We start from the raw sequence: 55734 nt of genomic DNA on the forward strand, positions 1-55734 counted from the left end.
AGGGGGATGAAGAAAGACCGCACCGTGCTGATCGCCGTCTCGCTGACGGCGGTCTTCTCACTGCTGTTCGGGCTGGCCTGGTTCCTGAACCGCGATGCGCCGGAGGAGGCGCCGAGGGCACTGCCACCCGTCTGGCCGACGGCGCAGGGCGAGGCGCTCCGGCCGGTCCCGATGCCGACCGGCGAGCTGGCCGCGACGCTGCCGTTCAGGAGCTCGGGGCAGGTGCTCTGCAACGCCGTCCCGGAAGAGACCTGGCGCAGGGTGCTGGGCGGCCCGGTCCTGCGCGAGGTGTCGTCCGGGGCCTGCCACGTGGTCACCGCCGACCTGGACGTCAGCGCGAACACCTGGGACCGGGTTCCGGCCCCCGGAGTCGAACCGGCCGAAGTCACGGTCGCCGGGCACCGGGGCACGATGGCCAAGAGCCCCGTCAGCCCCGCCTTCGACGCGATGCTGAACGTCCGGCTCGCCGACATCGACGACGAGTGGGCGGCACCCGAACTCCAGCTCCGGGTCGCGAGCAAGGCGAGCGGCCGCGACGAACGTGATTTCCGGGGGATGGCGGAGGAGCTGGGCACCGCGATGGTCGCGGCGATCACCACTCCGGGCCCGTCACTGCCGAACGAGGCGGAGCGGCTGCACCCACCTGAGATGGCCCCGATCCCCGGCACGGGTATCGCCGATGCCGCCTATCCGGTGATCATGCGGCAGCTCTGCACCCAGCTGGCCCGGGGTCTGGCGGTCCCTCTCGACCAAGTCGAGCCCGCCTGGCCGGGCACGTGCAAGCACAAGAGCAATGGAGTCGAAGCCGAGCTCTCGTACAGCGCGGACAGCACGACGAAGACCTTCGGCGACAGCTTCGCGGGCCGCCCGGCGGACGTGAGCGAGCCGGGCGGCGTCATCGAAGTCCAGCTCGTCGACGGTTCCCAGCAGACCCTCGTGGTAAGGCTGTACGACCTCGACCGGACCACGCCGGGGATCCGGAAGCTCGCGGAGAAGGTGGTGCCACCGCTCCTCGGCCGCTAGACCTTCGCCCGCTTGAGCACCCGGAGCCCGAACCCCCGCTGCACCGGCCAGGAAACCCCACCGCGCCGGATCAGCACGACCGCACAGACCACCGCGGCCAGCGCCGAAACCGCGCCGCCGATGTAGAAGGGAGACCGCCCGCCGAACGCCTGCGCCATCCACCCCACCATCGGGCCGCCGATCGGGTTGCCGCCGATGAGCACCAGCACGTACAGCCCCATCACGCGGCCGCGCATCTCGGGGCTGACCGAGGTCTGCACCAGCGCGTTCGCCGTGTTGAGGAACGTCATCGTGGCGAAGCCGAGCGGGATCAGGCCGAGGCCGAACGTCAGGTAAGTCGGCATGAACGCCGTGATCAGCTCGAACACGCCGAGGAAGAACGCCGACACCAGCATCAGCCGCACCCGCGGCCGGCCCTTCGTCCCGCGGCGGGCCGACATGATCGCGCCGGTGAACGTGCCGACCGCGACCAGTGTCGAGAGCAGCCCGTAGCCGTCGGCCGCGGTGTGGAAGACGTTCGCCGCGACGATCGGGAGCGAGCTGAAGTAGGTGATGCCGAACGTGCTGACGAACAGCACCAGCACCATCACCGTCATCAGGTCCGAGCGCCGCCGGACGTACCGCAGGCCCTCGGCCAGCTGCCCCTTCTCACGCGGCACCGCGGCGACGCGGAACAGCTTGTCCGGGTTCATCAGGATCAGCCCGGCGATCACCGCGACCGTGCTGACCGCGTTCGCGATGAACAACCAGCCGGTCCCGATCCACGTGATCGCGAACCCGGCGATCGCCGGTCCGACGATCCGCGCCATGTTGAAGATCGACGAGTTCAGCGCGACCGCGTTGGCGATCTGGTCCCGGCCGACCATCTCGGCGACGAACGACTGCCGCGTCGGCACTTCGAGCGACGCGGTGATGCCGAGCGTGAAGCACAGGACGTAGACCTGCCACAGCGCCACGAGCCCGGTGATGTCGAGGACGCCGAGCACCACGGCCTGCGAACACGCCGCGGCCTGGATCCAGATCAGCAGCCGCCGCTTGTCGACGCGGTCGGCGAGGACGCCGGCCCACAGCGAGAGGAACAGCGTCGGCGCGAACTGCAGCGCCACCGCGATGCCGAGGGCGATCGGGTTGTTGCCGCTGAGGGTGAACACCAGCCAGTCCTGGGCGATGCGCTGCATCCAGGTGCCGATGTTCGAGATGACCTGGCCGGTGAAGAACAGCCGGTAGTTGCGGATCCGCAGCGACGCGAACATGCTGCCGCGCTTCGAAGGGGATGGTGGCGAGGCGGACGGCGGTGGTGCCGTGTCCCGGGTAGCAGTGGTCTCGATGGAACGTGTGATTTCGCTACCCGTGGCCGTCACCGTGGTTAGTTCCCCGCCATCCTGTCTATGATTTCGGCGGCTTTCGAGAGCACTTCGCGCTCTTCGTCGCCGAGTTCCGCCAGCTGCCTGTCCAGCCACGCCTCCCGCACGGAGATGGCCCGCTGCACGTAGGCCAGTCCGCTCGCGGACAGCTCGACGATGGCCTGCCGGCCATCGGTCGGGTGCGGGCGCCGCTCGACGAACTTCATCTCCTCGAGCGCGGCGATCACCCTCGTCATCGAGGGCGGCTGGACGCCTTCCTTCGCGGCGAGCTGACCCGGGGTCAGCGCACCGCACTTGTGCAGGGTGGACAGCGCGGCGACCTGAGTCAGCGTGAGGTCGTCCCCGACGCGCTGTGCCCGCAGCCGGCGGTTGAGCCGGACCACCGCGAGACGCAGACGGCTCGCCAAGGAGCGTTCGTGCGTGTCGCCGGACATATAGTTAGCATACCTTACGAAACTTCGCCCGCACGGGTGATCTCCACCGCAACCCCCGCGACCCCCAGGCGTCCTCTCCTCGGAGACTGGGGGTTCGATGAACAAGAAGCTGGTGGGCTCGGCCGTGGTCGGCGCGGCCGCCGTGGCGATCGTGGCGGCGCAGTTCTGGGGCGGCGAAGACGCTCCGGCGGCCGCCCCACCGCCGCCCGCGCCGACGACGACGACAACGCCGTACATCACCCAGCAGTCGATGGAGGCCTACAACTTCCCCGACGTCGCCGGCGGACGCGGCTGGTCGATCCAGATCCCGGTCCCCTCGGGCTGGACCGTCACCCACGAGAACGACCGCGCGAGCTACCGCAGCGGCCACCTCCTGCTGGAGACCGACAAGGTGCCGATCACGCAGGAGGACGCGCTGAGCGGACTCCAGGCCCTGGCCGCGAAGGCGCACCGAGACGGCTCGGTCGTCACGCCCGTGGCGGCCGGCGACTTCGGGAACGGGGACGCGGCGAAATGGGACTACACCTACCTCCGTGACGGCAGCTATCCGGAACGGGTCACCGTCATCGGCCTCGGCGCGGGCGACAGCCTCGTCACCATCCGCTACGAGGCGCCACCCGAGGAGTTCGACAGCAACCGCGGCGTGCTGGACGCCGCGATGCACGTCAGTGCCCCGGGCTGATCAGCTGAACGCCGCCTGGAGCGGCCCGACCGCGAAGTACGCGACGAACGCCACCGCGATCACCCACATCAGCGGGTGCACCTGGCGCGCCTTGCCGGTCGCCGCGCGGATCACGACGTAGCTGACGAAGCCGGCGCCGATGCCGTTGGCGATCGAGTACGTGAACGGCATGACGACGATCGTCAGGAACGCGGGCAGCGCGATCGAGTAGTCGGTGAAGTCGATGTCGCGGACCTGCGCCATCAGCATCGCGCCGACGACGACCAGCGCCGGCGCGGCCGCCTCGACCGGCACGACCTGGTAGAGCGGCGTCAGGAACATCGCGGCGATGAAAAGCACGCCGGTGACGATGTTCGCCAGGCCCGTCCGCGCGCCCTCGGCGATGCCGGCCGCCGATTCGACGAACACCGTGTTCGAGCTGGCCGAACCGAAGCCGCCGGCCGCGCCCGCGAGACCCTCGACGAACAGCGCCTTGCCGACGTTGGGCAGCTGCCCGTCCTTCGGCAGCAGGTCGGCCTCCTTCGCGAGGCCGGTCATGGTGCCCATCGCGTCGAAGAAGTCGGCCAGGACCAGCGTGAACACCAGCAGGCAGACGGTGATGATCGGCAGCCGCGTCCAGGCGCCGAACGAGACGTCACCGACCAGCGAGAGGTTCGGCAGGCCGACGACCTGGTCCGGCAGCGCCGGGTAGCCGAGGTTCCAGCCCTTCGGGTTCGTGCCCTGCGACGGCCCGGCCTTGACGATCGCCTCGACGACGATGGCCAGCACGGTCGAGGACAGCACGCCGATGAGGATCGCGCCCTTGACCTTGCGCACGACCAGGACGCCGGTGATCAGCAGGCCGACGACGAACACCGCGGTCGGCCAGGAGGCGATCGAGCCGTTGATGCCCAGGCCGACCGGGACGGTGGTGTGGGCGTCGTCCGGCAGCCGGCGCACGAACCCCGCGTCGACCAGGCCGATCAGGCAGATGAACACGCCGATGCCGACGGCGATCGCGGACTTCAGCGACGCCGGCACCGCCCGGAACACCGCGGTGCGGAACCCGGTGAGCACGAGCGCGACGATGATGACGCCCTCGATGACGACCAGGCCCATCGCTTCGGGCCAGGTCATCTGCGGGGCGATGGTGACCGCGACCAGGCTGTTGATGCCCAGGCCGGTGGCGATGGCGAACGGGTAGTTCGCGACCAGCCCCATCAGGATGGTCATCACGCCGGCGACGAGCGCCGTCACGGCGGCGACCTGCGAAACGGGCAGGATGCCGCCGAGGAGGTCCTTGTGCGCGCCCGCGTCACCGGCCGAGAAACTGCCGATGATCAGCGGGTTCAGCACCACGATGTAGGCCATCGTGACGAAGGTGACCAGTCCGCCGCGCAGCTCGCGCGGGACGGTCGACCCCCGTTCGGTGATCTTGAAGAACCGGTCCAGTGTGGACGTCCCGGTGCGGGTCGTCTCCTGCTCCGCCATTGGCCTGCCCATTCTGTCGCTGCTGCGGAGTAGCCTTCACCACGTGAGTGAACCGATCAATCCACCGGAGGTTACGGGCTCGTTGCGGCACACGCCGGAGCTGCCCAAGAAGCTGACCGACCTGACGCCGGTGGTGATCGTAGGCACTTCGATCTGGGCTGTCGCGCTGGTGGTGCTCTTCTTCACGACTTCGGGGCTGTGGGTGGAGACAGCGCTCTCCGGGTTCGTGCTCGGGTTCATCGGCCTGGCGATCATCGGCTGGCAGCGCGCCGCCGCCCGCCGGGGTTCGAAGTCGGCGCAGCGGCTCTGAGACTGTCCGCTCTGTCCGCGCTTACGCTGTTCGCGCTTACGCCAGCAGCGTCCGCGGTGACGGGTCGTCGAGCAGTGCGGTGATGAGGTGCCGGTCGGGCCAGCGCTCGGCCGCCCAGGCGAACGCGCGGGCCAGGCCCTCGGACGTGTCGGGCGCGTGCAGCCGGCCGTCGGACCACCACTGGACGTCGTGGACACCACCCTGGATCGACACGGTCAGCGGGTCGTGCACCAGGACGCCGCCCGCGGGCAGCCGGATGCCGAGCTGGTCGGCGACGAGCTTCAGCGCGGGCAGCTCGGCCCAGGACGCGTACTCGCCTTCGCTGGTCACCGCGGCTTCTTCGGTACTGGCCAGCGGAAGGTCGAGCAGGTCCGCGAGGCGTTCCGGCTCCTCGGGCGCGACGACGTACTGGTCGGGTTCCAGCGCCCCGGCGACCCAAGGCACGTCGAGAACCAGCGCACCGTCCACAACGGACCCATCGGCGGCCCGGACCGCTTCCGGCGGCCGGGGCCCGAACCCGGACTCGACGACGGCGTCGTAAGCGCGCGTGGCCAGTCCGGCCGAGATCGTCCGATCCGGATCGGCGAGCCGCTTCAGGACGTCCTCGGCTTCGTCCACACTGGACAGCATCAGGTCGGTCCGCACCCCGGCGGTCTTGAGCAGATCCTCACTCAGGCCAAGCTCGGGAACCTCGTCGTAAAGCCCGGCGAGGTCGGCGCCGGGCAGGCGCCACTCGCTCGGGGCGAGCCCGCCGAGCACGGCGTACTGCGCGATCCACCAGGCCGCGTGCCCGTTCGGCACACGCAGGGCGTGCAACGTTTCCGGACGCGCGGCGAGCAGCTTGAGCGCGGCGGGCCAGGCGTCATCGCCGACGAGATCGAGGTCCCGAATGGCGACGAGCGTCGACGGCGGCGCGGGGAGCGAGTCCCACCAGGCTTCCTCGTCCGGCAGGTCGTGGTCGGGTTCGTGCGGCTCGTCGTCGGTGACCAGCGCGAACGAGTCGAGGACACCGGCGGCCTTGAGCGTGTCATCAGGCCAGTCTTCGGCGAAGTCCTCGTCGAGGACGTCGAGCGCACCGTCCTCGTCGAAGACTTCTTCATCGAAGACGTCCAGCAGCGGCGACGCCGGAAGCACGAGTTCGTCGGCCCGCCGCCAGGTGTCGGTGGCGGGCAGGGCGAGGGCCCCGACCCACCGCGGGGCGTCGTCCCCGCAGTCGGCGACCAGCCGGAGGACGGCGCCCGCGAGCGTCGTACCGTCCAATCCGGACTTGACGTCTTCGACGCTGCGTTCGACGGCATCTCGCAGCTGGTCGGCGTTGAGCAGCTCACGAGCGTCGGCTTGCTTGGCACCCAAGCGTTCCAGCAACGGGTGCGACGCGGCGGGGTGCACCAGCCGCAGCCCCGGAATGTCCACATCGGACAGAAGTTCGAGCAGTTCGGCCGAACCCTCGACGAGCAGGCAACCCCGCGCACCGGGCAGCGTCCGGCCGTCGGAAAGGGGAACCGGCAGCCCGTCCAGCCGTTCACTCGCGAGAGCGTGCGACTCGACAGCCCGGCCGAGCGCCGCGTAGACGTCGTGCCACCAGCTCGGCTCCCTGGCGACGCCGGTCAGCGTCTCGAGAACTTCTTCGATGCTGATGACTTGCACGGCAACGGCTTTCAGCACACTGGCCGGCGCGGCGCCTTTGAGCAGTCCGGGAACGACGTCAGCGATCAGCTCGGGCAAACCGGGGACATCGACGTCGAGCACCTTGGCCTGCCGCCCGGCGACTTCACCACCGTCCTGAGTGGACAGCCAAGGCTCGGCACTGAGACTGGCGATCACTTCGTCGCGCAGCTTCGCATCCACAGTGGACTTGGGAAACCCCGGCACAGGAACGAGAGCGAACCGCTGTTCCGCCGGCAGCAACCTGACCAGCTGGACATACTCTGCGGCGGCATTCTCGAGGGCTTTGTTCAGCTCAGCCCCCGGCAAAGCCCGGCGGCGCGAAGGCTCGACAGGCAAGGAGGCGAGCAGCCTGGCGGGCAGCGAGAGCCCGTCGTCAGTCGGGGTGGGCGCGTGCAGAACATCTTCGTCCAGCGGCTTCGGGACACCCTCGGAGTCGACCGGCACCGCCCAGACGACGTCACCACGCTGAGTCAGCCACCGGGTTTCCTTTTGCGGGCCCCGGATATCGACGAAGTCGCCGTCGGAAGTTCGCGTCCAAACGCGACCGTCCACATCGGCCTCGGCCAGCCACGGCAGAGCGAGAAGCAGGTCCCCGATGTCTTCGCCAAGCTGATCGAGAAGAGCCCGTCCATCGACGTCATCCCGGAGCGGCAACCGGACTTCGGTGTCGAAGCCATCCGGCGGGCTGGTTTCGACCGGCCAAGGCAGCCGCAGGACGGGAACGTCACCGTCGATGTTGGCGGCAGCACGGGTTTCCTGGGCGGAGAAGGCGACGCCACCGGTCGTGGAGACGACGCTGGGGGCGTCGGAAACGGTGCGAACGGCGGCGAACCCGACACCGAAGCGCCCGACAGTGTCCCCGGTTTTGCCGGACGCCCGCAGCGAGGCAAGGGAAGCAACGCCACGAGCGTCAAGCGGAGCGCCGGTGTTGGCGAACCTGAGTTCCCGGTCCACAAGGGACACCCGAACCCGCCCAGGCCGCCCGACGGCCATGGCGGCATCGGCGGCATTCTGGGCAAGCTCGACGAAGAGCCGATCCCGGTAGGCCCCAACGCGCAGGTCCTGCTCGACGTTGGTGTCCTCGAGCAGCCGAGTGGGCGAGTCCTGCCAGGCACGCAGGGTGGAGTCCCGAAGCCGCGCGGTGCCGAAGGGATCGGCCCCGTGCGGCTCAGAGGCGCCGCTGCTCACCATCAGCCTGCACATCGTCGACGGGGGCGGTCTCGGTGACCACATTGTCGGTGAGAGCAGCGGCAGGCAACTCATCGACCGGCGCGGTGTCCCGGCTCGCAGAAACCTCGTCCTGAGCGGCCTCCGCCTCGGCGGCCTCAACAACCGCATCGGTGACCTCAGCCTGAGCTGGCTCGGCCTCGACGGGAGCCACCTCGGCAACCAGCGGCTCGGCGGCCGCCTCAGCCGGCCCCTGCTCGGCAACCACACCAGCCGCCTCCGCGGCATCGGCGTGCTCGGTCTCGGGAACCGTCGCGTCGGTCTGCTGGGAGTCCACCGCACCGGCAGCCACATCAGCCGCCCCGGCGGGCTCGGCTTCCGCCACGTCGGGCGCTTCACCTTCGGTCACAACCGGCTCGGCAACCACATCGGCCGCCTCGGGCTGAGTCACCACCGGCTCAGCAGTCACGCCGGCCACCTCGGGCTCGGCGACGACCGGCTCGGCAGGTTGCTCCTGCGCCGAGCCAGGCTCGGTCGCAACCGCTTCGGCAACCACAGCGGCCGCATCGACCTGCGCCGATCCGGCATCGGCCGCACTCTGCTCAGCTGCCTCGGGCTCCGTAGCCACACCGGCAGCCTCAACCTGCGCCGGCTCGACACCAGCCGCAACCGTCTCCGCAACCGCATTCTGCTCAGCCGCTTCGGCCTCAGCGGCGACCGGCTCGGCAACCACGTCGGCCGCCTCAGACCCAGCTGCCGCGGGCTCAACCACCGCCGGCTCGGCAACCACATCGGCCGCCTCAGATCCGGCCGCCTCCGGCTGAACCACCACTGGCTCCGCAACCACACCGGCAGCCTCAACCTGCGCCGGCTCGGCATCGGCTGCAACCGGCTCCGCGACCGCACTCGGCTCAGCCGCCTCGGGCTCAGCCACCGCCGGCTCCGCAACCGCACCGGCAGCCTCAGCCTGCGCCGCATCGGCTGCAACCGGCTCGCCAACCACGTCGGCAGCCTCAACCACCGCCGGCTCCGCGACCACACCGGCAGCCTCAGACCCAGCCACCGCCACCCCGATAACCTCCGGCTCCACCTCCGCCGGCGACACGTCCGCCTCCGCGACCGCCGTCTCCGGCTCCGCCGCTGCAGCCTCCGCCACCTCCGACGGCGTGAAGTCCAACAGCGAGTCGTCGTACACCAGCTCCGCCACCGGGATCGAGGACGTCACCTCGACCTCGACCTCCGAGTGCGCTCCGCACCCGTACTCCACGTCCACCACGTGGCCGTCCGCCGGGGAGATGTCGTTGCTGCACACTCCGAACACTCCGCGCAGCGAGCCCGCCAACGGTACGAAGAACCCGCACGTCCCGCACACGTCCGGCGCGCTGCGCGCCATGTCCGAGCGGGGGCCGAACTCGCCGCCGTGCCAGCGGGCCGCCGCGTCCGTGCGGCCGAAACGGGACAGCACGTGGACCCTTCCCAGGCCCACGTCGCGGGAAACCTCCTCCACCGCCGGGTCGTCCGACTGGAGGTACGCCGGGGCCAGGCGGGGGTCGTTCTCGTCCGTCGGGAAGATGTCGCCGACGCCCAGGTCGCCCGCGCGCACCCGGCGCTCCCACGGCACCCACGCCGGCGCGACCAGCGCCGACGGGCCCGGTACCAACACGACTTCGCTGACCGTCACCGGCTCGTCGTCGCCCGCCAAGGCGACCGTCACGCACCAGCGCCAGCCGCGGTGGCCGGGCACCTGGGCCTCGAACAGGTGACTCGCCGTGACCGCGTCCTCATGGGAAACACCCACATGAGCGCCGATCTGCTCCCCGGGCGTTTCGTCGAGCACTGCCGCGCGCGCGAACTCCACCGCATCGGCGAGCTTGCGCTGCACGGAACCGTCATCGAGGGTCAGCAGCAGCGTCATGTGGCCAATTGTGCCGCACGCATCCTCGGCGCCCGTGCCAGGCTGTTCATGTGCGCACGCCGATCATCACCACGCTGCTGGTGGCCGCCGCGCTGGGCGGCTGCGCCAGTGCCCCCGGCCAGGACACGAGCCCCGAACAGCTGACCGTCGAGGTGGTCTCGACCCTGCCGCACGACCCCGCCGCCTTCACCGAAGGCCTCGAGTTCGCCGGCGACACCCTCTACGAGAGCACCGGCCTCGAAGGGCGGTCGACGCTCACCGCGGGCCCGGCCGGCGGGCCGCCGAAAGTCACAGCCACCCTCCCCGCGCCCCTCTTCGGCGAGGGCGTCACCGTCCTCGGCCCGACGCTCTGGCAGCTCACCTGGCAGGACGGCTTCGCCATCGAACGTGACTCGACGACCCTCGCCGAGCTGCGCCGGGTCAAATACGACGGCGAAGGCTGGGGGCTCTGCCACCAGGCTGACGGCCGGCTGGTCATGAGTAACGGCTCGTCCCGGCTGACCTTCCGCGACCCGAAGACCTTCGCCGTCACCGGCGGTGTCGACGTCGGACGCGATCAGCTCAACGAACTCGAGTGCGTCGGCGGCGACGTCTACGCAAACGTTTGGCACACCGACACCATCCTGCGCGTCGACGCCGCCACCGGACACGTCACCGGGACGATCGACGCAGGTCAGCTGCGCGCGCAGCTGAACATAACCGGCGCGGAAGACGTGCTCAACGGTATCGCCGCCGTGCCCGGGACGGACGAGTTCCTCCTCACCGGCAAGCAGTGGCAGGTCACGTTCCGGGTGAGGTTCGTCCCGAGAAACGCGTAAAGCACGGATGAGCAGGCGGAACCGACCCCCGGTAAGGCAGGATTGAGAACGTGGCACTCTTCGGCTCCCGCTCCGACGGCTCCGGCTCGCAGCCGCGCGGCCGGAAGTCGAAGCGACGCTGGACGCCGGAGCCGGGCGCCGCGCAGGCCAAGCCGTGGCGGGAGGCCGCCGCCCCCACCCGGGCCGAGCACACCCGCGTCGAGCACCGGAGCGCGCCGCCGCCCACCCGCGTCGAACGGCCCGTCCCGCCGCCTCCGCCTCCCCCGCGCGGCGGTTACTACGGCGACCCCGTGCCGAACGCGAACGAAGCCCCGACCGCCGCCGCGCCGATGGGACAGCGGCCACCGCCGCCCCCGCGCGGCGCCCGGCCGTACGACCCGAACCGCACCGAACCGGTGCGCCGCGAGCAGCCCGGCTTCTACCAGGGCGAACGCCGTCCCGGCAGCGGTGAGTACGAGCACTACGACACCGGCGGCTACGCGGGCGAACCGCGGCCGCCCGAGCCGGAGCCCCTGCCCCCGCGGGAGGAACCGCTGACCCCGGGCGGCACGCCGAAGCTGCCGAAGAAGATCACCGTGACGCGGGTCGCGGCGATGCGCAGCCGGCAGCTGACCGGCCAGGCCGTCGGCGCCTTCCAGCGCGCGACGAAGGCCGACGGCGCCGAGAAGTCGGGCCTCACCTCGCTGACCTACGCCGTGATGCTGAACTACGCCAGCGACGCGGCCATGGCGATCGCGCTGGCCAACACCCTGTTCTTCGCCGCCACCAGCGGGGAGAGCAAGGGCAAGGTCGCGCTCTACCTGCTGATCACGATCGCGCCGTTCGCGCTGGTCGCGCCGGTGATCGGCCCCGCGCTCGACAAGGTGCAGCGGGGCCGGCGGCTGGCGATGTGCGCGTCGTCGATCGGCCAGGGACTGATGGCCGTCGTGATGGCGCTGCACTTCGACGACTGGCTGCTCTACCCCGCCGCGCTCGGGATGATGGTGCTCTCGAAGTCGTTCACCGTGCTCAAGGCCGCGGTGACGCCCCGGGTGCTGCCCTCGGAGATCACGCTCTCCAAGACCAACGCCCGGCTGACGACGTTCGGCCTGGTGGCCGCGGGCGCGTTCGGCGCGGTGGCCAGCGGCATCAACGCGATCTCCGGCTCGGCGGGCGCACTGTGGTTCACGGCGTTGATCTGCGTCGCGGCCGCCGTGCAGTCGATGCGGATCCCGGCCTGGGTCGAGGCGACCGAGGGCGAGGTGCCGACGTCGCTCTCGGCGCACCCGACGGAGAAGAAGCGGCGCCAGCCGATGGGCCGCCAGATCGTCGTCGCGCTGTGGGGCAACGGCTCGGTGCGCGTGCTCACCGGTTTCCTCATGATGTTCGCCGCGTTCGCGGTGAAGGCCCAGACCGAAGGCAGCGGGCAGACGCCGTTCATGCAGCTGCTGCTGCTCGGCGTGATCGGCGCCGCGGCGGGGGCCGGCGGGTTCCTCGGCAACGCGCTGGGCTCGCGCCTGCACTTCGGCAACCCCGACCAGGTGATCGTCGGGTGCGTGGCGGGCTGCGTGCTGGCCGCGCTGGTCGCGACGATCCTGCCCGGCCTGGCCACGGCCGCGATCGTCGGCCTGGTCGGCGCGACGGCCAGCGCGCTGGCGAAGATCAGCCTCGACGCCGTCATCCAGACCGACCTGCCCGAGGAGTCGCGCGCGTCGGCGTTCGGCCGCTCGGAAACCGTGCTGCAGCTGGCCTGGTGCATGGGCGGCGCGGTCGGCCTGCTGCTGCCGCCGACGTACTGGATCGGCTTCCTCGTGATCACCGTGCTGCTGGCGGTCGGGACGACCCAGACGTACCTGGTGCGCCGCGGCGGCTCGCTCGTGCCGGGCCTCGGCGGCGACCGGCCGCTGCGCCCCGAGCCGACCGGCAGCTTCCCGGCCCAGGGCCTGCCCAGGGACCGGTCGGCCCGCCGGTAGGCTCTGCGCACATGCGACGTTCCCGGGTGGTGGCCCTGCTTGCGGCCGGTGGGTTCGCGGTGGCCGGGTGCTCGGCGCCCGGCCCGGCCGAGGTCACCTTCTACGCCGACGGCCACACGATCAACACCGCGCCGGTGCTCTCGTGCGACTACTCCCAGCAGCTCGCGCAGCCGTGCAGCGCCAAGGGCGACACGCAGACGCTGAAGGTCCGCCCGGGCAAGCCCGTGCAGATCTCGGTGCCCGGCGAGGTCGCGGACGCGCCGTGGCAGATCGTCTACGAGTACGTCACCCCGCAGGGCGAGTACAAGCAGAGCGACCCGATCCCGTTCACGTCACTGGACCGCTACGCCTACACCGTCACGCCGCCGACGCCCGCCGACCGCATCTCGGCGGTCGACGTGCAGAAGTACACGGCCGTGCTGAACTCGAGCACCGGCGAGTCGGGCCTGCTGCCCAGTGACGTGTGGGGCCTGCGGCTCGAGGCCTAGGGGTCGATGTCCCTGGCCACCGCGCGCATGATCTCGCCGATCTGCTTGGTGTGCTTGCGGTCCGGGTAGCGGTTGCGCCGCAGGTCCGGCTGCACCTTCAGCTCGAGCAGCTTGATCATGTCCTCGATCAGGCCGTGCAGCTCCTCGGCCGGGCGACGGCGCGCCTCGACGACGGACGGCGGCGCGTCGAGCAGCCGGACGGAGAGCGCCTGCGGCCCGCGACGGCCGTCGGCGACGCCGAACTCGAGCCGCTGCCCGGCCTTGAGCCCCTCGACGCCCTGCGGCAGCGCGGCCTTGCGAATGTAGACGTCGGCGCCACCGTCATCCTGCGTGACGAACCCGAAGCCCTTCTCCGCGTCGTACCACTTGACCTTGCCGGTCGGCACTTCCCTCACCAATCCTTCTGCTGTCCCGCTCACGACGAACGCGCCCGGGGGCGTACCCAGGGCGCGCTCCTGAAAGGGTATCTCGCCACATGCCCTGGGGAGAAGTCGATACTCTGCCGTTCGGTACCGATCCGACTTCGGCCACGGCCGATGGCGCTCGCACCAGCGGTTTCTTACCGCTGAGGGGTCGGCCTGCTTCCGGTCGGATCGATACCGGCGGATACGCTCTGCGTCATGAAGACCGCGACGAAGGAGGCAGGCGTGGCCACCCCCGGCAAACCGTTCCTGATGCGCCTCGGCATCGGCTTGTTCGGCATCGGCATGCTGGCCGTGCTCACCGTGTTCATCATGTTCGCCGCCGGTCTGGAGAACCTGCCGATCTGGCTGTCCGTCGGCGCCGGTGTCGTCACCCCGCTGGGCCTGCTGCTCGGTCTGATCGCGCTGGTCTTCGAGGCCAGGGGCAAGAAAAAGAGCTAGGGCACCACGCTCCCCGCGAAGGTCCGCTCGAACCAGTCCGGGAACTCCGTCAGCGAGTCGAACACCACTTCGGCGCCCTCGCTCAGCAGGAGCGTGCGATCGCACGGACCCGTCGTGACGCCGACCGCGATCGCCTTGGCGGCCAGCGCGCCGCGGATGTCGCCGGCGTGATCTCCGACATACACGCGCGCGTCGTGCGCGAGAAGCGCTTCGGCTTTCTGTGTCGACCACAGCTCGCCGACGACCTCGTCGACGTCCAGGCCGAGCGCGTCGACGTGCAGCTGCGCGTTGGGCCCGTACTTGCCGGTGACGACCAGCGTGCGCCCGCCCGCGGCCCGCACCGCGCGCAGCGACTCGACCGCGCCCGGCAGCGCGACCGTGCTCGGCACGACCATGTCCGGGTACAGCGCGCGGAACCGGTCGACGAGGCCGGGGATGCGTTCCTCGGGCGCCTCGAAGCCGCGCAGGATGTCGTCGAGCGGCGGGCCGAGGTTGGCCGCGAACGCGTCACCGTCCAGCGGCAGGCCGGATTCGGCACCGAGCGCGTTCATCGCCGCGGCCATGCCCGGCCGCGCGTCGATCAGTGTCATGTCGAGGTCGAACCCCACCGTGATTCCATCCATGCCCCCACCACCACCCTCAACGGAGGCGCTTCGCGCCGCTGGTTCGATTCACCCGACACGTTAGCCGCCACCACCGACAGATTTACACATCAACCGATCATGTACAGCGTCTTGACAGTCGGGCGATCTGTGTCAAGGTGAGGGTGTGACCAGCTTCACTGACCGGACGAAGGCGTCCCTCCGGGAAGCCCTGCTCGACGCCGCCGCGGACCTCCTGCCCGAGGCCGGCTACGCGGGGCTGCGGATGGCCGACGTGGCGGCCAAAGCCGGGGTGAGCAGGCAGACCGTCTACAACGAGTTCGGCAACAAGGCGGCGCTGACCCAGGCGGTGGCGCTGCGCACCGCGTCGGAGTTCCTCGACGGGATCCGGCAGCGGTTCGAAACGGCGGACGGGCTCCTGGCGGGCATCCACCACGCCGTCGTCTACACGATCGAGCACGCGCGGGAGAACCGCCTGGTCGCGGCGGCGCTCGGCACCGAAGCCGGCGAGGACCTGCTGCCGCTGCTCACGACCAAGGGCGAGCCGATCCTCAGCGCGGCCGCCGAACTGGCCGCCGAGCAGTACCGGGAGTTCGAACCGGGCCTCTCGGCCGAATCCGCGGCGCTGCTCGCGGAGACCGTGGTGCGGCTTTCCCTTTCGCACCTGGTGCTTCCCACGCATTCGGCGACCGAGGCCGCCGACTCCGTCACCGCCGTGCTGGCTCCCACCATCCGCCAATTCGTCCACAATGGAGTGAAACGATGACCGACACCCTCTCCGAGCTGCGGACCGGCTTCTCCTCGCTGCGCAAGGGCGGCCTGAACTGGGACTCGTTCCCGCTGCGCCTGTTCGCCAAGGGCAACAAGAAGTTCTGGAACCCGGCCGACATCGACTTCAGCCGCGAACGCGAAGGCTGGGACAGCCTCAACGACGAGCAGAAACGCAGCACGACGTACCTGGTCGCGCAGTTCATCGCCGGCGAAGAGGCCGTCACCGAGGACATCCAGCCGTTCATGCGCGCGATGTCGGCGACCGGCCGCTTCGGCGACGAGATGTACCTGACGCAGTTCTGCTTCGAGGAAGCCAAGCACACGGAAGTGTTCCGGCGCTGGATGGACGCGGTCGGGCTGACCGAGGACCTCCACCCGTACGTCGCCGAGAACCCCCACTACCGCAAGCTGTTCTACGAAGAACTACCGCAGTCGCTGCGGGCGCTGGAGGACGATCCCAGCCCGCTCAACCAGATCCGCGCGAGCGTGACGTACAACCACGTGATCGAAGGCAGCCTCGCGCTGACGGGCTACTACTCGTGGCAGCTGATCTGCACGCAGAACGACATCCTGCCGGGCATGCAGGAGCTGGTCCGCCGCATCGGCGACGACGAGCGCCGCCACATGGCCTGGGGGACGTTCACGTGCCGTCGCCACGTCGCCGCGGACGACTCGCTGTGGGACGCCGTCCAGCAGCGGATGGGCGAGCTGCTGCCGCACGCGCTCAGCATGATCCAGTGGGTGCAGGACCAGTTCGAGGAAGTCCCCTTCGACAACGACCCGGAGGAGATCATCCAGTACGCGGCGGACCGCGCCCAGCGCCGCCTGGGCGCCATCGAGTCGGCCCGCGGGATGCCGGTGGAGCAGATCGACCTGGACTACTCGCCGGAGCACCTCGAGGACACGTTCGGCGAGGAAGACGCGAAGGCGATCGCCGAGGCGGCGGCGGCCGTTTCCTGACGACCGGCTGGTGGGGGCCGGCTTTCGCGGCCCCCACCCGCCGTCAGGCGTGCTTGGTCGAGGCCGCCTTCTCCAGCCCCAGCAGGGAAATCGACTTCTCGCGCATCTCGACCTTGCGGACCTTGCCGGTCACCGTCATCGGGAACTCCTCGACGACGTGCACGTACCGCGGGACCTTGTAGCGCGCCAGCTTGCCTTCGCAGAACTCGCGCACCTTCTCCGCGGTCAACGGCGTCGCGCCCTCGCGCATCCGGACCCACGCCATCAGCTCTTCGCCGTACTTCTCGTCCGGGACGCCGATGACCTGCGCGTCCAGGATGTCCGGGTGCGTGTAGAGGAACTCCTCGATCTCGCGCGGGTACAGGTTTTCGCCGCCGCGGATGACCATGTCCTTGATGCGGCCGGTGATGTTGACGTACCCGTCGGCGTCCATGACCGCCAGGTCGCCGGTGTGCATCCAGCGGGCCGCGTCGATCGCCTCGGCCGTCTTGTCCGGCTGCTCCCAGTACCCGAGCATCACCGAATACCCGCGCGTGCACAGCTCACCCGGCACGCCGCGTGGCACGGTCAGCCCGGTCTCCGGGTCGACGACCTTGCTCTCCAGGTGCGGCCCGACCCGCCCGACCGTCGAGACGCGGCGCTCGATCGAGTCGTCCGAACGCGTCTGCGTCGACACCGGCGAAGTCTCGGTCATGCCGTAGCAGATCGACACCTCGCTCATGCCCATCCGGTCGATTACCTGCTTCATCACCTCGACCGGGCACGGCGAGCCCGCCATGATCCCGGTCCGCAGCGACGACAGGTCGAAGCTCGCGAAGTCCGGGTGGTTCAGCTCGGCGATGAACATGGTCGGCACGCCGTAGAGCGACGTGCACTGCTCTTCGGCGACCGCCTCCAGCGTGGCGCGAGGGTCGAACGCGGGCGCCGGGATGACCATGCAGGAGCCGTGGCTGGTGCACGCGAGGTTGCCCATCACCATGCCGAAGCAGTGGTAGAAGGGCACCGGGATGCACACCTTGTCCTGCTCGGTGTAGTTGCAGAGCTCGCCGACGAAGTAGCCGTTGTTCAGGATGTTGTGGTGGCTGAGCGTGGCGCCCTTGGGGAAGCCGGTCGTGCCCGAGGTGTACTGGATGTTGATCGGGTCGTCGGCGGAGAGGGCGGCCTGCTTCTCGGCCAAGGCCGCCGGATCGCCCTGCCAGCCGGCGTCCACCAGCGCCTGCCAGCTCTCGCCGCCGAGGATCACGACGTGGTCCAGCGCGGCGCACTTCTCGCGCACCTCCTCGACCATCGCGGGGTAGTCGGAGGTCTTGAACTTGTCGGAGGCGACGAGCAGTTTCACGCCGGCCTGGTTGAGCACGTACTCCAGCTCGTGCGACCGGTAGGCGGGGTTGATGTTGACGAGGATCGCGCCGATCTTCGCCGTCGCGTACTGGAGGAACGTCCATTCCGCCCGGTTCGGCGACCAGATCCCGACCCGGTCGCCCTTCCCGATGCCCTGCGCGACGAGACCCAGCGCCAGCGCGTTCACCTCGGCGGCCAGCTCCCGGTAGGTCCACCGGCGGCCGGCTGTCCGGTCGACCAGGGCATCCCGCTCCCCGAACGCGGCCACCGTCCGATCGAAGTTGTCACCGATGGTGTCCCCGAGCAGCGGAACCTCGGAAATCCCCGAGGCGTAGCTCGGCAGGGCGGGCGCGTCAGGCATGGTGCCTCCTGAAGTCGGCTGTGACTGCCGCCGAGTCTAAGAACCGCGGCACCCGGGAGCCAGTTCGGTGGGAAGATGCCCGGCAGCGACGACTGGGGAGGAACCGATGCGAAGAATCCTGGCTCTGCCCGCGGCGACCCTGCTGCTCACGCTGGCGGTGGCCGCGCCGGCGTCGGCGGCGACGCGGGTGATCGTGCTGCCCGGCGCCGCCTCCGCCGAGGGCATCACCGCCGCCGGTGGCGGCACCTACTACACCGGCGACCTCGTCGCCGGCACCATCTTCCGCGAGGACCTCAAGCGAGGAACGGCCGAGCGCTTCATCGAGGCGCCGCCCGGGGCGACGGCGGCCGGGGTGGACCTGGACCGGCGCCACGACCTGCTGTTCGTCGCCGGCGGGAACGGCGGCAAGGCCTACGTCTACAACGTCCGCACCAAGGCGAAGGTCGCGGACTTCACCTTCGGCGACCCGCAGACGTCGTACGTCAACGACGTGGTGGTGACCCCGTACGGCGCCTGGTTCACCGATTCCTACCACCCGCAGCTGTTCTTCGTGCCGAACCTGGGCGGCCGGCTCGGCACGCCGCGCACCCTGCCGCTGAGCGGACCGGGCGCGGGCGGCTCACCCGGGAACTTCTTCATGAACGACATCATCGCGACGCCGTCCGGCGACACCCTGCTCGTGGCCGCCACGACGCCCGGCAAGGTGTTCAAGATCGACCCGCGCACCGGGGTCAGCACGGAGATCGCGGGGGTCACCGCACCCAGCGTCGTCAGCCTGGTGCTGGAAGGGCACCGGCTCTGGGCGGTGCAGCTCGACGACAAGATCACCCGGTGGCGCCTCGACGGCGACCTGAGCCACGGCACCGCGGCCGGCACGATCACCGACCCGCTGTTCGACCAGCCGGTCTCGGCGATCAAGGTCGGCAACCACCTCGCCGTCGTCAACTCCCACATCTTCAGCGGCTACCCGCCCACCAGCCCCACCTACGAGGTCCTCGTCGTCGGCGCGTGAGTTGGTAGTGTCCGAACGGACTTCGAGGGGGCGACCGATGGCCGGGTTCCGCGACGAGCTGACCCAGTTGCTGCAGGCGCGCTACCCGCTGCTGGTCGTCGAAACGCACGAAGAGCAGCGGGTGCTGCGGGAGATCCGCGCGGTCGCCGAAGACCAGCAACGGCTGCGCACGCCGCGCCGCGTGTACGTCTGGTCGTCCACCACCGGGCTCGCTCCCGCCGGCGGCCCGCCGATCAGCGACACCCGCGCCGCGTCGGCCGCGCTCGAACGCGTCTACGGCTGGGGTGAGCCCGCCGTCTTCGTCTTCGCCGACCTGCACCCGCAGCTCGTCTCCGAGGGCGGGCACCGGCCCGATCCCGAGGTCGTGCGCCGGTTGCGGGAGCTCGCCGCCGCGTTCAAGACCCGGCCCGTGCCGCTCAGCCTGATCCTCGTGTCGCCGTCGCTGCCCGTGCCGCCGGAGCTGGAGCACGACGCCACCGTCGTCGACTTCCCGCTGCCCGACCGGCGCCAGATCGGCGAGCTGCTCGACGGCATGGTCGCCGCGCACCGGCAGAACGTCCGGATCAGCATCGACCGCGACGACCGGGACATGATCGTCGCCGCCGCGCGCGGGCTGACGCTCCCCGAGGCCGAGAACGCGTTCGCCAGGGCGCTCGTCGAAGGCGGCGGCCTCGACCCCAGCGACCTGGAGCTGATCCTCGCCGAGAAGCGCCAGGCCGTCCGCCGGTCCGGGATGCTCGACATCGTCCCGGCGGAGACGAGCTTCGACGCCGTCGGCGGCCTCGACCGGCTCAAGCGGTGGCTCACCAAGCGCACCGGCACCTGGACGCCCGCGGCGTCGGCGTACAACCTCGCCGCGCCGAAGGGCCTGCTGCTCACCGGCGTCCCCGGCTGCGGCAAGAGCCTGTCCGCGGTGTGCGTCGCGAACATGTGGCGGCTGCCGCTGCTGCGGCTGGACCTGGGCCGCGTCTTCGCCGGGCTCGTGGGTTCGAGCGAGAAGAACATCCGCACGGTCATCCGCACCGCGGAGGGCATCGCGCCGTGCGTGCTGTGGGTCGACGAGATCGAGAAGGGCCTCGCGGGCGCGGGCGGCGGTGGCGACGGCGGCACCGCGCGCCGCGTGTTCGGCACGTTCCTGTCGTGGATGCAGGAGAAGACCGCGCCGGTGTTCGTGATGGCCACCGCGAACCAGGTCGGCTCGCTGCCGCCGGAGTTCCTGCGCAAGGGCCGCTTCGACGAGATCTTCTTCGTAGACCTGCCTTCGGGGCCCGAGCGCGTCGCGATCTGGCGGATCCACCTGCGCCGGCGCGTCACCGACGACTTCGTGGCGAGCGAGCTGCGGATGGACGACGCGCTGTTCACCGAGCTCGCCGACGTCAGCGCGGGCTACAGCGGCGCCGAGATCGAGCAGGCCGTGCTGGCCGGCCTGGTCGACGCGTTCGCCGAGAAGCGGCCGCTGCGCCGCGACGACCTCGTGCGCGCGGTGAAGTCCACCGTGCCGCTGTCGGTCACCCAGGCCGACGAGATCCTGGCCATCCGGAACTGGGCCGAGACCCGGGCCGTCGCGGCGACGGACACTTCCGACGACGTCGTCGAGGCTCCCGTCGCACCACCACCGCCGCCGGAGTCCCCGAGGGGAAGGACGATCGACGTATGACGCACCGCGTGACCGTCACCATCGGCAAGGACGGCTCGATCAGCGCCGAGACGCACGGCGTGACCGGGTCCAAATGCCTCGACTACATCCCCATGCTGGAGGACCTGCTCGGCGCGGAGACCGTGACGTCCGAGTTCACGGAGGACTACCGGCGGACCTCGGCTTCCGACGAGAACACCGCGTCGCAGCAGCAGTCGCAATGGAACTCCTGAACCTCCACCGGATCGTCGACGTCACCGCGGCCGAGGGCCCGGGACTGCGGTGCGCGGTGTGGACGCAGGGCTGTTCGGTGCGCTGCCCCGGCTGTTTCAACCCGCAGACGTGGACGACCCGCGGCGGCACTCTCCTGCCGTGGCCGGACCTGGTTTCGCGCGTCCTGGCGATTCCCGGGATCGAGGGCGTCACGCTGCTCGGCGGCGAGCCGTTCGACCAGCCGGAGCCGCTGGGGCTCTTCGCGGCCGCTGTGCGCGCGGAAGGGCTCTCGGTGATGACGTTCACCGGGCACGTTCTCGAGGACCTGCCGCCGTCGAAGCTCCTGGACTCAACGGATCTGCTGGTGGACGGGCCTTTCCTGGCCGACCGGCCGGAGCCGTCACGGCCGTGGGTCGGGTCGGTGAACCAGCGGTTCCACTTCCTCACCGACCGCTACGACGAGTCGATCTTCACCACCCCGAACCGCCTGGAACTGACGATCGCCCCGGACGGCGCGATCGAGCTGAACGGGTTCGCCACCACCGAAGTACTCGAAGCGCTGCTCGAAGGGGATCACCGATGAGCGTCACGCTCAAGCTGCGCAGTGAGGCGCTGGCCCAGCTCAACGCCGCCACGATCGCGGCGCACACGCAGGCCGGCGTGGTCACCGTGCGGACGCGGATGCGCCACCGCGACCTGCTGGCCCGCGCGCTGACCGGGCTGCGGGCGCAGGTCACCGACGACGGCAACTCCGTCGTGGCCGCGTGGGAAGGGCGGCGGATCACGTTCGTCTACGGCCCCGACGGCGTCCAGATGGCGCACGTCGACGGCCCAGGGCTCGCCGAAGCCGAAGCCCAGCGGCTCGTGCTGTCGGTCGACGAGGCGTACGCCGCGCAGGTGCAGCAGGCGGTGCTCGCGCGGCTGAAGCAGCGGGCGGCGTCGAACGGGATGGTCGTCGAGTCCGAGCGCGTCAACGCCGACCAGTCGATCAGCGTCACGCTGGCCGCCACGTCGTGACCGAGGTCAGGGTCGGGCTGATCGAGTTCGGCAAGGCGCTCAACGACTCCGTCACCCTGCCCGGCCTCGGGGAGCTGCCCGGTGGCCAGGTAAGTCTCGGGCGCGCGGTCCGCGGCGCCCGCGCGCGGCTGAAGCGCGCCGACCGGATCCTGGCGGACAACCTGTGTCTCGGGATCATGGTGCGGAAGAAGTTCTTCTCGAGCGACGTCGAGCCGGTGACCGACGCCGGGTTCCTCAAGGACGTGTTCGTCGCGGTGGGACGGCATGACCTCGTGAAGGGCGACGCGCTGGAGCTGTACACCGATGACACCGTCGGGCCCGACTTGAGCCGTCAGGAGGGTCTGGCGCAGGTGGTCGCGCCGGCGTACGACCAGCTGACCGGGTTCCACGTGCAGGTGCTCGTCCGGGAGGGTGTGCTGCGCTTCGGCGCGTTGACGGCTTTGTCGCGCGGCGGCCAGCCGATGCGGGTGCTCGGGTTGTTCGGTCCCGCGGGCTCCGTCGAAGAGCTGCCGGCCGGGCAGCGGGGCACGGTGCTGCTCGGCTTCCAGTGCGACGTGCCGCCGATGGCGGGCGACGCGCTGACGGCGTTCCACGAGCCTTCGCACGACCACTTGGAGCTGCGAGAAGGCGTCGCGGTCGTGCACGGCCTGAACGACCTGGGCAACGGTTCGGTGGTGGCCGCGGTCGAGATCCCGGAGGGGCGGGGCGCGGTGTTCACGGTGGGCACGCGGGCGCGGGTGCTGCGGCCGGTGGGGACGACGTTCAACGAGCAGAGCACGGTCATCGCGTCGGATCTGCGGATCCTTTCGCTGGCCCGGGACGGGGTGGCGGTGCGGACGAACGGCGGGGTGCGGGCGTTCACCGTCGGGCTGGCGTTCCGGGACCTGCGGCAGAACGACGTCATCGAGGCTTACGTGCCGGCCGATGTGGCTCCGCTGGCGCCGCCGCCTGCTGTTGCTGTGTCTGTTCCGTTGGTGGACGTCAACGCAGCTTCCGGGCCGGAGCTGGCGCGGCTGCTCTCGCCGGAGCAGGTGGCCAAGGCGCTCGAGCTGCGTCAGCGGCAGGGCGGGTTCCCGGACGTGGAGGCGTTCGGCGTCGCGATCGGGTTGCAGCCACACGAAATCGTCCGGTTGCGCAAACGGGCGACGGCCGGCCGGGTGGTGTTGCGCGAGACGGGTGTGCGGCAGCTCGACATCTGAGCGCGGGGTGGCCGTTCCGCTACGCTCGGGGACGTGCCGGAGGAATTTTCACTGGGCCTGGCTGAGGTCGACGCGGCGGTCCGGCGTACCGGTCTTCCGGCGAACTGGCACCCCTTCGAGATCCGCAGCCCCGGCCGCACGTTGTCGGAGAACGAGCGCATCGCGGCTCTCTCGTGGGAGTCGATGCGAGCGCGGGGTTTGGCGGGTCCGGACAAACTGGACATCGAGGTCGAGCAGACGCTCCGGGCGTGGACCCAGCCGGACGTGCTGATCATCGTCCGCGCGGTGGAGGAGGGCCGCCAGGTGTTCTACCGCGCGGCCATCGGCCACGGCCTGGGGGTGTTTTCGGAGCTGGTGGGCGAAGAGATCCTGTTCGCGCAGTCCCGCCCGGACCGGCTGGCCGACCTGGTGGTCGGCATGCTCCCGGCGTACCGCCCGGTCCCGCTGGCGGAGCTGAGCTTCATCGAGCCGGGCAACCGCCGCGACGCGGACGCGGCGACGGAGTTCTCATCCTGGCCCCTGCACCGGTACGGGACGTTCGAGCTGTCGGTCCGCAGTTCGTCCTTGCACCCGGTGGGAACGGTGACATTCGTCGACAACGCGGGCGGCCGGTTCCTGATGTTCAGCGAGGCCCTACCCGGCGGCCAAACCCGGGTGACGTTCACCCCATCGGATGGTTCTCACCTGCGAACGTGGCTCCTGGAGCGTGGCCGGAACCACTGACGCGGCCGGTTCGTCACTAGTACAGTGCGGAGGACCACGCAGGGTGGTGCCGGACGACGGGGAGGGCATCATGGGCGGATCACAGTTCGGCGCGCCGGGGTCTTTCACGCCCCCGGCCGGTGAGGGTGATGCGGGGTCGAACTTCCTGTCCGGGCTGCTCGACGGACCTGCCGATTCCGACGCGGCCAAGCAGGTCAGCACGGGTGGCAGTCACCTGAAGGCTCTCGCCGAGGGTGGCCAGTTCGCGGTGAACGAAGAGGGCTTCCAGGCCTATATCAAAGCCTGCGACTTCTTCATCGACGGCTACGACAAGATGCTCCGTGACGTGGAAATCATCGCTGACGCTGCCCGCATGGGAAGCAGCGCTTACGCGCAGGCCGTAGCCCGGTTCAACGCGACGACGATCAACGGCGACCCGCAGGCGTTGATCCCCAATCTCCTGCTCATGAAGCGTGGGGTCGAGGACGCGCGTGAGGCGATGGTGATCGCGCGGAAGAACTACCGTGAGACCGAAAGCGCCCACGCCGTGGCGTTCACCGAGCTGAACAAGAATCTGCAGGGTCAGTGATCTCTCAACGCATCCCGTCCATTCTGGCCGCCGTCGCTTTCACAGCGCTGGCCGTGGCTGCTTGCACCAACCAGGTCGGCGGTCAGGCGAACCCGAGTTCGGCGGTCAGCGCAACGGATACACCCAGCACCGCCCCTTCGTCGGGCGATCCGGACAATCCCTTCGCCTCCCTGAATCCGTGCTCGCTCTTGGACCAAGCGCTTGCGAGTGAGGGATTTCCGGCGGCGATCCCGACGGTCGCCGACGCGAAGGAAAGCTGCGCCGCGAACAAACCGAGGTCCGGCGACGTGAGCCCGATTGACGTGGCGCTTTCGCTCCAACCCGGTCGCGACTACAGGAACAACGTCAGCAACCCGAGCCAGGCAAGCGAGGGGAAAGTCCACGAACGCGCGGCGGTCGAAGTGCGTGAACCTCGCCAATCGCCCGGACAGTGCGGCGTCTGGCTGGAAGTGAAACCGTCGTCCCGTGCCTTCGTTCTGGTGACCTCGGGATCGGACACGGCAAACGCCTGCAAGCTCGTCGAAGGATTCGCGGAGAAGATCGAACCCCTGCTGCCGAAGAACTGATACGGAGTCCAGCCATGAGTCAGCCGCACCGGGCGCAGCATCGCCAGTCCGAGGGTGACTACTACGCGGAAACCGCCCGGAAGACCCAAGGTCACGGCGCCGACGGCCAGCGCGTCACCCAGCAGGCCGCTTCGGACTATTCGGTGGCCCAGGGAAAGCTCTTGCAGGAGGGGCAAACCCTGCGAGGCGGCGCTCCGTCGCCCGACGAGAACTACGCGAACCAGCCGCACGAAGTGCTCTATGACATGGTCCACAAGAACCTGGACCTCGAGGACCTCAACGACCGCAGCCGCGTAGCGAACGTCTACGGCAACTGGCTCGCCGACGCCTCCAACCAGTTCCGCGACGCCGCGACCGCATCAGGCGGCTCTTGGCAGGGCCCGGCAGCAGACCAGGCGAACGGCTTCTTCCAAACCACAGCCGGCCATACCGAACAAACCGGCAACGCGATGCAGCTGGCGTCGAACCACTACTCCCAGCAATCCGCGGCCGCCCATTACGCCAAGACCAACATGCCCGAGCCCACCGGCTTCAACCAGCAAGCCGAGCTCGACAAGGCCAAACAGCAGTACAACAACGGCGACCTAGTCGGCATGAGCGGCACCATGTCCGGCATCCAAGCCAAACAACAACAAGCCGACGCCGCCCACCAGCAAGCCGTCCAGGTGCTTCAAAACCTCGACGGCACCTACCACGAAACCGCCAGCTCCCAGCCAACCTACGCACCGCCTCCGCAGCTTGGCGGGAACGACTCCACCTCCGTCTCCGGCTTCCACGGCACCAGCAGCACTAGCTTCACCGGCACCCCCACCATCGGCGGCGGGACGACCACCGGCCCCGGCGGGACGAGCGGCAGCTTCGTCCCCGGAGGCGGCACCAGCACTACCCCGCCCGGTACGACTCCGCCGCCTAACTTCGTGCAGCCCGGGGTCACCAGTGGCACCGGGAACTTCGGCGGGGGCGGCAACCCCGGCCTCCGCGGCGGTCCCGCTCCGAGCGCCTTCCCCAGGATGACCCCGGACGGCCTCGCCATGCCCGGAACGGCCGGCGGCGGCGGGACCGGCAGCGGCGACATCACCCGTGGCAAGTCCGGCGTCGGACGGGCCGGGAGCGGGTTCGCCGGATCGCGCGTCTCCGGGGGTGGCTACACCGGTGGCCCGAAGGAAACCGCCGGTGAGAATGCCAAGACCGGTGGGAAAGCGCCCGGTGAGCGGCTCGAACGCGGGGCCACCGCCGCTGCGGCCGCGAAGGGCAAAGGTGGAACCTCAGCGGGTGGGGCCGGCGCGGCCGGCAAGAAGAAGGAAGACGACAAAGAGCACAAGAACAAGTACACCGTCGACGAGGATGTCTTCGACCTCAAGCCCGAACGCGGGCCGGACGGGGAAAAGATCGTCAAGCCCACCATCGGGGAGTCGTAAGGGACAACCCCTGAATCTCCCTGATAAAAGATCAACATACCCAGGTCACGGGCTACATTGGGAGCATGCGCTTCTTCGTCGTCGACGCCTTCACCGACCGGGCCTTCGCCGGGAACTCCGCCGGGGTCGTCCTCCTGGACGAACCCGCCGACCCCGCCTGGATGCAAGCCGTCGCCGCTGAGATGAAGCACGCCGAAACGGCCTTCGTCGTCACGACGGAAAAAGGCCCCAAGTCGCTTCGCTGGTTCACCCCCGCGGTCGAGGTCGCCCTGTGCGGGCACGCCACCGTCGCCGTCACGCACGTCCTCGGCGGCGAGCAGACCTACACCACCAAAAGCGGCGAGCTGCGCGCCAAGGCCGACGGCGGCTGGGTCGAGCTGGACTTCCCCTCCGATCCACCGACCCCGACCGACGACGATCTGTCCGGGATCCTCCCGGGGGTCGAGATCGAGTACGTCGGACGCGGCGTCGAGAACCTCTTCGCCGTCCTCAAAGACGCCGAAACGGTCAAAAACCTCGAACCCGACCTCGCGAAGCTCAAGGCGACCTGGACCGGACGCCTGCTGGTCACCGCGCGAGGCGACGACTACGTCAGCCGCTTCTTCGCCCCCGGCGTCGGCATCGACGAAGACCCGGTCACCGGCTCGGCGCACTGCATCCTGTCGCCGTACTGGTCCGAGAAACTCCAGAAAACAGAACTGACCGGACACCAGATCTCCGCACGCGGCGGGATCGTCCGGACCCGTCAGGACGGCGACCGCGTCCACCTCGCCGGCCAGGCTGTCACCATCGTGACTGGGGGGCTGCACGTCTGATGCGCACGCTGCTGAACATCATCTGGCTCGTCCTGTGCGGCTTCTGGATGGCACTGGGCTACCTGCTCGCGGGCGTGATCTGCTGCGTCCTGATCGTCACGATCCCGTTCGGGCTCGCGTCGTTCCGGATCGCGAACTACGCGCTGTGGCCGTTCGGCCGCACGGTGGTGGACCGCCGCGACGCGGGCGCCGCGTCCTTCCTCGGCAACGTCATCTGGTTCCTCTTCGCCGGGCTCTGGCTGGCCATCGGGCACGTGTTCACTGGCATCGCGCTGTGCATCACGATCATCGGCATCCCGCTGGGCGTGGCGAACTTCAAGATGATCCCGGTGTCCCTGATGCCGCTCGGCAAGGAGATCGTCGAGATCGCCTAGGACTCCGGCTCGTACGGCAGCTCGACCACCAGGCACGGCCCGCCGACGAACAAGCCGCCGTCGACGCCCAGCGCCTTCCCGCCCGCGTACAGGAACGGACCCTCGATCTGCGTCGGGTGGATCCCGAGCTGGTCGGCGATGACGCTGTGCCCGTGCACGATCCGGGACCCGCCCAGCGCGTCCATCAGCTTCTGGGCGTTCTCCTCGCCGTCCGGGCCGCGGAACGCGTAACGCGTCGTCATGCGACGCCACACGTCCCACCACGCCTCGATGTCCGAGCCGGTCAGGATCTCGGCCGCCGCCTCGTTGATCTCGGTGACCGTCGACCCCCAGTCGAGGTACTCCAGCGTGTCGGAGTGCAGCAGCAGGTGATCGGCCGCCACCGCCGCCAGCGGGCGGGCCGCCAGCCACTCGATGTGCTCGGGCGTCAGCCGGTCCTGGTCCGACAGGAGGCCGCCGTTGATCTCCCAGCTGCGGGCGAAGCTGCGCGGGCCGAAGTCGGACGGCACCGGCTCGTCGCCGAAGTGGTACATCCCCAGTGCCAGGATCTCGTGGTTGCCCAGCAGCGTCTGCACCTGGCCGCCGGCCCCGGCGGCCTGCTCCTCCAGCCGCATGACCAGGTCGATCGCGCCGACGCCGTCCGGGCCGCGGTCGACGAAGTCACCGAGGAACCACAGCTGGTCTTCTTCCCCCGACCAGTTGTCTTCGTCGTCGACCAGGCCTTCGGCGCGTAGTGCGTCGGCCAGTTCGTCACGGTGGCCGTGCACGTCGCCCACTACGTACGTGGACTTGCTCATCCGGTGACGATAAGCCCTCCGGCCACCCGGCCCACCGTCAGCCTTCGCCGAACGGGTCGCCGGTTCGCCCGATCAGGTCGGCGACGGAGTCGAGCACCAGGGTGGGCCGATACGGATAGCGTTCGGCCGACTCCCGGGTGGATATGCCGGTGAGCACCAGGATGGTCTGCAGCCCGGCCTCGATGCCCGAGTGCACGTCGGTGTCCATCCGGTCGCCGATCATCAGCGTCGACTCCGAGTGCGCGCCCAACCGGCGCAACGCCGAGCGCATCATCAGCGGGTTCGGCTTGCCGACGTAGTACGGCGAGCGCCCGGTGGCCTTCTCGATCAGCGCCGCGACGGACCCCGTGGCGGGCATCGAGCCCTCGACGCTCGGGCCGGTCGCGTCGGGGTTGGTCGCGATGAACTTCGCGCCGCCTTCGATCAGCCGGATCGCGCGGGTGATCGCGCTGAAGCTGTACGTGCGGGTCTCGCCCAGCACGACGTAGTCCGGGTCGCGCTCGGTCAGCACGTAGCCGACCTCGTGCAGCGCCGTCGTGAGGCCCGCTTCGCCGATGACGTACGCCGAGCCGTTCGGCCGCTGCGACGAGAGGAACTTCGCGGTCGCCAGCGCCGACGTCCAGATCGACTCCTCCGGGATGTCGAGCCCGGTGCGCTCGAGCCGGGCCCGCAGGTCGCGCGGGGTGTAGATCGAGTTGTTGGTCAGCACCAGGAAGTCGATGCCGTTCGCCTTCAGCTCGGCGAGGAACTCGTCGGCCCCGGGGACGAGGTGCTCCTCCTTGACCAGGACGCCGTCCATGTCGGAGAGATACGTCCACCGGCGTTCGTTCATGCGCGGAACCTATCACGCGCGCGAGGCACCTGCGGTCCACGACGAAAAAGGCTACAGTGGGAATTGCCGGTATCGCGAGGGGAGTCGCGTGCCCGGCCACCGAGGGGGTTCGGGGGAATTCTTTTCGACGTCACCGGCGTAATCGCCGGGGCGCAATTCGTCCTGCCCCCGGACATGGAGGGGGAAATCGGATGACCGAAATCATCGAGCGGCCGGCCACGGCCGACGCCATCACCGGGCCGAACTGGGGACTCACCAAGTTCCTCGACCCACTGCCGATTCCGCCGGTGCTCCGGCCCCGGAGCCGGGAAACGATCACCGTGCCGATGGTGGTCAAGCACCAGCGGCTGCACTCGCAATTGCCCGAAAGTACGTTGTGGACGTATGCGGGTCATTTCCCGGGTCCGACGATCGAAGTGCGCAGCGGCAAGCAGCTGCGGATTTCGTGGTCGAACGAAATCGACGGCGAGTTCCCGTTGGTCGCCGTTCAGGGCCCGGTGACGGACGCGCCGACCAGCCGCCCGGGCAGCGAGCTGGCCAAGCCCGGCTACTCGGTCGTCGAGGGCGTCGCCGACCTGCCGGCGTGGACCGTCGTGCACCTGCACGGCGCGCGCACCAACGCGGGCAACGACGGCTGGGCGCACAACGCCGGTCTCAAGGGCACGTCGCAGCTGGCCGAGTACCAGAACCGGCAGCAGGCGATGCCGCTCTGGTACCACGACCACGCCATGGCGATCACGCGCTTCAACGTCCACACGGGCCTGGCCGGGATGTACCTGATCCGCGACGACGAGGAGGACGCGCTCGACCTGCCCCACGGCGACCGCGAGCTCCCGCTGATCCTCACCGACCGCAACCTCGACACCGACGCGACCGGCGCGCTCACCGGGCAGCTGCTGTTCAAGTTCCCGTACGTCCCGAACGGCCCGATGATCCCGTTCTCCGGGCCCTTCACACTGGTCAACGGCGTGATCTGGCCGCACCTGGACGTCGACGCGAAGTGGTACCGCTTCCGGCTGCTCAACGCGGCCAACTCGCGGTTCTTCACGCTGAACCTGGTCGACGAGAACAACAACCCGGTCAACGACGCCGTCCGCCTGATCGGCACCGACGGCGGCCTGCTGCCCGCGCCGGCGAAGCTGCCGGCCAACGGCCTGACCGTCGCCCCGGCCGAGCGCTTCGACGTGCTGATCGACTTCAGCCGCTTCAAGGGGCAGAAGCTCAAGCTGCGCAACGCCGACCCGCGGCTGGGCGGCATCGAGCCGGACGTGATGGAGTTCCGCGTCGACGGCCGCGCGAAGCACGACTCCTTCACGCTGCCGGAGAAGGTCTCGACGTCCTACACCCGGCTGGTGCACGGCTCGACGCTGCCGGAGGACCACGACCACGTCTGGATCGCGCTGCTGCTCAACAAGGACGGCCACCCGGAGATGTGGGACCTCGAACAGGTCGAGGCCGACCCTGGCGGCGAGGGGATCATCCAGGTCCAGGACCCGGCCGGCGGGCTGAAGACGTTCCGGATGATCGGGCGCCTCTTCGACGACACCACCGGCATCTTCATCGACCACGACCGGTGGGCGGTGTGGAACATCGTGCACGTCGCGAACGGCGGCCCGGCGCACCCGGTCCACATCCACCTGACGGAGTTCCAGGCGCTGTTCCGGCGGAGCTTCACCACGACGTTCGACCAGGCTTCCGAGCGGACGACCGCGCCGATCAGCGGGTTCACCGACGTCCCGCTGGAGAAGTACGAGGAGGGCTGGAAGGACACGATCATCGTGAACCCGGGCCAGTGGGTAAGCGTCGCCGGGCAGTTCGGCGGCGGCACCGGCGAGTTCATGTACCACTGCCACATCCTCGACCACGAGGACGAAGGCATGATGCGGCCGTTCGTCGTGCACCCGCCGGAGGTGGCGAAGTTCCACGTCCACCCGGGCGGCGGCCACCACCACGACGGCTGACCCCGTCGGCTAGGAGGCCGCGGCCGGGTGCACCGCCACGGTCGCGGCCTTCACCGACAGCGTCACCGCCGAGCCGGGCTCCAGCGCGAGCTCGGCCACGGCGGCCGGCGTCAGGTCGGCGGTCAGGCCGTGCGCCCAGCTGTCGCTCTCGGCGCGGACGCGGATCACCGGGCCGTGCGGTTCCAGGGCCGAGACGACGGCGTCGGCCGTGTTGCGGGGGCTGCCGCGGTGGTCGCCGTCGTGCGGGTAGACCGCGACCGCGTTCGGCGGGAACACCGCCACCGCGGGCTCCCCCGGCACCACGTCGGCCGCCGGGATCCCGCTGACGATCGAGCCGGACGCCGTCCGCAGGCCGTCGGCGACCGCGGTGCCGGCGACGAGGTTGAGCCCGGCGATCCGCGCGGTGAACGCCGTCCGCGGGGCGGAAAGCACTTCACGGGTCGGTCCGCGTTCGACGATCCGGCCGTCGTTCAGCACCGCGACGTGGTCGGCGAGCGCGAGCGCGTCGAGCGGGTCGTGCGTGACGAGCACGGTCGTCGGCCCGGTCTTGAGCACGCGCCGCAGCAGCCCTCGGATCGCCGGGGCGGCGTCGACGTCGAGGGCGGCGAACGGCTCGTCGAGCAGCAGCAGGTCCGGCTCGGCGGCGAGCGCCCTGGCGATCGCGACGCGCTGGGCCTGGCCGCCGGACAGCTGCCCGGGCCGCCGGTCGGCGAGCGCGACGGCGTCCACTTCGGCCAGCCAGTAGAAGGCACGCTCCCGCGCGGCGCGGCGGCCGGCGCCGGTCGACCGCGGCGAGAAAGCGACGTTTTCGGCCGCGGACAGGTGCGGGAAGAGCAGCGCGTCCTGGGACAGCAGGCCGATCCCCCGGCGGTGCGGCGCCACGCCGGCCAGCGCCCGCCCGGAGACGGTGATCTCCGCCGACGTCGGCGTGATCAACCCGGACAAGCAGCCCAGCACGGTCGACTTGCCCGAGCCGTTCGGGCCGAGCAGCGCGAGCACCGTCCCGGTGGGCACGTCGAGGTCGACGTCCAGCGAGAACGAGCCGCGGACGGCCTCGATCCGGGCGGTCAGGCTCACCGCAGGCCGCCTTCCCACGAGCGCGGGCGCGCGACGGCGATGACCAGGACCGCCACGACGATGAGCAGCAGGGAGAGCGCGACGGCGCTGTCGATGTCCACTTCGGCCTGCGTGTAGACCTCGAGCGGCAGCGTGCGCGTGACGTCTTCGAGGCTGCCGGCGAAGGTGATCGTCGCGCCGAACTCGCCGAGCGCGCGGGCGAAGCTCAGGACGACGCCGGAGCCGAGCGCGGGCAGCAGCAGCGGCAGCGTGACGCGCCGGAAGACGGTCCACGGGCGCGCGCCGAGCGTCGCGGCGACCTGCTCGTAGCGGTCACCGGCCCCGCGCAGCGCGCCTTCGAGGCTGACCACGAGGAACGGCATCGCGACGAACGTCTGCGCGATCACCACCGCGGTCGTCGTGAACGGCACCGACTCCCCGGTCAGCGTGGTGATCAGCATGCCGAGGAAGCCCTTGCGGCCGAGCAGGTAAAGGAGGGCGAGGCCGCCGACGACCGGCGGCAGCACCAGCGGCAGCAACACGATCGAGCGCAGCAGCCGGACGCCGCGGAACCGGGCCCGCGCGAGGACGACGGCCAGCGGCACGCCGAGCAGCACACAGGCCAAAGTGGACAAACCGGCCGTGATCAGCGACAGCCGCAGTGCGTGCCACGACGACGGCGACACGATCAGCGACGGCAGCCGCGTCAGGTCCGAGCGCACCAGCAGGCCGACCACCGGCAGCACGACGAGCGCCAGCGCCAGCGTGGCCGGGATCGCGAGCACCCACGGGACGCGCGAACGGCCGGCCGGGACGGATCCCGGCCGGCCGCTCGAGAGACGCTTACTGCGCAGGGCCGAACCCGACCTTGCTCAGCTCGGTCTTGCCCTCGGCGCCGAGGACGAAGTCGTCGAACTCCTTGGCCAGCGCGGACTGCCCGCCCTTGACCACGGCGATCGGGTAGTTGTTGATCGCGCCGCTCGCCTCGGGGAAGTCGACCTTGTCGACCTTGCCCGCGGCCGAGGTGGCGTCGGTCACGTAGACCAGGCCCGCGTCCGCGTCACCGGACTGGACCTTGTTCAGCACCTGCTTGACGTCCTGCTCTTCGCTCTTCGGCTTGAGTGTGACGCCGGTGGCGGTCTCCACCTTCTTGGTCGCCGAGCCGCACGGCACCTGCGGAGCGCAGGTGATCACGGTCAGGCCGGCCTTGTTCAGGTCGGCGAACGTCTTGATCCCCTTGGGGTTGCCCGGGGCGACCGCGATGGCGAGCTTGTTGGTGGCGAAGACCGTCGGCTGGCCGTCGATCACGCCGCCCTGGACCGCTTTGTCCATGTTGGCCTGGTCGGCCGAGGCGAAGACGTCGGCCTTCGCGCCGTTGGTCAGCTGCTGGACCAAACCGGACGAACCCGCGAAGCTGAACTTCACGGTGACGCCGGGGTGCTTGGCTTCGAACTCCTTGCCGAGCGCGGTGAACGACTCGGTGAGGGACGCGGCGGCGAACACGGTGAGCGTGCCGGTCCCGGCGTCGCCGCTGCCCTTCGGCGCGGGAGCGCTGGCCGACGACCCGCCGGACTGCGTGCTGGGCTGGTCCGAGCTGCTGCACGCGCCCGCGAACAGGGCGACGGCCGCGACAGCCAGAGCGAGCTTCTTCATCGACTTCCTTCCGGTGTTTCCACGACAACAGTGGTGGCCTTGACCACCGCGACCGCGAGCACCCCCGGGCGCAGGCCCAGCTCACGGACGGCTTCGGTACTCATCAGGGACACCACCCGGTGCGCCCCGCACTGCAGTTCCACCTGGGCCATCACCTTGTCGGCGATGACCTCGGTGACCAGCCCGACGAACCTGTTGCGGGCGGAGCGGCCGACGGTGGAGGGATCTTCGGGGCCGGAGGCCTGGTCCCGGGCGAACCCCGCCAGCTGGGCGCCGTCGACGACCTTGCGGCCGGCGGCGTCGTCGGTCGCGGTCAGCTGCCCCGCGCGCACCCACCTCCGGACGGTGTCGTCACTGACTCCGAGCAGGCGCGCGGCCTCGGACAACCGAAATTGCGGCATGCCGCAGACATTATCTCCGCAGTTGAGGAAAAGCTACGCGGGGCGTGAATTGTGCAGGATCTCGATGCGCAGCTGTTCGAGGATGACATTCTGATAACGCTCGATGGCTTTTCGCTCGGCCGGGGAGAACTGCGCGAGCGTCTCACGAAGGTTGTCGAAGGCCGACTGGAAGAGCGGCGCGAAGCGCTGCTCGGCGCCGGGCACGACCTCGACGAGGACCTTGCGGCGGTCCTCCGGATCGCGGACCCGGCGGACCAGGCCGACCTTCTCCAGCCGGTCGATGACCCCGGTCACAGCGCCGGTCGACAGGCCCGTCAGCTCGGCGATCCGGCCCGCGGTCAACGGTCCGCCCGATTGGATGACCAGGTCGAACGTCTTGTGGTCGGTCCCGGACAGGCCCATCCGCTCGGCGATCCTGGCGTGCCGGAGGACGGTGAACGTGCTGCCCTGGCGACCCAATTCCGCGAAGCGGAACAGCTCCTCATCGGTGACCGGGTAAGTCTTTTCCGTCACGGGCCCTCGTTAGTTCGGCAACTGAACCACTTACTCTGCAAAGTATCCTACTGGGCACGGTGAGTTCCCCCGTTCCGGAGCTACCCTGTGCGTAATGACAGCAGTGGATCTCGGGTTTCCTCGCGTCCCCGGTACACGAGGCTCATCTCGCGTGCCCCGGCCCGAGAACACCCGACTCATCGACACGTTCGGCCGGGTGGCCACCGATCTGCGGGTTTCCCTGACGGATCGGTGCAATCTCCGGTGCACCTACTGCATGCCCGCGGAGGGCCTCGACTGGATGCCGGGCGACCAAGTCCTGTCCGACGACGAGCTGGTCCGGCTGATGCGGATCGCCGTCGAGCAGCTGGGCGTCACCGACATCCGGCTCACCGGCGGCGAACCGCTGCTGCGGCCGGGCCTCGAGGACATCATCGGGCGGGTCACGGCCCTGTCGCCGCGGCCCCGGCTGTCCATGACCACCAACGGGATCGGCCTCGCCAAGCGCGCGGCCGGCCTCGCGGCGGCGGGGCTGAACCGGATCAACGTCTCGCTCGACACCATCGACCCCGAGACGTTCAAGACGATCACCCGGCGCGACCGGCTCTCGCACGTCGTCGCGGGCCTCGCGGCCGCGCGGGACGCCGGGATGACGCCGGTGAAGGTCAACGCCGTGCTGATCCGCGGGCTCAACGAGACCGAAGCCGTGCCGCTGCTGAAGTTCTGCCTCGCCGAGGGCTACCACCTGCGGTTCATCGAGCAGATGCCGCTGGACGCCCAGCACGGCTGGAACCGCGGCGAGATGATCACCGCCGCCGAGATCCTGGAGAAGCTGGGCGAAGCGTTCGAGCTGACGCCGTTCCCGGTGGCCCGGGGCGGCGCGCCGGCCGAGCGCTGGCTGGTCGACGGCGGACCCGGCGACGTCGGCGTGATCGCGTCGGTGACCCGGCCGTTCTGCGCGGCGTGCGAGCGGACGCGGCTGACCGCGGACGGCGCGGTGCGCTCCTGCCTCTTCAGCAACGACGAGACGGACTTGCGCTCCCTCGCGCGCGCGGGCGCGCGCGATGAAGAGATTGCCGACGCCTGGCGCGCGACGATGTGGGGCAAGCTCGCGGGACACGAGATCAACGACGCCGGGTTCGCGCAGCCGATCCGGCCGATGAGCGCGATCGGCGGCTGAGATGTCGACTCTGACCATCGTGGTGCGGTACTTCGCTTCGGCGCGGGCCGCGGCGGGAGAAGAAGAGGAGAAGGTGCAGCTGACGGCCGGCGCGTCCGTCGGCGACGCCGTGGCCGAGCTGCGCCGCCTCCACCCGGCCGCCCTGCCGCGGGTCCTGGACGCCGCCAGCTACCTGCTCGACGGCTTCGCGGTGCGGGATCTCACCCGCCCCCTGCGGGACGGCGCCGAGCTGGACGTCCTCCCGCCCTTCGCCGGCGGCTGACCCGCCGTGCTCTGAGGGTCGACACGCGTGATCCAGGAGTCGACACGCGTGATTGAAGGGTCGACACGGCGGTAGGTGCCCCGGTTCGCCCGTGTCGACCCCCTGTTCACGCGAGTCGACCTCTCAATCACGCGTGTCGACCCCCCAGACACGCGTGTTGACCTCTCGATCACGTGTGTCGTCCGGCCAGGTACGCGTGTCGTCCTCCTGGGTACGCGTGCCGTCCGGCTGAGTACGTGAGTTCGTCCTCTCTATATGCGGGCTGCCGTTCGAGTACGGCAGCCGACCGCTCGGCGAAGCCGTTCGCGGCCCTCCGGCGTGGCGCGTCGCCGGTTCCGGATGTTCGCGAGAAGCTGATCCCGTCCCGCCGCCACGCGATCCGGTGACGTGTTTCGCCTGGTCCGTCGCGGTGCGTTGCCCCGACTCGGCCCCGGCACCGGCCGGAGTCGCTCCAGGTGCGACTTCAAACCCCACGAAGGGGTGGGACTGCTGTGACTCAAGGGGCACGTGGGGCGTGGTTGTCAAGTCTGGCGCCGTCCGATGCGTCGTCATAAGATGCGCGCTTCAATCCCCAAGACGACGTCGCGAATGGTCCATTCGCTACGCAAAACACGTGATGCAAGCCTCACGATCCGTGTTTTATCTCGACAAGGAAACGGCCAGATAACGGCCAGCTGACCTGCGCAAACACCCACATCGACAGCGGTTGCGTGCTGTTACTGTGACGTAGGTCACGGCCCGAATAATTTCCGATCACGGCTCTCGTTACGTACCGTCGCTAATCGGCTGGCCCCGACCAGTCACGCAACACCGGGAATCCGTAGCGCCTAGCCCTGTCCAACGGATCCCCGGACCCATACCCCGAGCGAAAGCATTTCCGGACAGGGACGAGGGGACGAAGACGACGCGCCGTGCGTCGGACTCGTCTGCCGGTCTGAGACGGCCGGCGCCAGGACCCCGATCCTGACCCTCAGCACAGGCTCGTAGGCGCAGGGAGCGAGAAGCATTCAGATGTCTTACCGAGGCAAGCACCGCAAGATGTCCGCTGCCACCCGCACCGTCGCTCGCGTCGCCATCGCGGGCATTGCGGTCGGCGCGCCCCTCGCTATCGCCGCGACCCCCGCGTCGGCGACCAACTGGGACGCCGTCGCGCAGTGTGAGAGCAGCGGCAACTGGAACACCAACACCGGCAACGGCTACTACGGCGGCCTGCAGTTCTCGCAGAGCACGTGGAAGGCCTACGGCGGCACCGGCAGCGCGGCGAACGCTTCGCGCGAGCAGCAGATCGCCGTCGCCGAGCGCGTCCTGCAGGGCCAGGGCATCGGCGCGTGGCCGGTTTGCGGCAAGAAGGGTGGCGGCTCGACCGCTCCCAAGGCCGCGACCACCCACAAGTCGACCAGCACCACCAAGAAGTCGACCACGCCGAAGAAGAGCACCGCCCCGAAGCAGGCGGCGGCTCCGGCGGCGACCGGTGTGTCCAGCTCGAACCCGGCCGGTGACTACACCGTCGTGGCGGGCGACACCCTGTCGAAGATCGCCAAGCAGTTCAACGTCGATGGCGGCTACAAGAAGCTGCAGGACCTGAACGCGAAGTACATCCCGAACGCGGACATGATCCTCGTCGGGCAGAAGATCGCCACCAAGTGACGATCGCGCAGTGATGCGTAGGTCCGGCCTCGTGCCGTGACACCACGAGCCCTCCACCGCCAATCCCCCGGGCGGTGGAGGGCTTGTGCGTTTCCCACCCTCAGCGCGCGAGCCCGGCGGTTCTGCCGAGCACCGCTGAGCCTGCGGAATGCCTCTCAGAGCGCGCGGATCCTCTCCGCCTCCCTCAGCTGCATTCGCTCGCCCCGGCGCAGCACCTCGACCACGAGCGCCAGCTGCTCCGCCGAGTAGTCCTCCAGAATCTCCCGGCCCGCACGCTCGATCGGCGCGTAGATCTCCTCCAGCAGCGTCGCCGCCTCCGGGGTCAGCTCCACCACCGCCCGGCGGCGATCGTCCGTCGCCGTCCGGCGGGTCAGGTGCCCCGCGTGCGTCAGCCGCTGGATCGCCGTTGTCGTCGCCGCCGGGCTCAGGTCCGCCCGCGTGGCCAGCCCGCCCGCCGTCAGGCTTCCCGCGGCCGCGATCAGGCCGATGATCCGCAGGTCGGTCCGGTTCACGCCGAACGCCGACGCCGCGGCTTCGTCCACCACGTCGTTCGCCGCGCCGGAGGCTGCCGCGGCCTGGGTCGCTTCGGTGACCAGAGATTGCTTCGACACTCGAAAGAGTCTACCGTGACGGCATATATTTCGATAGTCGAAAGGATTGTGCCGTGGTGACCCGCCCAGCCCTGCCTCGCTGGCTCCGCCCCGCCAACCGGTTCGTCCGGCTGCTGACGCGGCTGGGGCTGCGCCTCGGCACCATCCACGTCCTGACCGTCCCCGGTCGCCGCTCGGGCGCGCCGCGGCCCACCCCGGTCTCGCCGCTGACCGTCGACGGCCGGCGCTACGTCGTCGCCGGCGTTCCCCAGGGCGATTGGGCGCGCAACGTCCGCGCGGCCGGCCGGGGCGAGCTCGCCCACGGACGCCGGACCCAGGCCGTGGCACTCGACGAGGTCACCGATCCCGAGGTCAGCGCCGCGGTCATGCGTGCCTTCCCGCGCGAGGTTCCGCACGGGGTGCCGATGTTCGTCCGGCTGGGCCTCGTCGGCAGCGGGAGTGAAGACGAGTTCGCCGCGGCTGCCGAGCGCGTCGCCGTCTTCCGGATCACGGCGAGTTGACCCACTCGTCCGTGCCGTCGGTGAAGTGCTGGTGCTTCCAGACCGGCAGCCGGGCCTTGACCTCGTCCACCAGGTCCGAACACGCCGAGAACGCCTGGCCGCGGTGCTCGGCCGCCACCGCGCACGCCAGCGCCACGTCGCCGATCGTCAGGTGACCGACTCGGTGGCTCACCGCAACCGCCCGGACGCCGGCCCAGCGCGTCGCCAGGTCCGCGACCACCTCCGCGATCACCTCGCTCGCGCTCGGGTGGCCCTCGTACGTCAGGTCCCGGACGCCCTTGCCGCCGTCGTGGTCGCGGACCACCCCGGCGAACGTCACCACCGCGCCCGCCGCGTCGTCCTCGACCAGGCGGGCGTGCTCCTCGACCGACAGCGTCTCCTCGGTCACCAGCGCCCGCGCGACGCGCACCACAGGCTCTTCGGGGGTCCGGGTGGCGGAGCCCCCGGCCCGGAGCGAAGCTCCGGTTGTCACCGAAGGCGCCGTCGCGGCCGGACGCGGGTGGTCGCCGCCGGCCAGCTGGTCGACCGCGTGGTCCAAGATGCCGTCGAGTACGCCCAAACCGTCCCTCACGCCGCCGCTGGAGCCCGGAAGGTTCACCACGAGGGTCCTCCCCGCCACCCCCGCCACACCGCGCGAGAGGACCGCTGTGGGCACCTTGGGCAGCCCGGCCGCGCGGATCGCGTCCGCGACGCCCGGCAGCTCGTGGTCCAGGAGCGCGCGGGTGACGTCCGGGGTGCGGTCCGTCGGCGAGATACCGGTGCCGCCGGTGGTGAGCACCACGGCGACGCCGTCGGCCAGCGCGGCCCGCAGCGCGACGCCCACCGGGTCGCCGTCCTCGACGACGACCGGCGCCGGCACGTCGTACTCGCGCCCGGCCAGCCAGGCGACGATCACCGGGCCCGTCTTGTCCTCGTAGACGCCCTTCGCGGCGCGGTTGGACGCCACGATCACACGTGCGGTGCGCTTCACGGCCGCTCCCAGGTCCCGGTCTTGCCGCCGTCCTTGCGGAGCAGGCGGACGTCGTCCAGCGTCGCCGCCGGGTCGACGGCCTTGATCATGTCGTGCAGGGTAAGCCCGGCCACCGCGACCGCCGTCAGCGCTTCCATCTCGACGCCGGTGACGTCGGTGGTCTTCGCCGTCGCGCGGATGCCGACCTCGGCCTCGCCGAGGGTGAACTCGACCTTGACCCCGGACAGCGCGATCTGGTGGCACAGCGGGATCAGCTCGGGCACCCGCTTGGCGCCCATGATCCCGGCGATGCGGGCGGTGGCGAGCGCGTCGCCCTTGGGCAGACCGTCGGTGGCCAGCAGCCGGAGCACCTCGGCGGTGGTCCGCACGGTGCCGGCCGCGAGCGCGGTGCGCGCGGTGGCGGTCTTGCCGGAGACGTCGACCATCCGGGCGGCGCCGGTTTCGTCGACGTGGCTGAGTTCACTCACACGCCGAGGCTACTTCCGGGAGCGGCGAAGGGTGACGGCGCCACCGGCCCGGCCGGCGTTCATCGGCGGCCCCGATGGCGGCGCGCGAAGAACCCGGGCTCAGAACGCCTGGATTGGCAACACCGCCATCGCCGCCGCCGGTGCCGTCGCCGGCTCGGCCGCGCACGCCAGGTCCCGCTGCGGCCGCACTCCCGTCGCCAGGAACGCCGTCGCCGCGTTGTTCGCGCAGGTGTTGCCGCCGAACAGATACGTTCCGTGGCCGCCCTGGTCGGCCGTCACCAGCCGGACCCGGTCACCGAACGCCTGCCGCAGCCGGAGCGCTCCCGTCAACGGCGTCGCCGGGTCACGCAGGTTCTGCAGCATCAGGATGTCCGACGGGCCGCGGTCGCCGATGCGCACCGGGGGCTCCACCGGCTCCGACGGCCAGAACGCGCACGGCCAGATGTTGGCCGCCGCCGCGCCGAACATCGGGTGGCGGATGCGGTCGGTCGCCACGTTCTTCTGGTACGTCCACACCGATTCCGGCCAGTTCGCGTCGCCGCACACCACGTGCAGCTGGCTCGACAGCAGGTTCTCGACGTCGGGGACCGTGCCGCCCGGCGGCTGCGAAATCGGCGCCCCGGTGTCGAGCGCGTGCCACGCCGACGCCAGGTACGGCAGGGTCGCGTCGTAGTAGAGCATCCCGAACGTGATCTGGCGGAACAGCTTTCCGTCGACGCCTTGGGAGTTCGGCTGGGCGTCCAGCCGCCGCGCGAGGTCGAAGTACTTCGCCTTCACCTCCGACGGCGTCCGGCCGAGGTCGTACTCCGGGTGCGCGACGGCGAAGGCCGCGAAGTCCGGGAAGCGGTCGTCGAAGCCCTGGGCCAGCAAGCGCGACGCCGTGACGTCCAGGCCGCCCGGCGCCAGGTTGCTGTCCAGCACGATCCGATCGCTGCGTTGCGGGAACAGCGTCGTGTACACCGCGCCGAGGTACGTGCCGTAGGAAACGCCGTAGTACGACAGCTTCGGCTCGCCCAGCGCCGCGCGGATCCGGTCCATGTCACGGGCGGTGTTCGCGGTCGTGATGTACGGCAGCATCGACGCCGTCCGCGACGCCCCGCACTGCCGCGCGACGCCCTTCGCGTACTCCGCCTGCGCCGCGACGTCCGCCGGGCCGAGCGCGTACGGCGGGACGTTGCTCCGCAGCTGCGCCGGCGTCAGGTCGCACGTCACCGGCGTGCTGTGGCCGACACCGCGCGGGTCGAACCCGATGACGTCGTAGGTGTCCAGGACGCTCGTCGGCCACCCGAGCTGCGCCAGCGCCGCCGGCAGGTCGAGCCCGGGCCCACCGGGGCCGCCCGGGTTGGTCAGCAGCACGCCGCGGCGCTTGGCCGGGTTCGTGCTCGCCAGGCGCGAGATCGCGACCTGGATCTTCGTCCCGTCCGGCTTCCGGTAGTCCAGCGGGACTTCGAGCGTCGCGCACCGCAACCCCGGCGCCGTGACGTCCGGCGGGCACGCTCCCCAAGCCACCGCGTCCGGCGCCGCCGAGGCCACCCCCGGCGCGACGGTCACCGCGACGGCCGCCAGCATGATCCTGCGCATTCCGAACTCCCCCCACGCGAGCCGAAAACTCAGCGTAGGGGGACTTCGGTGTCCTCGGCTTCCGCCGGACGGACGACTCAGCGCTCGGCGCGCACGGCCTTCCGCACGGCTTCGGCGACCGCCGGTGCCACGGCGCTGTCGAACACGCTCGGCACGATGAACGACGCGTTGAGCTTGCCGTTGTCGACGACGTCGGCGATCGCGTCGGCCGCGGCGAGCAGCATGTTGTCGTCGATGTTGTTCGCGTGCGCGTCGAGCAGGCCGCGGAAGACGCCCGGGAACGCCAGCACGTTGTTGATCTGGTTCGGGAAGTCGCTGCGGCCGGTCGCGACGACGGCGGCGTGCTGCTGCGCTTCCAGCGGGTCGATCTCCGGGTCCGGGTTGGCCAGCGCGAAGACCACGGCGTCGGACTTCATGGTCGCGACCTGCTCGGCGCCGAACAGGTTGGGCGCCGAGACGCCGATGAACACGTCCGCGTCGACCAGCGCCTCGTGCAGGGTGCCGCTGACCTGCTCCTTGTTGGTGTGCGACGCGATCCACGCGAGGTTGTCGTCGAGGTTGCCGCGCGCGGAGTGGACGATGCCGTCGATGTCCGCCGCGACGATGTCGCCCGGGTTCTTGCGCAGCAGCAGCCGGATGATCGCCGAGCCGGCCGCGCCGACGCCGCTGACCACGATCTTGCAGTCCTCGATGTTCTTCTTGACCACGCGCAGGGCGTTGCGTAGCGCGGCGACGACCACGATCGCGGTGCCGTGCTGGTCGTCGTGGAACACCGGGATGTCCAGCTGCTCGCGCAGCCGCTTCTCGATCTCGAAGCAGCGCGGCGCGGCGATGTCCTCGAGGTTGATCCCCGCGTACACCGGGGCCAGCGCCTTCGCGATCAGGATGATCTCTTCGGTGTCCTGGGTGTCCAGGCAGACCGGCCAGGCGTCGACGTCGGCGAACTTCTTGAACAGCGCCGCCTTGCCCTCCATCACCGGCAGCGCGGCGGCCGGGCCGATGTTGCCCAGGCCGAGCACGGCCGAGCCGTCGGTGAGCACGGCGACGGTGTTGCGCTTGATGGTCAGCCGGCGCGCGTCTTCGGGGTTCGCCGCGATCGCCTGGCAGACGCGGGCGACACCGGGCGTGTAGGCGCGGGAGAGGTCGTCACGGTTGCGGAGCGCGACCTTGGGCGTGACCTCGATCTTGCCGCCGAGGTGGATCAGGAACGTCCGGTCCGAGACCTTGCGGACCTTGACGCCGGGCAGCGAGTCGAGCGTCTGGGTGATGTCGTTCGCGTGGTTCTCCGACAGCGCGTTGGCGCTGATGTCGACCACGATGGAGTCGGAGTGGGACTCGACGACGTCGAACGCGGTCAGGACGCCGCCGACGCGCCCGACGGCCGTGGTGAGGTCACCGGCCGCGCTGGACGAAGCCGGGGCCTCGACCCGGACGGTGATCGAATATCCGGGACCGGGAACCGGCATGGCGCTTACCCCCGCATGGGAAAGGTCGGGTGGGACGGGAGAAAACCTACTCCCGTGACCGCCCTCACGAGGCCCCGATACCGGTACTGACCAGTAACAACAGCTCTAGCGGTTGATCTCGGTCTCCGGGTGCACGTAGGGCACCGAGTCGAGGGGGAAGGTGATGTCGCCGAACGGTGACAGCGACCCCTGGCGGTCCGACGACAGCTCGGTCACCGGGTGCTCACCGGCCTCGCCCGGCCAGGTCGGGTCGATGCCCTTGCTCTTCTTCTCGCCCTTGGCCACAACGTCCTCCACAGCCGTGTTCATGCTCTCGGGAGACAGTCTGCCTGAGCCCGGGCGACCTGTCTCAACCGCCCGGTACCCTGGCCTTCTATGCCCGCGACCTCCTTGGCGGACTGGCTGCGCGCGGAGTCGGACGCCGCTCTCGAAGAGCTGCTCCGCACGCGGCGCGACCTGTCCACGCCGCCGCCCTCCGACAGCACGGTGCTGGCCACCCGCGCCGGCACGCCGGGCTCCGTCGCGCGCGCCTGCGAAGACCTCGACACCGTCACCCTGGCCGTGCTCGAAGCGTGCCTGCTGGCCGGCGCGGACCGCGATCCGGTGCCGGTCGCCGAGGTCGAGGGCCTCGTCGGCACCGACATCGCCGTCCCGCTGGCCCGGCTGCGCGCCCGGGTGCTGGCCTGGGGCCCGGACGACGCGCTGCGCGTGCCGCCCGCGGTCCGGGAGGCGCTCGGGCCGTTCCCGGCGGGGCTGGGCGCGTCGTCGCCGTCGCTCGCCGGTGAGGACCTCGCGGCGCGGCTCGCCGAGCTGTCCGACGACGAGCGTGGCGTGCTGAGCGCCCTCGCCGCGGGCCCGCCGATCGGCCGCACCCGCGACGCGGGGCTCGACCTGACGCTCGAGAAGGCCGGGACACCGGTGCAGAAGCTGCTGGCCCGCGGGCTGCTGCTGCGGCGCGACGACCAGACCGTCGAGCTGCCGCGCGAGCTCGGCGTCGCGGTCCGGGGCGGGGTCTTCGCCCCGGGCGCGCTCACCGAGCCCGAGCTGCCGGTGCACCCGCACCGGTCGTCCACTTTGGACGAAGCTGCGGCCGGTGAGGCGATGGAGTTCCTGCGCCACACCGAATCCCTGCTGCGCTCGTGGTCCGCGGCGCCGCCGCCGGTGCTCAAGTCGGGCGGCCTCGGCGTGCGCGAGCTGAAGAAGCTGGCCAAAGACCTCGACATCGACGAGACGCAGGCGATCCTGCTGGCCGAGCTGGCCGTGGGCGCCGGGCTCGTCGCGGACAGCGAGTCGACCGTGCCCGAGTGGGTGCCGACGACCCTGACCGATTCGTGGCTCGCGTCGCCGACCGCGCAGCGCTGGATGACGCTGGCCCAGGCGTGGCTGGAGCTGCCGCGGCTGCCGGGGATGGCCGGCGGGCGTGACGCCAAGGACAAGCCGATCGCGCCGCTTTCGGAGGAGCTGCGCCGCCCGCTGGCGCCGGTCGCGCGGCGGCGGGTGCTGGCCGCGCTGGCCGACCTGCCCCCGGGCGCCGGGGTGAAGAGCGTGGACGAGCTCGTCGCGGTGCTGGCCTGGCGGGCCCCGCGGCGCGGCGGGCGGCTGCGGGACGAGACCGTCCGCTGGACCATGGCCGAGGCGTCCGCGCTGGGGATCGTCGGGCTAGGCGGCCTCACGACGGCGACGCGGGCGCTGCTCGCCGAAGACCGGCCGGGTGCCGTCGAGGCGATCATGGACGCGCTGCCCGCGCCGGTGGACCACGTGCTGCTGCAGGCCGACCTGACGGTCGTCGCGCCGGGCCCCCTGGAACCGGAGCTGGCGGCGGAGATGAACGCCGTGGCGAACGTCGAGTCGGCCGGCCACGCGACGGTCTACCGGATCACCGAGACCTCCGTCCGGCGCGCGCTGGACACCGGCCGGACCGCGGACGAGCTGCACGCGCTGTTCAAGAAGAAGTCCGCGACGCCGGTCCCGCAGTCGCTGAGCTACCTGGTCGACGACGTCGCCCGGCGGCACGGCCGGCTGCGCGGCGGCGTCGCGGCGTCGTTCTTGCGGTGTGACGACGAAGCGTTGCTGGCGGAGGTGCTGGCCCACCCGGTCGCGGCGGAGCACGACCTCCGCCTGATCGCGCCGACGGTCGTGATCAGCCCGGATCCGCTGCACGAGGTCCTCGCCGGCCTGCGCGCGGCCGGGTTCGCGCCGGCGGCGGAAGGCCCGGACGGCCGGGTCGTCGACATCCGGCCGGGCGGACGCCGGCTGCCGGCGAAGGCCAGGGCCGCTCGCCGGAGCCCCGGTGAGCAGGCGGTGCTGACGTCCGACCAGGCGACCCGGATCGTCTCGAACCTGCGGGCGGGCGACGCCGCGTCCGCGCGACGCCGGGGATCCGCGGTGCGGGCGCCGGTCGGCGGCGGCGCGGACACGTCGGCGACGCTGGAGCTGCTGTCGCGGGCGACGCTGGAACGCCGTGAGGTCTGGATCGGGTTCGTCGACTCACGCGGCACCGCCAGCCAGCGGGTCGTGCGGCCCGTGCGCGTCGGCGGCGGGATCCTCGAAGGCGACGACAACCAGCGGTACTCGCTGCACCGGATCACCTCGGCCGCGCTGGTCGAGGAGTAGTCGCGGGATTCGGTGAATCACCGACGGAACGCCTGACCACGTGGTAAGCCTGGTTCTCCGGATCTTCGGGAACCAGGGAGGGACCATGAAGTGGGGAACGCGCGTGACCGCGCTGGCCGCGGCCACGATCGTCGGCGGGGTCGGGTTCGCCGGGGCGGCTGAGGCGATCGGACCGCCCGTCTACACGAAGTACGACGTCAACGGCACCACCCACGTGGCCAAGCCGGACGCCGACGTCACCCTCGGACCGGGGATCGCCGAGCTGTACACGGACATCGGCCCGTACACGTTCTACGGCACGGTCACGCTGCCGCCGGTGACGATCACCCGGGCCGTGCCGGGCGTGGGAACCGTCAGCGGCAAGCTCACCCTGGGCCCCGGCGCCGTCACCGGGCAGGCCTTCGGCGGGTTCACCGCCACCGCGAAGTGGCCGGTGACGGTCTCGGACGTGACCGTCAACGGCTCGCCCCACGACGTCGGCGCGGCCTGCGGGACCGCCGAGCCGGTCACCACCGAACTGACGTCGACCGACTGGCAGCTCGACAAGGGCGGCCACCTGACCTCGACGTACACCATCGGCGACTTCGCGAACTGCGGGTCGGCGACGGCTTTCGTCAACGCGGCCGTGCCCGGCCCCGGCAACACCCTGGCGCTCGATCTCACCTGGCCCCAGGCCTGACGACGCGCGGGGCCGGGGACCACCTCGGCCCCGTCCGCCGGGGACTAGAGCGCCCGCAGGCCGGCCAGGACGCGTTCCATGAACTCGCGGGACGAGCGGTCCCCGAGGATCAGCTCGGTCTGGTGGATCAGCACCAGACCGATGTCGGCCATGTCGCCGACCAGCACCTTCACCACGCCCAGCGGCAGCCGCAGGTGGGCCGCGATCTCGGCCACCGAGCGCGTGTCCAGGCACAGGTCGCAGATCCGGCGGTGCTCGACCGACCGGACGCCGCGGTACCGGCGCCCGTCGTCGGACGTCGAGACCAGTGCCTCGAGCGCCAGGTTGTGGTCGGAGCGCGTGCGACCGCCGGTGCGCGTGTACGGGCGCACCCGGGAACGCACCGGGGCGACCGGCGGCGGGCTCAGGACGCGGGCCGGTTCCTGCCACGGCTCCGGCTGGGGGATCCAGCGGGTTTCCGGGTCCGGCGGGGGCGTCCAGCCGGTCCGCGGGTCGATCGGCGGGGCCCACGAAGGCGGGGGCGCCGCCTGAGGTCTGGACACCGGCGGTCTCGGCGCCGGGTGCCGGGGGGCCGGAGGTGCCGGCGGGCGGGGCGGGGCCTGCTGGCGAGGCGGGGCCGGCGGACGCGCGCCGCGCGGGGGCGTCCACGCCGGTTCGAGCGGCGGGGGCTCCGGCTCGTAGGTCTCCTCGTCCTGCCACTCCGGCTCGGCGGGGTCGTAACCGTCTTCGTAGCCCTCGTCGAAGTCGGCCGACGACGAACCCCACTCGCGGGTGTCCTCGTCGGTGTAGCCCTGCGGATCCGGCTGCGGCCGCGCCGGCTTGCGCTTGGGCATGATCGTCGACAGCGTCGACATGTCGAACTTGCTGGGCGAATCGAAACCCTCGCGCTCGGTGCCGCGGTGCAGTGCGTCCCAGCCGCTGGAGTCCGGATCGTCGAATCCCGAAATCCTCATCTCGCCCTACCCACGCACGCCGCCCTGGAGCTGCGCGCGCAGCTCAGGGGTGATCTGCTGGCCGACCCGCTCGACGAGCAGGGTCATCTCGTACGCGACCGTGCCGATGTCGCACGTCGGCGCGGCCAGCACCGCCAGCGACGAACCGTCCGAAACGGACATCAGGAACAGGTAGCCGCGCTCCATCTCCACCACGGTCTGGTTGACGCCGCCCGCTTCGAAGCAGCGTGCGGCCCCGTGCGTCAGGCTGATCAGCCCGGACGCGACGGCGGACAGCTGTTCGGCGCGCTCCTGGGGCAGCCCTTCGGACGGCGCCAGGAGCAGCCCGTCGGCGGACACCAGAACAGCGTGCGCGGCGCCGGGCACCCGGCGTACGAAGTCCGTGATGATCCAGCCGAATGTGCCCTGCTGGCCGGAAGCCGTCACTACTGCCCCTCCTCGCTCGTGCGGCGCCGCACGCCGCACCCCGGAGTGGCCGGCACGGCCGGTCGGCGACACCACGGTCCAGCGTATTCGCCCCGCCGGTGGTGTCGAGTCGACCACCGGCCGGTCGCCGCGCACCCTACGTGTGCGCGCGACCGCGCTCCGCACCGACCCGGTCCGGACGGTGCGGGCGGAGCTCACTCCGCGGCCCGCGGTGGCGGGGTGTCCGCGCAGGTCAGCCCGGTGGACGGCGGCCCGGGCGGGCGACGTCATCTTCGACGTTACCCAATCGCGGCGACCGTTCCGTCCTCCGGACGGCGGCAAGGCTCCCCGAAGTGGGTGAAGCGCGTGGAGTTCACTCCAACGGCCGCATCCGGTTCGAGGAGCCATACCCTCAGCCCGCGCGCAAAGCCGAATCGTGCGCGATCGCGTGCTGGACGACGGAGATCAGCACCTGCTTGGCGGAGTCGCGCTCACGCGCGTCGCACGCCATGATCGGGACCGACGGCGCGATGGTGAGCGCGTGCCGCACGTCCTCGATCTGGTGGTGCAGAAGCCGGTCGAAGCAGTTGATGGCCACAACGTAGGGCAGCTTCCGGTTCTCGAAGAAGTCGATCGACGGGAACGCGTCGGCGAGCCGCCGCGTGTCCACCAGCACGACCGCCCCGATGGCACCGACCGCGAGGTCGTCCCACATGAACCAGAACCGATGCTGACCAGGGGTGCCGAAGACGTACAGCACCAGGTCCGAGTCCAGCGAGATGCGCCCGAAGTCCATCGCCACGGTGGTGGTGGTCTTGTTGGGCGTCGCCGAGGTGTCGTCGTGTCCGACGCTGGCCTCGGTCATCATGGCCTCGGTGGTCAGCGGGTCGATCTCGGAGATCGCCCCGACCATTGTTGTCTTCCCCGAACCGAACCCGCCGGCGACCACGATCTTGGCCGACGAGGTCGGACCCGTCACCTGCGGCGCGTTCGCGTCGGAGTCAAATTCTCCGAAGCCCACTGAGCACCCTTTCCATGAACTCGATACTCGGGCGGTCGCCCACGGTCGGGCTGCTGGAGTGCACCAGCACCAGCCCGAGGCCCGCCACGTCACCAATCAACACCCGCACCACGCCGAGCGGCAGCCGCAGCAGCGCGGCCACTTCGGCCACCGACCTCGTGTCGAGGCACAGGTCGCAGATCGACCGGTGCTCGGGCACCCGGACCCGGTCGAGCATCCGGCCCTGGTCGCTGGTCGAGATCAGCGCCTCGATCGCCAGGTCGAGCGTCGCCTTCGTGCGGCCCCGGGTCCGGAAGTACGGCCGGACCAGGCCCGACGTCTCCATCTCGGTCGCCGCCGGCTCGTCGACGTACTCCTGGTTGGCCTGCCGCGGCAGCGCCGCCGCGAACTCGCCGGAGTCCAGCCCCTGCGAGTAGTCGCGGTCGCGTCCGTTGCTGTACGCGGCGAAGTCGTGCGCGTCGTACAAAGGCCCGCTCGACCCGCCGAACAGCTCCGCTCCCGGACCGCCCAGCAGCCGGTCGCGGTATTCGCCGCTACCGGGCTGGATCGGCCGGATCGGTTCCTGACCGGCGTTGCTGTCGGTCAGCCAGTTCGGGGGTTCTCGCACGGGGTCGTTGTCGGACGCCTGCACCCGGCGTGACCGCCATTCGCGGTCGACCCGTTCCCGGAACGACTGCCAGTCCTCCCGGCCGTCGTCCGATTGCTCGGACCACCCGCCGGAGAAGTCGTCACCGAGCCGGCCATCGCCCCTCAAGCGCCCGTCATCCACGGCTCTCTCCTCGGTTCCCGGGTCCTCAGCGGCGGACTGCCGAGCCCTGCAGCTGGGCCCGCATCTCCGGAGTCAGCTGCTGACCGACCCGTTCCACCAGCAGGGTCATCTCGTAGACGACCAAGCCGATGTCGCTCTCCGGCGAACCGAGCACCGCCAGGCACGAACCGTCGGAAACCTGCATGAGGAAGAGGAAGCCGTTGGCCATCTCGACCACGGTCTGCGCGACCGTGCCACCTTCGAACACCTTGGCCGCGCCACGCGCGAGGCTCGTGAGCCCCGACGCCACCGCGGCCAGCTGGTCCGCCCGGTCCTTCGGCAAGCCTCGCGAAGCCGCCAGGAGCAGGCCGTCGGCCGACACCACGACCGCGTGGGCCGCGCCGGGCACCCGGTGCACGAAATCCGTGATCAACCAAGCGAAGCTGCCGGCATTGTTCGTCTTGGCATGCGCTTGGCCGTTCGGCTGCGCGGAGCCACCCGGCTGCATTGCACCCGCCCGTGTCACTTTCACTCCTCACTGCTGTCTGTGGTGTTGCCACGCCCCGGAACCCTGCTGCTTTCCAGCTGATCTTCGGCCGGGAGCTCCTTCAAAGCGTGCCGTCCCGAGGTGTAGCCCCGCTGGAAGCTTGCCATCCTGCTCCGCGCCGCGGACGCCGAGCGGGTGATCGCACCCGTTCCGGGCATGCCCGCGGTGTTGTCCGCGAAGTTGTTCTGCGCCGGCGCGTCGGCCGAAGGACTGTTGATCGACCCCGGCACCAGGTAGGCGTTCGGGACGCGTTTGGGCAGCCCGGCCGTGGTGATCTCCTCGTTCTTGGCCTCGAGCAGCGACTGCGCCTTGCTCCAGCCGTCGTCGGAGGCACTGTGCCAGCCGTCGTCGGGCGGGAGGAGCGGGTGCCGGGTCGCCGCGGTCGGCAGCAGCTCGTCCACCTGTTCCGGGTGCCGGGCTTCCGCCGGTTCGCGCTCGTGACGCCGGGTGACCGGTTCGGCGATGACCGTCCGCTCCGCGACCGGTTCGGCGGTGCCGGTGAGCGGCGGCAGGTTCGGGTCTTCACCCTCGCTCTGCGGCGCAACCGGGTCGCCGGTGGAGTCGTCGCCCTCACTGAACCAGCGTGACAGCACCGACTGGTAAATGGGCAGCCGCCGGGTGGGTACATCGTCCTCGAGAGCCGACGAACCGACCTCCTCCGCGCGTGACGGGGGCTGTGGCGACGACTCCTCCGGTGGGACGTACTTCGGCTCGCGCTTCGGCAGCACCAGCGGCGCGAACTGCGTGTCGTGCGCCCTCGAGCTGGCACCTTCGCCGTTCGTCGACGGCGTCAGCGGGGCCAGGTCTTCGGCGGTCGGCCAGGCCGGCGTCTCGGGCTTCGGCAGCTCGGGCGACAGGAACGGGCCCGCCGCGCGACCGCCGCTGACCAGGTCGTCCAGGCTGATCGGCTGGTCGAGTGGGACCAGGCCGCCCTGGTTCGCCACCGGTTCGTGCACCGGCGGAGGCGGGGGCGGCGGAGCCGACGGCGGGATCGGCGTGTGCGCCGACGTCTGGTCGAAGTCCGACCGCGCGGCCGGGATCGGGATGCTCGGCATCGACATCGACGTCTCGGACCGGTTCGGCGGCAGCGGGGTCTGCCGCGCCATGCCCGGGCGGAGGTGCGTGAGCAGCTCGGCCGGGACGACGACGCGGGCGATCACGCCACCCTCGATGTCCTCGTTCTCGCGCAGCCGGACCTCGATGCCGTGCCGCTTGGCCAGCCGTGAGACCACGTACAGACCCATCCGGCGGGTCACCGACACGTCCAGGTCCGGCGGCTCGGCGAGCCGGCCGTTGACCTCGGCCAGCCGCTCGTCGCTCATGCCGACACCGTGGTCGGTGACCTGGATGGCCAGCGCCTTCCGGCGGGTCACCACGGCACGCACGATGACCTTCGTCTCCGGCTCGGAGAAGTAGGTCGCGTTGTCGAGCAGCTCCGCGAGGACGTGCACGAGGTCGTGGATCGCCAGGCCCTGGACCGCGACGTCGGGCACGATGCCGACCTCGATCCGGGCGTACTGCTCGATCTCGGACACCGCGGCGCCGATGACGTCGGCGGCGGGCACCGGCTTGGGCACGGACTTCGCCAGGCCGGCGCCGGAGAGCACCAGCAGGGACTCACCGTTGCGCCGCAGCCGGGTGGCCAGGTGGTCGAGCTCGAACAGGCTCGCCAAGTGGTCCGGGTCCTGCTCGTCGGCCTCGAGGCGGTCGATGACGCCGAGCTGGCGTTCCACCAGCCGCTGCGACCGCCGGGAGAGGTTCACGAAGATGCCGTTGACGTTCTCGCGCAGGAGCGCCTGCTCGGCGGCCATCTTGACCGCCTGCTCGTGAACGATGTCGAACGACCGCGCGACCTCGCCGATCTCGTCGCGAGAGGTGACGGGCACCGGCTGGACGGCCCGCTTCGAGGCGCCGACCGGGTCCGGGTCGTCGAGGATCGCCTGCACGGTCTCGGGCAGCCGGGTGTACGCGACGTCCAGCGCGCTCTTCCGCAGCACCCGCAGCGGGCGCAGCATCAGGCGGGCGACGAGGAGCATCAGCGCGATCGCGGCGGCCAGCGCGGCGAGCACCACGGCACCGCCGACCCAGGCCGAGTTGACCGCCGCCGTGGCGAGGTCGTCGGCGCGGGTCTTGAGCTGGGCCAGCAGGTTCGACTCGACCGCGTGCAGCTTGTCCGCCGACACGGTGCTGTCCTTGCCGAGCGCCGTCGTGTCGATGCTCGGCGCCGCACCCAGCTGGGCGAAGGAGAACGCCGCGGTCTGGATCCGGCGGCGGTCGTCGACCTCCGGGCCGGAGTAGGTGTCGTTGTAGAGCTGGCGCTGGTCGTCGTCGGCGTTCGCGAGGAAGGCCGAAACCGAGGCGTCCGCACTGGAGGCCGACGCACGCGTCTGGTCCAGGAGGTCACCGGGGAAGCTCCCGCGGAACGCGGCGATCTGCAGCTCGGCGTCGGAGCGGGTGGTGAACTCCTTGGCCTCGCTGATCGCCTGCGTGCTCGTGCCGAGCCGCAGCACGTCCCGGTCGGTGACCGAGGTGGTCACCTCGCGGCCGAGCTCGATCAGCGCGTCGAGGATGCCGGAGTAGGCGGTCATCACCGTGATGTCGGGCAGGCCGTTCGCGGTGTTGAACGCCGCTCGCAGCGGCCGCAGGGCGTCGAGGCGCTGGATACCGCGTGCGTAGCGGTCCTTGGTCGCGTCGTCGTCGTAGCTGAGGGTCGACGCCGCGTTGCGCAGGTTGGTGACCTCGCGGTCGACCTTGGCGATCTGCGAGTCGAGCCCGGTCTGCAGCAACGGGTTCGCGGACGAGATCCGCGCCACCGCCAGCGACCGCTCGTTCTGCAGCTCGTGCACGACCGTGGTGACCTTGACCGCGAACGCGACCTGGTCGGCGGTCTGCTGGAACTCGGCAGCCTGTTGAGCGTCGTCGACCACGCGCAACGTGCCGAGCACGAGCGCGGTCAGAGTCGGGATCAGGAGGATCGCGGCCAGCTTGGACCGCACCCTCCAGTCGCGCATGCCGGAGAACAGCCCGGCCTTCCGGCCCGGAGCATCTCCGGGCGACTGCGCGGGGGTCCCTCCTACCCCCGCGGCGTCTTCGTTCGGCACCGCCGCACCACCATCATCGTTCGTGCTCGTGAAACCCTGGTCGGCCCAGCGCCCGCCAGGGCGCATCGTGTTCTCCTCAGCCACTCGTCAGCACGCTCCCGGCCTTCCGGCTCATCGGCCGATCGGCAGGAGCCCAGCGCGAGACGCTACCCGTACGGGTGAAAAGATCGTCTTCAGTGTCGGCCCTGGGGGTCCCTGAACCCCGCCCGGTCGGGCGGAATCGGTTCAGCTCGAGCATCACGGTCCGGTCCCTGCGCTGGTCCTGCATTGGTCTGTTGGTCCGGCCTAGCCTGCTTGTACGGCGGCTGAGCCCGGCGAAGCAGTGGTCTCCGCGGGGGAGATTCTCTCAGGAAAAGCACAGCGTGCCCTGGTAAACCGGGGATCGACTTGATCGGCCATCCAGGCACTCTCTCTCACTACATCGGAGGTTGATACCTCCCCGCAGGTGCAGAGGGTAGCGAACGCCCGGAGAAGATGTAACCCTCCCGACGCTTCGTGCACGATGTTGCACAGCGTTCGCTCAGTCGGCGCACAGCTGGTGATCTCTTAATCTGGAACTGGGCCCTACGCTGGGTGAACAGCTACGGCGAGTGGAGCAGCGGGTCTAGACCAGAGGCCGAAAGAGTGACTTGCACCACTCCGGTGGGGATTGATCCCACCCGTTGTGAGCGAGCTGTCACCTTCTCTACAGTGACCCGCGTACCCCCGAAAGTGAGTTACACACTTACCCGGGATCCGGTCCACCAAACGTCGATGTTCACGCTAGGAGCAGGCCTTGCTTGGAAACGCCATGAGCAGTGGCCGGGTTCGCACTCGCCGCGCCGCGCTCGGGCTCGCCCTCACCGTCGCGGCCGCGACTGCCCTCACGGGCTGCAGCGCGCTCGGCTCGGACGACTCGAACGCGACGTCGGCCGGGGGCGGCTTGGAAAAGACGAAGATCAAGGTCTCGATCCTGCCGACCACCGACCTGGCGCCGTTCTGGCTGGCCCAGGACAGTGGCTACTTCAAGGCCGAAGGGCTCGAGGTCGAGCAGGTCATCGCACCGAGCGGGCAGGCGTCGATGACGAAGGCGATCTCCGGTGAAGCGGACATCGCCCTTTCGACCTACACGCCGTTCTTCGTCGCCAAGAGCACTGGCGCCGCGGACGTGCAACTGGTCGCCGACGGCACTTCGGTGAACGCCAAGAGCAACGCGATCGTCACCGTGCCGAACTCCCCGGTGAAGACCGTGAACGACCTGGCGGGCAAGCGCATCGCGATCACCGCCAAGAACACCGCGTCCGACATCCTCACCAAGTCGGTGATGAAGGACCACGGCGTCGACTACAACGGCGTCAACTGGGTGCCGATCCCGCTCCCGAACATGGCGGCGGCACTGCAGCAGGGCCAGGTCGACGCGGCCTACATGCCGGAGCCGCAGCTCTCGCAGGCGGCGAAGATCGCCGGCGCGACGCCGGTCATCGACATCAACACCGGCGCCACCCAGGACTTCCCGCTGACCGGCTACGGCGCGACGACGAAGTGGGTGCAGTCGAACCCGAAGACCCTCGCGGCTTTCCAGCGCGCCATGAAGAAGGCGACCGTCGAGGCGATCAACGACCGCGCGAAGGTCGAGCCGCTGCTGATCAAGTACGCGAAGATCGACCAGGACACGGCCAAGCTGCTGACCCTGCCGGGCTACGGGTCCACTTTGGACGCCCGGCGCCTGCAGCGGGTGCCCGACCTGCTGCTGCAGATGGGTGTCATCACCAGCAAGGTCGACGCCGCGGCGATGATCGCTCCGCAGGCGACCAACTGACGTGAAGAAACTGCTTCGTGGGCTGACCGGCCTGGTCTGTTTCCTCCTGCTCTGGGAGCTCGTGGTCCAGGTCGGCCTGGTCAGCAAGACGTTCATCCCGCCGCCGAGCGTCGTCCTGGTCAGCGTCGGGGAGCTGCTCGGTGACCCCGACTTCATCCGCGACGTCGTCGCGACGATGCTCGCCTGGCTGATCGCCGTCCTCATCGCGATCGCCGTCGGCGTGCCGGCCGGGCTGCTGCTGGGCAGTGTCCCGGTGCTGCGCA

General features: G+C 70.4%; 57 protein-coding genes (1 of these 57 cut by a window edge). 30 read left to right on the forward strand and 27 right to left on the reverse strand.

The features are described 5' to 3' along the window. Positions 1 to 6: 6 nt before the first annotated feature. The gene (locus ACZ7PG_RS28445; RefSeq protein WP_470242100.1) at positions 7 to 1023 is read left to right on the forward strand and encodes a hypothetical protein; all 1017 of its coding nucleotides are present in this window, start codon (positions 7 to 9) and stop codon (positions 1021 to 1023) included. Here ACZ7PG_RS28445 and ACZ7PG_RS28450 read toward each other — a convergent pair. Continuing rightward, entirely contained in the window at positions 1020 to 2276 is a 1257-nt protein-coding gene (locus tag ACZ7PG_RS28450; protein WP_470242101.1) for an MFS transporter, read from the reverse strand. The two genes, ACZ7PG_RS28445 and ACZ7PG_RS28450, sit on opposite strands and share 4 nt — an antisense overlap. 113 nt (positions 2277 to 2389) lie before the next feature. Continuing rightward, positions 2390 to 2821, reverse strand: coding sequence for a MarR family winged helix-turn-helix transcriptional regulator (locus ACZ7PG_RS28455; protein WP_470242102.1), 432 nt, complete (start codon positions 2819 to 2821; stop codon positions 2390 to 2392). A 97-nt stretch (positions 2822 to 2918) separates the two neighbouring features. Between ACZ7PG_RS28455 and ACZ7PG_RS28460 the strand changes: the two genes are divergently transcribed. After that, positions 2919 to 3503 carry a hypothetical protein gene (locus ACZ7PG_RS28460; protein WP_470242103.1) on the forward strand — a complete coding sequence of 195 codons (585 nt, stop codon included), beginning with the start codon at positions 2919 to 2921 and terminating at the stop codon, positions 3501 to 3503. On the opposite strand, the gene ACZ7PG_RS28465 is transcribed toward ACZ7PG_RS28460, so the two are convergent. Beyond that, positions 3504 to 4973 carry an NCS2 family permease gene (locus tag ACZ7PG_RS28465; protein ID WP_470242104.1) on the reverse strand — a complete coding sequence of 490 codons (1470 nt, stop codon included), beginning with the start codon at positions 4971 to 4973 and terminating at the stop codon, positions 3504 to 3506. Positions 4974 to 5055: 82 nt separating this feature from the next. On the opposite strand from ACZ7PG_RS28465, the gene ACZ7PG_RS28470 reads away from it, so the two are divergent. Next, positions 5056 to 5283, forward strand: a complete 228-nt coding sequence (locus tag ACZ7PG_RS28470; RefSeq protein ID WP_470242439.1) for a DUF2530 domain-containing protein — start codon at positions 5056 to 5058, stop codon at positions 5281 to 5283. A 36-nt stretch (positions 5284 to 5319) separates the two neighbouring features. Here the strand turns inward: ACZ7PG_RS28470 and ACZ7PG_RS28475 are convergent, their stop codons facing one another. After that, entirely contained in the window at positions 5320 to 8142 is a 2823-nt protein-coding gene (locus ACZ7PG_RS28475) for a sacsin N-terminal ATP-binding-like domain-containing protein (RefSeq protein ID WP_470242105.1), read from the reverse strand. Beyond that, positions 8120 to 10033, reverse strand: coding sequence for a DUF3027 domain-containing protein (locus ACZ7PG_RS28480; protein ID WP_470242106.1), 1914 nt, complete (start codon positions 10031 to 10033; stop codon positions 8120 to 8122). The genes ACZ7PG_RS28475 and ACZ7PG_RS28480 overlap by 23 nt, the downstream gene beginning before the upstream one ends. 50 nt (positions 10034 to 10083) lie before the next feature. Here ACZ7PG_RS28480 and ACZ7PG_RS28485 point away from each other — a divergent pair, with 50 nt between their 5' ends. The 3 genes from ACZ7PG_RS28485 to ACZ7PG_RS28495 are packed head-to-tail and all read left to right on the forward strand — an operon-like array spanning position 10084 to position 13291. Then, positions 10084 to 10851: a glutaminyl-peptide cyclotransferase gene (locus ACZ7PG_RS28485; RefSeq protein WP_470242107.1), complete on the forward strand. Its 768-nt coding sequence runs from the start codon at positions 10084 to 10086 to the stop codon at positions 10849 to 10851. Positions 10852 to 10901: 50 nt separating this feature from the next. Beyond that, positions 10902 to 12803: an MFS transporter gene (locus tag ACZ7PG_RS28490; RefSeq protein ID WP_470242108.1), complete on the forward strand. Its 1902-nt coding sequence runs from the start codon at positions 10902 to 10904 to the stop codon at positions 12801 to 12803. A gap of 11 nt (positions 12804 to 12814) precedes the next feature. After that, the gene (locus ACZ7PG_RS28495; RefSeq protein WP_470242109.1) at positions 12815 to 13291 is read left to right on the forward strand and encodes a DUF2771 family protein; all 477 of its coding nucleotides are present in this window, start codon (positions 12815 to 12817) and stop codon (positions 13289 to 13291) included. On the opposite strand, the gene ACZ7PG_RS28500 is transcribed toward ACZ7PG_RS28495, so the two are convergent. Next, positions 13288 to 13677: a cold-shock protein gene (locus ACZ7PG_RS28500; protein ID WP_470242440.1), complete on the reverse strand. Its 390-nt coding sequence runs from the start codon at positions 13675 to 13677 to the stop codon at positions 13288 to 13290. The genes ACZ7PG_RS28495 and ACZ7PG_RS28500 overlap by 4 nt on opposite strands. Before the next feature lie 234 nt (positions 13678 to 13911). Here ACZ7PG_RS28500 and ACZ7PG_RS28505 point away from each other — a divergent pair, with 234 nt between their 5' ends. Then, positions 13912 to 14154, forward strand: coding sequence for a hypothetical protein (locus ACZ7PG_RS28505; protein ID WP_470242110.1), 243 nt, complete (start codon positions 13912 to 13914; stop codon positions 14152 to 14154). On the opposite strand, the gene ACZ7PG_RS28510 is transcribed toward ACZ7PG_RS28505, so the two are convergent. Continuing rightward, positions 14151 to 14777 carry an HAD family hydrolase gene (locus ACZ7PG_RS28510; protein WP_470242111.1) on the reverse strand — a complete coding sequence of 209 codons (627 nt, stop codon included), beginning with the start codon at positions 14775 to 14777 and terminating at the stop codon, positions 14151 to 14153. The two genes, ACZ7PG_RS28505 and ACZ7PG_RS28510, sit on opposite strands and share 4 nt — an antisense overlap. Positions 14778 to 14922: 145 nt before the next feature. On the opposite strand from ACZ7PG_RS28510, the gene ACZ7PG_RS28515 reads away from it, so the two are divergent. Then, a complete protein-coding gene (locus ACZ7PG_RS28515) occupies positions 14923 to 15522 on the forward strand; it encodes a TetR/AcrR family transcriptional regulator (protein ID WP_470242112.1) in 600 nt (199 codons plus the stop codon). Further along, positions 15519 to 16487 (forward strand): R2-like ligand-binding oxidase, encoded by a 969-nt coding sequence (locus tag ACZ7PG_RS28520; protein WP_470242113.1) that lies wholly within the window; start codon positions 15519 to 15521, stop codon positions 16485 to 16487. Before ACZ7PG_RS28515 ends, ACZ7PG_RS28520 begins: the two co-directional genes overlap by 4 nt. Positions 16488 to 16530: 43 nt before the next feature. On the opposite strand, the gene ACZ7PG_RS28525 is transcribed toward ACZ7PG_RS28520, so the two are convergent. Then, positions 16531 to 18189, reverse strand: coding sequence for an AMP-binding protein (locus tag ACZ7PG_RS28525; RefSeq protein ID WP_470242114.1), 1659 nt, complete (start codon positions 18187 to 18189; stop codon positions 16531 to 16533). 106 nt (positions 18190 to 18295) lie between these two features. Between ACZ7PG_RS28525 and ACZ7PG_RS28530 the strand changes: the two genes are divergently transcribed. The 12 genes from ACZ7PG_RS28530 (at position 18296) to ACZ7PG_RS28585 (ending at position 27730) form a co-directional block, all read left to right on the forward strand. Further along, positions 18296 to 19201, forward strand: coding sequence for an SMP-30/gluconolactonase/LRE family protein (locus ACZ7PG_RS28530; protein WP_470242115.1), 906 nt, complete (start codon positions 18296 to 18298; stop codon positions 19199 to 19201). 37 nt (positions 19202 to 19238) lie between these two features. Further along, a complete protein-coding gene (locus ACZ7PG_RS28535; protein WP_470242116.1) occupies positions 19239 to 20858 on the forward strand; it encodes an AAA family ATPase in 1620 nt (539 codons plus the stop codon). Beyond that, a complete protein-coding gene (locus ACZ7PG_RS28540; RefSeq protein WP_470242117.1) occupies positions 20855 to 21070 on the forward strand; it encodes a DUF2997 domain-containing protein in 216 nt (71 codons plus the stop codon). The genes ACZ7PG_RS28535 and ACZ7PG_RS28540 overlap by 4 nt, the downstream gene beginning before the upstream one ends. Continuing rightward, positions 21058 to 21633, forward strand: coding sequence for a 4Fe-4S single cluster domain-containing protein (locus tag ACZ7PG_RS28545; RefSeq protein ID WP_470242118.1), 576 nt, complete (start codon positions 21058 to 21060; stop codon positions 21631 to 21633). The genes ACZ7PG_RS28540 and ACZ7PG_RS28545 overlap by 13 nt, the downstream gene beginning before the upstream one ends. After that, positions 21630 to 22067, forward strand: a complete 438-nt coding sequence (locus tag ACZ7PG_RS28550; protein WP_470242119.1) for a hypothetical protein — start codon at positions 21630 to 21632, stop codon at positions 22065 to 22067. Before ACZ7PG_RS28545 ends, ACZ7PG_RS28550 begins: the two co-directional genes overlap by 4 nt. After that, positions 22064 to 23266, forward strand: coding sequence for a hypothetical protein (locus tag ACZ7PG_RS28555; protein ID WP_470242120.1), 1203 nt, complete (start codon positions 22064 to 22066; stop codon positions 23264 to 23266). The genes ACZ7PG_RS28550 and ACZ7PG_RS28555 overlap by 4 nt, the downstream gene beginning before the upstream one ends. A 33-nt stretch (positions 23267 to 23299) precedes the next feature. Then, positions 23300 to 23989: an ESX secretion-associated protein EspG gene (locus ACZ7PG_RS28560; RefSeq protein ID WP_470242121.1), complete on the forward strand. Its 690-nt coding sequence runs from the start codon at positions 23300 to 23302 to the stop codon at positions 23987 to 23989. 43 nt (positions 23990 to 24032) lie between these two features. Next, complete coding sequence (locus ACZ7PG_RS28565) at positions 24033 to 24557, forward strand: hypothetical protein (RefSeq protein WP_470242122.1); 525 nt, start codon at positions 24033 to 24035, stop codon at positions 24555 to 24557. Further along, positions 24554 to 25123, forward strand: a complete 570-nt coding sequence (locus ACZ7PG_RS28570; RefSeq protein ID WP_470242123.1) for a DUF3558 family protein — start codon at positions 24554 to 24556, stop codon at positions 25121 to 25123. Before ACZ7PG_RS28565 ends, ACZ7PG_RS28570 begins: the two co-directional genes overlap by 4 nt. Positions 25124 to 25137: 14 nt before the next feature. Further along, positions 25138 to 26541, forward strand: a complete 1404-nt coding sequence (locus ACZ7PG_RS28575) for a hypothetical protein (RefSeq protein ID WP_470242124.1) — start codon at positions 25138 to 25140, stop codon at positions 26539 to 26541. Between the two features lie 65 nt (positions 26542 to 26606). Beyond that, on the forward strand, positions 26607 to 27356 hold the full coding sequence (locus ACZ7PG_RS28580; RefSeq protein WP_470242125.1) for a PhzF family phenazine biosynthesis protein: 750 nt from the start codon (positions 26607 to 26609) through the stop codon (positions 27354 to 27356). Continuing rightward, complete coding sequence (locus ACZ7PG_RS28585; RefSeq protein ID WP_470242126.1) at positions 27356 to 27730, forward strand: YccF domain-containing protein; 375 nt, start codon at positions 27356 to 27358, stop codon at positions 27728 to 27730. The genes ACZ7PG_RS28580 and ACZ7PG_RS28585 overlap by 1 nt, the downstream gene beginning before the upstream one ends. On the opposite strand, the gene ACZ7PG_RS28590 is transcribed toward ACZ7PG_RS28585, so the two are convergent. Further along, entirely contained in the window at positions 27727 to 28527 is an 801-nt protein-coding gene (locus tag ACZ7PG_RS28590) for a metallophosphoesterase (protein ID WP_470242127.1), read from the reverse strand. The genes ACZ7PG_RS28585 and ACZ7PG_RS28590 overlap by 4 nt on opposite strands. Positions 28528 to 28564: 37 nt before the next feature. Continuing rightward, entirely contained in the window at positions 28565 to 29359 is a 795-nt protein-coding gene (locus tag ACZ7PG_RS28595; RefSeq protein ID WP_470242128.1) for an HAD-IIA family hydrolase, read from the reverse strand. A gap of 191 nt (positions 29360 to 29550) precedes the next feature. On the opposite strand from ACZ7PG_RS28595, the gene ACZ7PG_RS28600 reads away from it, so the two are divergent. Beyond that, positions 29551 to 31320: a multicopper oxidase family protein gene (locus ACZ7PG_RS28600; RefSeq protein WP_470242129.1), complete on the forward strand. Its 1770-nt coding sequence runs from the start codon at positions 29551 to 29553 to the stop codon at positions 31318 to 31320. Positions 31321 to 31329: 9 nt separating this feature from the next. On the opposite strand, the gene ACZ7PG_RS28605 is transcribed toward ACZ7PG_RS28600, so the two are convergent. Genes ACZ7PG_RS28605 through ACZ7PG_RS28625 form a run of 5 tightly spaced genes read right to left on the reverse strand, consistent with a single transcriptional unit; the run spans position 31330 to position 34943 of the window. Then, on the reverse strand, positions 31330 to 32397 hold the full coding sequence (locus ACZ7PG_RS28605; protein ID WP_470242130.1) for a sulfate/molybdate ABC transporter ATP-binding protein: 1068 nt from the start codon (positions 32395 to 32397) through the stop codon (positions 31330 to 31332). Then, on the reverse strand, positions 32394 to 33161 hold the full coding sequence (locus ACZ7PG_RS28610) for an ABC transporter permease (RefSeq protein ID WP_470242131.1): 768 nt from the start codon (positions 33159 to 33161) through the stop codon (positions 32394 to 32396). The genes ACZ7PG_RS28605 and ACZ7PG_RS28610 overlap by 4 nt, the downstream gene beginning before the upstream one ends. A gap of 58 nt (positions 33162 to 33219) precedes the next feature. Then, a complete protein-coding gene (modA, locus tag ACZ7PG_RS28615; protein WP_470242132.1) occupies positions 33220 to 34029 on the reverse strand; it encodes a molybdate ABC transporter substrate-binding protein in 810 nt (269 codons plus the stop codon). Continuing rightward, positions 34026 to 34430: a TOBE domain-containing protein gene (locus ACZ7PG_RS28620; RefSeq protein WP_470242133.1), complete on the reverse strand. Its 405-nt coding sequence runs from the start codon at positions 34428 to 34430 to the stop codon at positions 34026 to 34028. The genes modA and ACZ7PG_RS28620 overlap by 4 nt, the downstream gene beginning before the upstream one ends. Positions 34431 to 34463: 33 nt before the next feature. After that, the gene (locus tag ACZ7PG_RS28625; protein ID WP_470242134.1) at positions 34464 to 34943 is read right to left on the reverse strand and encodes a MarR family winged helix-turn-helix transcriptional regulator; all 480 of its coding nucleotides are present in this window, start codon (positions 34941 to 34943) and stop codon (positions 34464 to 34466) included. Positions 34944 to 35094: 151 nt separating this feature from the next. On the opposite strand from ACZ7PG_RS28625, the gene moaA reads away from it, so the two are divergent. The 3 genes from moaA (at position 35095) to ACZ7PG_RS28640 (ending at position 38011) form a co-directional block, all read left to right on the forward strand. Continuing rightward, positions 35095 to 36102, forward strand: a complete 1008-nt coding sequence (gene moaA / locus ACZ7PG_RS28630) for a GTP 3',8-cyclase MoaA (RefSeq protein ID WP_470242135.1) — start codon at positions 35095 to 35097, stop codon at positions 36100 to 36102. 1 nt (position 36103) lies between these two features. Continuing rightward, positions 36104 to 36364, forward strand: coding sequence for a MoaD/ThiS family protein (locus ACZ7PG_RS28635; protein WP_470242136.1), 261 nt, complete (start codon positions 36104 to 36106; stop codon positions 36362 to 36364). A gap of 1011 nt (positions 36365 to 37375) precedes the next feature. Then, positions 37376 to 38011 carry a transglycosylase family protein gene (locus ACZ7PG_RS28640; protein ID WP_470242137.1) on the forward strand — a complete coding sequence of 212 codons (636 nt, stop codon included), beginning with the start codon at positions 37376 to 37378 and terminating at the stop codon, positions 38009 to 38011. Between the two features lie 155 nt (positions 38012 to 38166). Here the strand turns inward: ACZ7PG_RS28640 and ACZ7PG_RS28645 are convergent, their stop codons facing one another. Next, positions 38167 to 38622 carry a MarR family winged helix-turn-helix transcriptional regulator gene (locus tag ACZ7PG_RS28645; RefSeq protein WP_470242138.1) on the reverse strand — a complete coding sequence of 152 codons (456 nt, stop codon included), beginning with the start codon at positions 38620 to 38622 and terminating at the stop codon, positions 38167 to 38169. A 53-nt stretch (positions 38623 to 38675) separates the two neighbouring features. Here ACZ7PG_RS28645 and ACZ7PG_RS28650 point away from each other — a divergent pair, with 53 nt between their 5' ends. Continuing rightward, positions 38676 to 39122 (forward strand): nitroreductase/quinone reductase family protein, encoded by a 447-nt coding sequence (locus ACZ7PG_RS28650; protein ID WP_470242139.1) that lies wholly within the window; start codon positions 38676 to 38678, stop codon positions 39120 to 39122. Here ACZ7PG_RS28650 and ACZ7PG_RS28655 read toward each other — a convergent pair. From ACZ7PG_RS28655 to ACZ7PG_RS28675, 5 genes are all read right to left on the reverse strand, one after another. Next, complete coding sequence (locus tag ACZ7PG_RS28655) at positions 39109 to 40092, reverse strand: molybdenum cofactor biosynthesis protein MoaE (RefSeq protein ID WP_470242140.1); 984 nt, start codon at positions 40090 to 40092, stop codon at positions 39109 to 39111. The genes ACZ7PG_RS28650 and ACZ7PG_RS28655 overlap by 14 nt on opposite strands. Then, on the reverse strand, positions 40089 to 40559 hold the full coding sequence (moaC, locus tag ACZ7PG_RS28660) for a cyclic pyranopterin monophosphate synthase MoaC (RefSeq protein ID WP_285476874.1): 471 nt from the start codon (positions 40557 to 40559) through the stop codon (positions 40089 to 40091). Before moaC ends, ACZ7PG_RS28655 begins: the two co-directional genes overlap by 4 nt. Positions 40560 to 40658: 99 nt before the next feature. After that, the gene (locus ACZ7PG_RS28665; RefSeq protein ID WP_470242141.1) at positions 40659 to 42140 is read right to left on the reverse strand and encodes an alpha/beta hydrolase; all 1482 of its coding nucleotides are present in this window, start codon (positions 42138 to 42140) and stop codon (positions 40659 to 40661) included. Between the two features lie 77 nt (positions 42141 to 42217). Continuing rightward, positions 42218 to 43606, reverse strand: coding sequence for an NAD-dependent malic enzyme (locus ACZ7PG_RS28670; protein ID WP_470242142.1), 1389 nt, complete (start codon positions 43604 to 43606; stop codon positions 42218 to 42220). 105 nt (positions 43607 to 43711) lie between these two features. Continuing rightward, the gene (locus ACZ7PG_RS28675) at positions 43712 to 43891 is read right to left on the reverse strand and encodes a hypothetical protein (RefSeq protein WP_470242441.1); all 180 of its coding nucleotides are present in this window, start codon (positions 43889 to 43891) and stop codon (positions 43712 to 43714) included. Between the two features lie 90 nt (positions 43892 to 43981). Between ACZ7PG_RS28675 and ACZ7PG_RS28680 the strand changes: the two genes are divergently transcribed. Together ACZ7PG_RS28680 and ACZ7PG_RS28685 are read left to right on the forward strand one after the other, a co-directional pair. Continuing rightward, entirely contained in the window at positions 43982 to 46219 is a 2238-nt protein-coding gene (locus tag ACZ7PG_RS28680; RefSeq protein ID WP_470242143.1) for a helicase-associated domain-containing protein, read from the forward strand. 85 nt (positions 46220 to 46304) lie between these two features. Further along, entirely contained in the window at positions 46305 to 46898 is a 594-nt protein-coding gene (locus tag ACZ7PG_RS28685) for a hypothetical protein (RefSeq protein WP_470242144.1), read from the forward strand. A 44-nt stretch (positions 46899 to 46942) separates the two neighbouring features. Here ACZ7PG_RS28685 and ACZ7PG_RS28690 read toward each other — a convergent pair whose 3' ends face one another. The 6 genes from ACZ7PG_RS28690 to ACZ7PG_RS28715 all read right to left on the reverse strand — a co-directional run bounded on the left by ACZ7PG_RS28690 (position 46943) and on the right by ACZ7PG_RS28715 (position 53739). Beyond that, positions 46943 to 47851, reverse strand: a complete 909-nt coding sequence (locus tag ACZ7PG_RS28690; RefSeq protein ID WP_470242145.1) for a DUF742 domain-containing protein — start codon at positions 47849 to 47851, stop codon at positions 46943 to 46945. 6 nt (positions 47852 to 47857) lie between these two features. Continuing rightward, on the reverse strand, positions 47858 to 48277 hold the full coding sequence (locus ACZ7PG_RS28695) for a roadblock/LC7 domain-containing protein (protein WP_470242146.1): 420 nt from the start codon (positions 48275 to 48277) through the stop codon (positions 47858 to 47860). A 391-nt stretch (positions 48278 to 48668) separates the two neighbouring features. Further along, complete coding sequence (locus tag ACZ7PG_RS28700; RefSeq protein WP_247017872.1) at positions 48669 to 49277, reverse strand: GTP-binding protein; 609 nt, start codon at positions 49275 to 49277, stop codon at positions 48669 to 48671. Further along, positions 49258 to 50046, reverse strand: coding sequence for a DUF742 domain-containing protein (locus ACZ7PG_RS28705; RefSeq protein WP_470242147.1), 789 nt, complete (start codon positions 50044 to 50046; stop codon positions 49258 to 49260). Before ACZ7PG_RS28705 ends, ACZ7PG_RS28700 begins: the two co-directional genes overlap by 20 nt. A 25-nt stretch (positions 50047 to 50071) precedes the next feature. Further along, positions 50072 to 50533 (reverse strand): roadblock/LC7 domain-containing protein, encoded by a 462-nt coding sequence (locus tag ACZ7PG_RS28710; RefSeq protein WP_155544159.1) that lies wholly within the window; start codon positions 50531 to 50533, stop codon positions 50072 to 50074. 20 nt (positions 50534 to 50553) lie between these two features. Next, complete coding sequence (locus tag ACZ7PG_RS28715) at positions 50554 to 53739, reverse strand: sensor histidine kinase (protein WP_470242148.1); 3186 nt, start codon at positions 53737 to 53739, stop codon at positions 50554 to 50556. A 724-nt stretch (positions 53740 to 54463) separates the two neighbouring features. Here ACZ7PG_RS28715 and ACZ7PG_RS28720 point away from each other — a divergent pair. Both ACZ7PG_RS28720 and ACZ7PG_RS28725 read left to right on the forward strand, forming a co-directional pair. Beyond that, entirely contained in the window at positions 54464 to 55471 is a 1008-nt protein-coding gene (locus ACZ7PG_RS28720) for an ABC transporter substrate-binding protein (RefSeq protein ID WP_470242149.1), read from the forward strand. Position 55472: 1 nt separating this feature from the next. After that, on the forward strand, positions 55473 to 55734 hold the 5' end (the start) of the coding sequence (locus tag ACZ7PG_RS28725) for an ABC transporter permease (protein WP_470242150.1). 509 nt of this gene lie beyond the right edge of the window; the window shows 262 of its 771 coding nt (coding positions 1-262); its start codon is at positions 55473 to 55475; the stop codon falls past the right edge of the window.

Source organism: Amycolatopsis sp. NPDC114504, assembly GCF_055633595.1.

Bases quoted from the DNA above. Each gene is read 5' to 3' on its own strand.
- ACZ7PG_RS28520 (WP_470242113.1), top strand. From the start codon at position 15,519: ATGACCGACACCCTCTCCGAGCTGCGGACCGGCTTCTCCTCGCTGCGC.
- ACZ7PG_RS28690 (WP_470242145.1), bottom strand. From the start codon at position 47,851: ATGAGGATTTCGGGATTCGACGATCCGGACTCCAGCGGCTGGGACGCA.
- ACZ7PG_RS28495 (WP_470242109.1), top strand. From the start codon at position 12,815: ATGCGACGTTCCCGGGTGGTGGCCCTGCTTGCGGCCGGTGGGTTCGCG.
- ACZ7PG_RS28550 (WP_470242119.1), top strand. From the start codon at position 21,630: ATGAGCGTCACGCTCAAGCTGCGCAGTGAGGCGCTGGCCCAGCTCAAC.
- ACZ7PG_RS28480 (WP_470242106.1), bottom strand. From the start codon at position 10,033: ATGACGCTGCTGCTGACCCTCGATGACGGTTCCGTGCAGCGCAAGCTC.
- ACZ7PG_RS28715 (WP_470242148.1), bottom strand. From the start codon at position 53,739: ATGCGCCCTGGCGGGCGCTGGGCCGACCAGGGTTTCACGAGCACGAAC.
- ACZ7PG_RS28590 (WP_470242127.1), bottom strand. From the start codon at position 28,527: ATGAGCAAGTCCACGTACGTAGTGGGCGACGTGCACGGCCACCGTGAC.
- ACZ7PG_RS28670 (WP_470242142.1), bottom strand. From the start codon at position 43,606: ATGCCGGTTCCCGGTCCCGGATATTCGATCACCGTCCGGGTCGAGGCC.
- ACZ7PG_RS28535 (WP_470242116.1), top strand. From the start codon at position 19,239: ATGGCCGGGTTCCGCGACGAGCTGACCCAGTTGCTGCAGGCGCGCTAC.
- ACZ7PG_RS28580 (WP_470242125.1), top strand. From the start codon at position 26,607: ATGCGCTTCTTCGTCGTCGACGCCTTCACCGACCGGGCCTTCGCCGGG.
- ACZ7PG_RS28620 (WP_470242133.1), bottom strand. From the start codon at position 34,430: ATGCCGCAATTTCGGTTGTCCGAGGCCGCGCGCCTGCTCGGAGTCAGT.
- ACZ7PG_RS28545 (WP_470242118.1), top strand. From the start codon at position 21,058: ATGGAACTCCTGAACCTCCACCGGATCGTCGACGTCACCGCGGCCGAG.
- ACZ7PG_RS28720 (WP_470242149.1), top strand. From the start codon at position 54,464: ATGAGCAGTGGCCGGGTTCGCACTCGCCGCGCCGCGCTCGGGCTCGCC.
- ACZ7PG_RS28455 (WP_470242102.1), bottom strand. From the start codon at position 2,821: ATGTCCGGCGACACGCACGAACGCTCCTTGGCGAGCCGTCTGCGTCTC.
- ACZ7PG_RS28530 (WP_470242115.1), top strand. From the start codon at position 18,296: ATGCGAAGAATCCTGGCTCTGCCCGCGGCGACCCTGCTGCTCACGCTG.
- ACZ7PG_RS28510 (WP_470242111.1), bottom strand. From the start codon at position 14,777: ATGGATGGAATCACGGTGGGGTTCGACCTCGACATGACACTGATCGAC.
- ACZ7PG_RS28525 (WP_470242114.1), bottom strand. From the start codon at position 18,189: ATGCCTGACGCGCCCGCCCTGCCGAGCTACGCCTCGGGGATTTCCGAG.
- ACZ7PG_RS28600 (WP_470242129.1), top strand. From the start codon at position 29,551: ATGACCGAAATCATCGAGCGGCCGGCCACGGCCGACGCCATCACCGGG.
- ACZ7PG_RS28505 (WP_470242110.1), top strand. From the start codon at position 13,912: ATGAAGACCGCGACGAAGGAGGCAGGCGTGGCCACCCCCGGCAAACCG.
- modA (WP_470242132.1), bottom strand. From the start codon at position 34,029: ATGAAGAAGCTCGCTCTGGCTGTCGCGGCCGTCGCCCTGTTCGCGGGC.
- ACZ7PG_RS28445 (WP_470242100.1), top strand. From the start codon at position 7: ATGAAGAAAGACCGCACCGTGCTGATCGCCGTCTCGCTGACGGCGGTC.
- ACZ7PG_RS28640 (WP_470242137.1), top strand. From the start codon at position 37,376: ATGTCTTACCGAGGCAAGCACCGCAAGATGTCCGCTGCCACCCGCACC.
- ACZ7PG_RS28595 (WP_470242128.1), bottom strand. From the start codon at position 29,359: ATGAACGAACGCCGGTGGACGTATCTCTCCGACATGGACGGCGTCCTG.
- ACZ7PG_RS28540 (WP_470242117.1), top strand. From the start codon at position 20,855: ATGACGCACCGCGTGACCGTCACCATCGGCAAGGACGGCTCGATCAGC.
- ACZ7PG_RS28475 (WP_470242105.1), bottom strand. From the start codon at position 8,142: ATGGTGAGCAGCGGCGCCTCTGAGCCGCACGGGGCCGATCCCTTCGGC.
- ACZ7PG_RS28465 (WP_470242104.1), bottom strand. From the start codon at position 4,973: ATGGCGGAGCAGGAGACGACCCGCACCGGGACGTCCACACTGGACCGG.
- ACZ7PG_RS28665 (WP_470242141.1), bottom strand. From the start codon at position 42,140: ATGCGCAGGATCATGCTGGCGGCCGTCGCGGTGACCGTCGCGCCGGGG.
- ACZ7PG_RS28635 (WP_470242136.1), top strand. From the start codon at position 36,104: ATGTCGACTCTGACCATCGTGGTGCGGTACTTCGCTTCGGCGCGGGCC.
- ACZ7PG_RS28450 (WP_470242101.1), bottom strand. From the start codon at position 2,276: ATGTTCGCGTCGCTGCGGATCCGCAACTACCGGCTGTTCTTCACCGGC.
- ACZ7PG_RS28680 (WP_470242143.1), top strand. From the start codon at position 43,982: ATGCCCGCGACCTCCTTGGCGGACTGGCTGCGCGCGGAGTCGGACGCC.
- ACZ7PG_RS28575 (WP_470242124.1), top strand. From the start codon at position 25,138: ATGAGTCAGCCGCACCGGGCGCAGCATCGCCAGTCCGAGGGTGACTAC.
- ACZ7PG_RS28585 (WP_470242126.1), top strand. From the start codon at position 27,356: ATGCGCACGCTGCTGAACATCATCTGGCTCGTCCTGTGCGGCTTCTGG.
- ACZ7PG_RS28685 (WP_470242144.1), top strand. From the start codon at position 46,305: ATGAAGTGGGGAACGCGCGTGACCGCGCTGGCCGCGGCCACGATCGTC.
- ACZ7PG_RS28460 (WP_470242103.1), top strand. From the start codon at position 2,919: ATGAACAAGAAGCTGGTGGGCTCGGCCGTGGTCGGCGCGGCCGCCGTG.
- ACZ7PG_RS28710 (WP_155544159.1), bottom strand. From the start codon at position 50,533: ATGCAGCCGGGTGGCTCCGCGCAGCCGAACGGCCAAGCGCATGCCAAG.